The 54,207-nt window shown below is 72.6% G+C and carries 58 protein-coding genes, 3 tRNA genes, 1 other RNA gene and 1 pseudogene (2 of these 63 only partly in view); 32 read left to right on the top strand and 31 right to left on the bottom strand.

Annotated features, from left to right (window positions below; all coding sequences use genetic code 11):
- Positions 1 to 582: the start of a bifunctional [glutamine synthetase] adenylyltransferase/[glutamine synthetase]-adenylyl-L-tyrosine phosphorylase gene (locus UQW22_RS13200; protein ID WP_407317471.1), read on the bottom strand. 2,565 nt of this gene lie to the left of the window's left edge; only the first 582 of its 3,147 coding nucleotides appear in the window; its start codon is at positions 580 to 582; the stop codon falls past the left edge of the window.
- 43 nt (positions 583 to 625) lie between these two features.
- Positions 626 to 1,963 carry a glutamine synthetase family protein gene (locus tag UQW22_RS13195; RefSeq protein WP_407317469.1) on the bottom strand — a complete coding sequence of 446 codons (1,338 nt, stop codon included), beginning with the start codon at positions 1,961 to 1,963 and terminating at the stop codon, positions 626 to 628.
- Between the two features lie 118 nt (positions 1,964 to 2,081).
- On the opposite strand from UQW22_RS13195, the gene panB reads away from it, so the two are divergent.
- Positions 2,082 to 2,984, top strand: a complete 903-nt coding sequence (gene panB, locus UQW22_RS13190) for a 3-methyl-2-oxobutanoate hydroxymethyltransferase (protein ID WP_407317468.1) — start codon at positions 2,082 to 2,084, stop codon at positions 2,982 to 2,984.
- A 17-nt stretch (positions 2,985 to 3,001) separates the two neighbouring features.
- On the opposite strand, the gene UQW22_RS13185 is transcribed toward panB, so the two are convergent.
- The gene (locus UQW22_RS13185) at positions 3,002 to 3,205 is read right to left on the bottom strand and encodes an SPOR domain-containing protein (RefSeq protein ID WP_407317467.1); all 204 of its coding nucleotides are present in this window, start codon (positions 3,203 to 3,205) and stop codon (positions 3,002 to 3,004) included.
- 28 nt (positions 3,206 to 3,233) lie between these two features.
- Here UQW22_RS13185 and ppgK point away from each other — a divergent pair, with 28 nt between their 5' ends.
- The gene (gene ppgK / locus UQW22_RS13180; protein ID WP_407317466.1) at positions 3,234 to 3,998 is read left to right on the top strand and encodes a polyphosphate--glucose phosphotransferase; all 765 of its coding nucleotides are present in this window, start codon (positions 3,234 to 3,236) and stop codon (positions 3,996 to 3,998) included.
- Between the two features lie 75 nt (positions 3,999 to 4,073).
- On the opposite strand, the gene UQW22_RS13175 is transcribed toward ppgK, so the two are convergent.
- Positions 4,074 to 4,397 carry an STAS domain-containing protein gene (locus tag UQW22_RS13175; protein WP_407317465.1) on the bottom strand — a complete coding sequence of 108 codons (324 nt, stop codon included), beginning with the start codon at positions 4,395 to 4,397 and terminating at the stop codon, positions 4,074 to 4,076.
- Positions 4,398 to 4,649: 252 nt separating this feature from the next.
- On the opposite strand from UQW22_RS13175, the gene UQW22_RS13170 reads away from it, so the two are divergent.
- From UQW22_RS13170 to UQW22_RS13155, 4 genes are all read left to right on the top strand, one after another.
- Positions 4,650 to 5,246 (top strand): hypothetical protein, encoded by a 597-nt coding sequence (locus UQW22_RS13170; protein WP_407317464.1) that lies wholly within the window; start codon positions 4,650 to 4,652, stop codon positions 5,244 to 5,246.
- Entirely contained in the window at positions 5,233 to 5,481 is a 249-nt protein-coding gene (locus UQW22_RS13165; RefSeq protein ID WP_407317463.1) for a DUF1990 family protein, read from the top strand. Before UQW22_RS13170 ends, UQW22_RS13165 begins: the two co-directional genes overlap by 14 nt.
- A gap of 125 nt (positions 5,482 to 5,606) precedes the next feature.
- Positions 5,607 to 6,056, top strand: a complete 450-nt coding sequence (locus UQW22_RS13160) for a fluoride efflux transporter FluC (protein WP_407317462.1) — start codon at positions 5,607 to 5,609, stop codon at positions 6,054 to 6,056.
- Positions 6,053 to 6,427 (top strand): fluoride efflux transporter FluC, encoded by a 375-nt coding sequence (locus tag UQW22_RS13155; RefSeq protein WP_407317460.1) that lies wholly within the window; start codon positions 6,053 to 6,055, stop codon positions 6,425 to 6,427. Before UQW22_RS13160 ends, UQW22_RS13155 begins: the two co-directional genes overlap by 4 nt.
- Position 6,428: 1 nt before the next feature.
- Here the strand turns inward: UQW22_RS13155 and UQW22_RS13150 are convergent, their stop codons facing one another.
- Entirely contained in the window at positions 6,429 to 6,908 is a 480-nt protein-coding gene (locus UQW22_RS13150; protein ID WP_407317459.1) for a Fur family transcriptional regulator, read from the bottom strand.
- Between the two features lie 133 nt (positions 6,909 to 7,041).
- On the opposite strand from UQW22_RS13150, the gene UQW22_RS13145 reads away from it, so the two are divergent.
- The 7 genes from UQW22_RS13145 to UQW22_RS13115 all read left to right on the top strand — a co-directional run bounded on the left by UQW22_RS13145 (position 7,042) and on the right by UQW22_RS13115 (position 12,494).
- Positions 7,042 to 8,139, top strand: a complete 1,098-nt coding sequence (locus UQW22_RS13145) for a FecCD family ABC transporter permease (RefSeq protein WP_407317458.1) — start codon at positions 7,042 to 7,044, stop codon at positions 8,137 to 8,139.
- Positions 8,140 to 8,159: 20 nt separating this feature from the next.
- Positions 8,160 to 9,155, top strand: coding sequence for an ABC transporter substrate-binding protein (locus tag UQW22_RS13140; protein ID WP_407317456.1), 996 nt, complete (start codon positions 8,160 to 8,162; stop codon positions 9,153 to 9,155).
- A complete protein-coding gene (locus tag UQW22_RS13135; protein WP_407317455.1) occupies positions 9,152 to 10,021 on the top strand; it encodes an ABC transporter ATP-binding protein in 870 nt (289 codons plus the stop codon). The genes UQW22_RS13140 and UQW22_RS13135 overlap by 4 nt, the downstream gene beginning before the upstream one ends.
- 65 nt (positions 10,022 to 10,086) lie before the next feature.
- Positions 10,087 to 11,079 carry an FUSC family protein gene (locus UQW22_RS13130; RefSeq protein WP_407317454.1) on the top strand — a complete coding sequence of 331 codons (993 nt, stop codon included), beginning with the start codon at positions 10,087 to 10,089 and terminating at the stop codon, positions 11,077 to 11,079.
- 591 nt (positions 11,080 to 11,670) lie between these two features.
- The gene (locus UQW22_RS13125; protein WP_407317452.1) at positions 11,671 to 11,934 is read left to right on the top strand and encodes a tyrosine-type recombinase/integrase; all 264 of its coding nucleotides are present in this window, start codon (positions 11,671 to 11,673) and stop codon (positions 11,932 to 11,934) included.
- A 36-nt stretch (positions 11,935 to 11,970) separates the two neighbouring features.
- Positions 11,971 to 12,246 (top strand): ribbon-helix-helix domain-containing protein, encoded by a 276-nt coding sequence (locus UQW22_RS13120; RefSeq protein ID WP_407317451.1) that lies wholly within the window; start codon positions 11,971 to 11,973, stop codon positions 12,244 to 12,246.
- Positions 12,243 to 12,494, top strand: a complete 252-nt coding sequence (locus UQW22_RS13115) for a toxin (protein WP_407317450.1) — start codon at positions 12,243 to 12,245, stop codon at positions 12,492 to 12,494. The genes UQW22_RS13120 and UQW22_RS13115 overlap by 4 nt, the downstream gene beginning before the upstream one ends.
- A 98-nt stretch (positions 12,495 to 12,592) precedes the next feature.
- On the opposite strand, the gene rnpB is transcribed toward UQW22_RS13115, so the two are convergent.
- An RNA gene (gene rnpB, locus UQW22_RS13110) (RNase P RNA component class A) lies at positions 12,593 to 12,997 on the bottom strand.
- A gap of 21 nt (positions 12,998 to 13,018) precedes the next feature.
- Positions 13,019 to 13,486, bottom strand: a complete 468-nt coding sequence (locus UQW22_RS13105; protein WP_407317448.1) for a nucleoside deaminase — start codon at positions 13,484 to 13,486, stop codon at positions 13,019 to 13,021.
- Between the two features lie 28 nt (positions 13,487 to 13,514).
- Between UQW22_RS13105 and UQW22_RS13100 the strand changes: the two genes are divergently transcribed.
- The gene (locus UQW22_RS13100) at positions 13,515 to 14,348 is read left to right on the top strand and encodes a YaaA family protein (protein ID WP_407317447.1); all 834 of its coding nucleotides are present in this window, start codon (positions 13,515 to 13,517) and stop codon (positions 14,346 to 14,348) included.
- A gap of 21 nt (positions 14,349 to 14,369) precedes the next feature.
- Here the strand turns inward: UQW22_RS13100 and UQW22_RS13095 are convergent, their stop codons facing one another.
- From UQW22_RS13095 to UQW22_RS13075, 5 genes are all read right to left on the bottom strand, one after another.
- A complete protein-coding gene (locus UQW22_RS13095) occupies positions 14,370 to 15,053 on the bottom strand; it encodes a histidine phosphatase family protein (protein WP_407317446.1) in 684 nt (227 codons plus the stop codon).
- Entirely contained in the window at positions 15,053 to 15,787 is a 735-nt protein-coding gene (locus tag UQW22_RS13090; protein ID WP_407317444.1) for a zinc ribbon domain-containing protein, read from the bottom strand. Before UQW22_RS13090 ends, UQW22_RS13095 begins: the two co-directional genes overlap by 1 nt.
- A 35-nt stretch (positions 15,788 to 15,822) precedes the next feature.
- Entirely contained in the window at positions 15,823 to 16,689 is an 867-nt protein-coding gene (locus UQW22_RS13085) for a Nif3-like dinuclear metal center hexameric protein (protein WP_407317443.1), read from the bottom strand.
- 36 nt (positions 16,690 to 16,725) lie between these two features.
- Entirely contained in the window at positions 16,726 to 18,504 is a 1,779-nt protein-coding gene (locus UQW22_RS13080) for a bifunctional 3'-5' exonuclease/DNA polymerase (RefSeq protein WP_407317441.1), read from the bottom strand.
- An 89-nt stretch (positions 18,505 to 18,593) separates the two neighbouring features.
- Entirely contained in the window at positions 18,594 to 19,295 is a 702-nt protein-coding gene (locus UQW22_RS13075; RefSeq protein ID WP_407317439.1) for a TetR/AcrR family transcriptional regulator C-terminal domain-containing protein, read from the bottom strand.
- A 78-nt stretch (positions 19,296 to 19,373) separates the two neighbouring features.
- On the opposite strand from UQW22_RS13075, the gene UQW22_RS13070 reads away from it, so the two are divergent.
- The 3 genes from UQW22_RS13070 (at position 19,374) to UQW22_RS13060 (ending at position 23,322) form a co-directional block, all read left to right on the top strand.
- Complete coding sequence (locus tag UQW22_RS13070) at positions 19,374 to 20,087, top strand: NAD(P)-dependent oxidoreductase (protein WP_407317438.1); 714 nt, start codon at positions 19,374 to 19,376, stop codon at positions 20,085 to 20,087.
- The gene (locus UQW22_RS13065; RefSeq protein ID WP_407317437.1) at positions 20,084 to 21,289 is read left to right on the top strand and encodes a DUF418 domain-containing protein; all 1,206 of its coding nucleotides are present in this window, start codon (positions 20,084 to 20,086) and stop codon (positions 21,287 to 21,289) included. Before UQW22_RS13070 ends, UQW22_RS13065 begins: the two co-directional genes overlap by 4 nt.
- A 335-nt stretch (positions 21,290 to 21,624) precedes the next feature.
- Complete coding sequence (locus tag UQW22_RS13060; protein WP_407317436.1) at positions 21,625 to 23,322, top strand: protein kinase domain-containing protein; 1,698 nt, start codon at positions 21,625 to 21,627, stop codon at positions 23,320 to 23,322.
- Positions 23,323 to 23,585: 263 nt separating this feature from the next.
- Here the strand turns inward: UQW22_RS13060 and UQW22_RS13055 are convergent, their stop codons facing one another.
- Entirely contained in the window at positions 23,586 to 24,611 is a 1,026-nt protein-coding gene (locus UQW22_RS13055; RefSeq protein WP_407317434.1) for a sodium:calcium antiporter, read from the bottom strand.
- Between the two features lie 167 nt (positions 24,612 to 24,778).
- Here UQW22_RS13055 and UQW22_RS13050 point away from each other — a divergent pair, with 167 nt between their 5' ends.
- Entirely contained in the window at positions 24,779 to 25,726 is a 948-nt protein-coding gene (locus tag UQW22_RS13050) for a sigma-70 family RNA polymerase sigma factor (protein WP_407317433.1), read from the top strand.
- Here UQW22_RS13050 and UQW22_RS13045 read toward each other — a convergent pair.
- Entirely contained in the window at positions 25,723 to 26,163 is a 441-nt protein-coding gene (locus tag UQW22_RS13045; RefSeq protein WP_407317432.1) for a carboxymuconolactone decarboxylase family protein, read from the bottom strand. The two genes, UQW22_RS13050 and UQW22_RS13045, sit on opposite strands and share 4 nt — an antisense overlap.
- Before the next feature lie 163 nt (positions 26,164 to 26,326).
- Between UQW22_RS13045 and UQW22_RS13040 the strand changes: the two genes are divergently transcribed.
- A complete protein-coding gene (locus UQW22_RS13040) occupies positions 26,327 to 26,788 on the top strand; it encodes a DUF1801 domain-containing protein (protein ID WP_407317431.1) in 462 nt (153 codons plus the stop codon).
- Between the two features lie 10 nt (positions 26,789 to 26,798).
- Here UQW22_RS13040 and UQW22_RS13035 read toward each other — a convergent pair.
- The 3 genes from UQW22_RS13035 to UQW22_RS13025 form a co-directional block, all read right to left on the bottom strand.
- A tRNA-Val gene (locus UQW22_RS13035) sits at positions 26,799 to 26,875 on the bottom strand.
- A 109-nt stretch (positions 26,876 to 26,984) separates the two neighbouring features.
- Positions 26,985 to 27,449, bottom strand: coding sequence for a peroxiredoxin (locus UQW22_RS13030; RefSeq protein WP_407317430.1), 465 nt, complete (start codon positions 27,447 to 27,449; stop codon positions 26,985 to 26,987).
- Between the two features lie 7 nt (positions 27,450 to 27,456).
- Positions 27,457 to 27,861, bottom strand: a complete 405-nt coding sequence (locus UQW22_RS13025) for a DUF3052 domain-containing protein (RefSeq protein ID WP_407317429.1) — start codon at positions 27,859 to 27,861, stop codon at positions 27,457 to 27,459.
- A 331-nt stretch (positions 27,862 to 28,192) separates the two neighbouring features.
- On the opposite strand from UQW22_RS13025, the gene aceE reads away from it, so the two are divergent.
- Complete coding sequence (gene aceE / locus UQW22_RS13020; RefSeq protein ID WP_407317427.1) at positions 28,193 to 30,940, top strand: pyruvate dehydrogenase (acetyl-transferring), homodimeric type; 2,748 nt, start codon at positions 28,193 to 28,195, stop codon at positions 30,938 to 30,940.
- A 114-nt stretch (positions 30,941 to 31,054) separates the two neighbouring features.
- Here aceE and UQW22_RS13015 read toward each other — a convergent pair whose 3' ends face one another.
- Positions 31,055 to 31,750: a hypothetical protein gene (locus UQW22_RS13015; RefSeq protein WP_407317425.1), complete on the bottom strand. Its 696-nt coding sequence runs from the start codon at positions 31,748 to 31,750 to the stop codon at positions 31,055 to 31,057.
- A gap of 107 nt (positions 31,751 to 31,857) precedes the next feature.
- Here UQW22_RS13015 and UQW22_RS13010 point away from each other — a divergent pair, with 107 nt between their 5' ends.
- The 6 genes and pseudogenes from UQW22_RS13010 to UQW22_RS12985 form a co-directional block, all read left to right on the top strand.
- Entirely contained in the window at positions 31,858 to 33,021 is a 1,164-nt protein-coding gene (locus UQW22_RS13010; RefSeq protein WP_407317424.1) for a PucR family transcriptional regulator, read from the top strand.
- A gap of 98 nt (positions 33,022 to 33,119) precedes the next feature.
- On the top strand, positions 33,120 to 34,091 hold the full coding sequence (locus UQW22_RS13005; protein ID WP_407317422.1) for an ACP S-malonyltransferase: 972 nt from the start codon (positions 33,120 to 33,122) through the stop codon (positions 34,089 to 34,091).
- Positions 34,088 to 35,098, top strand: coding sequence for a beta-ketoacyl-ACP synthase III (locus UQW22_RS13000; protein ID WP_407317421.1), 1,011 nt, complete (start codon positions 34,088 to 34,090; stop codon positions 35,096 to 35,098). Before UQW22_RS13005 ends, UQW22_RS13000 begins: the two co-directional genes overlap by 4 nt.
- Positions 35,099 to 35,202: 104 nt before the next feature.
- Complete coding sequence (locus UQW22_RS12995; protein WP_106269616.1) at positions 35,203 to 35,451, top strand: acyl carrier protein; 249 nt, start codon at positions 35,203 to 35,205, stop codon at positions 35,449 to 35,451.
- Positions 35,452 to 35,547: 96 nt separating this feature from the next.
- Positions 35,548 to 36,798: a beta-ketoacyl-[acyl-carrier-protein] synthase family protein gene (locus UQW22_RS12990; protein ID WP_407317419.1), complete on the top strand. Its 1,251-nt coding sequence runs from the start codon at positions 35,548 to 35,550 to the stop codon at positions 36,796 to 36,798.
- A 134-nt stretch (positions 36,799 to 36,932) separates the two neighbouring features.
- A pseudogene (locus UQW22_RS12985) lies at positions 36,933 to 37,931 on the top strand (choice-of-anchor G family protein); the annotation flags it as partial.
- 27 nt (positions 37,932 to 37,958) lie between these two features.
- Here the strand turns inward: UQW22_RS12985 and UQW22_RS12980 are convergent.
- Positions 37,959 to 39,947 carry a pentapeptide repeat-containing protein gene (locus UQW22_RS12980; protein ID WP_407320818.1) on the bottom strand — a complete coding sequence of 663 codons (1,989 nt, stop codon included), beginning with the start codon at positions 39,945 to 39,947 and terminating at the stop codon, positions 37,959 to 37,961.
- Here UQW22_RS12980 and UQW22_RS12975 point away from each other — a divergent pair.
- The gene (locus tag UQW22_RS12975) at positions 39,829 to 40,530 is read left to right on the top strand and encodes a DUF5819 family protein (protein ID WP_407320817.1); all 702 of its coding nucleotides are present in this window, start codon (positions 39,829 to 39,831) and stop codon (positions 40,528 to 40,530) included. The genes UQW22_RS12980 and UQW22_RS12975 overlap by 119 nt on opposite strands.
- Positions 40,527 to 41,612 carry an HTTM domain-containing protein gene (locus UQW22_RS12970; protein ID WP_407317417.1) on the top strand — a complete coding sequence of 362 codons (1,086 nt, stop codon included), beginning with the start codon at positions 40,527 to 40,529 and terminating at the stop codon, positions 41,610 to 41,612. Before UQW22_RS12975 ends, UQW22_RS12970 begins: the two co-directional genes overlap by 4 nt.
- A gap of 35 nt (positions 41,613 to 41,647) precedes the next feature.
- Here UQW22_RS12970 and UQW22_RS12965 read toward each other — a convergent pair whose 3' ends face one another.
- Both UQW22_RS12965 and def read right to left on the bottom strand, forming a co-directional pair.
- Positions 41,648 to 42,148 (bottom strand): DUF3145 domain-containing protein, encoded by a 501-nt coding sequence (locus tag UQW22_RS12965; RefSeq protein ID WP_407317416.1) that lies wholly within the window; start codon positions 42,146 to 42,148, stop codon positions 41,648 to 41,650.
- Between the two features lie 160 nt (positions 42,149 to 42,308).
- Positions 42,309 to 42,794 carry a peptide deformylase gene (gene def / locus UQW22_RS12960; RefSeq protein ID WP_407317415.1) on the bottom strand — a complete coding sequence of 162 codons (486 nt, stop codon included), beginning with the start codon at positions 42,792 to 42,794 and terminating at the stop codon, positions 42,309 to 42,311.
- 104 nt (positions 42,795 to 42,898) lie between these two features.
- Between def and UQW22_RS12955 the strand changes: the two genes are divergently transcribed.
- Positions 42,899 to 42,972: transfer RNA gene (locus UQW22_RS12955), tRNA-Ile, on the top strand.
- A gap of 74 nt (positions 42,973 to 43,046) precedes the next feature.
- On the opposite strand, the gene UQW22_RS12950 is transcribed toward UQW22_RS12955, so the two are convergent.
- Together UQW22_RS12950 and UQW22_RS12945 are read right to left on the bottom strand one after the other, a co-directional pair.
- The gene (locus tag UQW22_RS12950) at positions 43,047 to 43,223 is read right to left on the bottom strand and encodes a CsbD family protein (protein WP_407317414.1); all 177 of its coding nucleotides are present in this window, start codon (positions 43,221 to 43,223) and stop codon (positions 43,047 to 43,049) included.
- 75 nt (positions 43,224 to 43,298) lie between these two features.
- Positions 43,299 to 43,547, bottom strand: a complete 249-nt coding sequence (locus UQW22_RS12945; protein ID WP_407317412.1) for a toxin-antitoxin system YwqK family antitoxin — start codon at positions 43,545 to 43,547, stop codon at positions 43,299 to 43,301.
- Positions 43,548 to 43,596: 49 nt separating this feature from the next.
- Here UQW22_RS12945 and UQW22_RS12940 point away from each other — a divergent pair, with 49 nt between their 5' ends.
- The 3 genes from UQW22_RS12940 (at position 43,597) to UQW22_RS12930 (ending at position 45,810) form a co-directional block, all read left to right on the top strand.
- A complete protein-coding gene (locus UQW22_RS12940) occupies positions 43,597 to 44,106 on the top strand; it encodes a hypothetical protein (protein ID WP_407317411.1) in 510 nt (169 codons plus the stop codon).
- 63 nt (positions 44,107 to 44,169) lie between these two features.
- Positions 44,170 to 44,242: transfer RNA gene (locus UQW22_RS12935), tRNA-Asn, on the top strand.
- 107 nt (positions 44,243 to 44,349) lie between these two features.
- The gene (locus tag UQW22_RS12930) at positions 44,350 to 45,810 is read left to right on the top strand and encodes an MDR family MFS transporter (RefSeq protein WP_407317410.1); all 1,461 of its coding nucleotides are present in this window, start codon (positions 44,350 to 44,352) and stop codon (positions 45,808 to 45,810) included.
- Between the two features lie 9 nt (positions 45,811 to 45,819).
- Here the strand turns inward: UQW22_RS12930 and UQW22_RS12925 are convergent, their stop codons facing one another.
- The 8 genes from UQW22_RS12925 to UQW22_RS12890 all read right to left on the bottom strand — a co-directional run.
- Positions 45,820 to 46,386: a Dps family protein gene (locus UQW22_RS12925; protein WP_407317409.1), complete on the bottom strand. Its 567-nt coding sequence runs from the start codon at positions 46,384 to 46,386 to the stop codon at positions 45,820 to 45,822.
- A 76-nt stretch (positions 46,387 to 46,462) separates the two neighbouring features.
- On the bottom strand, positions 46,463 to 48,421 hold the full coding sequence (gene dnaG, locus UQW22_RS12920; RefSeq protein WP_407317408.1) for a DNA primase: 1,959 nt from the start codon (positions 48,419 to 48,421) through the stop codon (positions 46,463 to 46,465).
- A 120-nt stretch (positions 48,422 to 48,541) separates the two neighbouring features.
- Positions 48,542 to 49,873 carry a deoxyguanosinetriphosphate triphosphohydrolase gene (locus UQW22_RS12915; protein ID WP_407317407.1) on the bottom strand — a complete coding sequence of 444 codons (1,332 nt, stop codon included), beginning with the start codon at positions 49,871 to 49,873 and terminating at the stop codon, positions 48,542 to 48,544.
- Between the two features lie 41 nt (positions 49,874 to 49,914).
- Positions 49,915 to 50,664: a metallophosphoesterase family protein gene (locus tag UQW22_RS12910; RefSeq protein WP_407317406.1), complete on the bottom strand. Its 750-nt coding sequence runs from the start codon at positions 50,662 to 50,664 to the stop codon at positions 49,915 to 49,917.
- Between the two features lie 28 nt (positions 50,665 to 50,692).
- Positions 50,693 to 51,205 (bottom strand): mycothiol transferase, encoded by a 513-nt coding sequence (locus UQW22_RS12905; protein WP_407317405.1) that lies wholly within the window; start codon positions 51,203 to 51,205, stop codon positions 50,693 to 50,695.
- Positions 51,206 to 51,375: 170 nt separating this feature from the next.
- Complete coding sequence (locus UQW22_RS12900) at positions 51,376 to 53,256, bottom strand: glycoside hydrolase family 13 protein (protein WP_407317404.1); 1,881 nt, start codon at positions 53,254 to 53,256, stop codon at positions 51,376 to 51,378.
- A gap of 43 nt (positions 53,257 to 53,299) precedes the next feature.
- A complete protein-coding gene (locus tag UQW22_RS12895) occupies positions 53,300 to 53,854 on the bottom strand; it encodes a hypothetical protein (protein WP_407317402.1) in 555 nt (184 codons plus the stop codon).
- A 54-nt stretch (positions 53,855 to 53,908) separates the two neighbouring features.
- A protein-coding gene (locus UQW22_RS12890) for a sugar ABC transporter permease (RefSeq protein ID WP_407317401.1) crosses the window boundary here: on the bottom strand, positions 53,909 to 54,207 show its 3' end. Its footprint extends 619 nt past the window's final position; only the last 299 of its 918 coding nucleotides appear in the window; the start codon falls outside the window, past its right edge; its stop codon occupies positions 53,909 to 53,911.

Genomic DNA, 54,207 nt, shown 5'->3' with positions numbered 1-54,207 from the left:
CGCGATCCTCAGCAGCCGTGCCCGGTAGGCGCGGCGCAGCGTGTCCGTCGAGGTGGTGGCCGGCGCGTCCGGCCAGGACGGCGGCCCGTCCGACGCCGGTTCCGGGTCGGGAGCGGCGACGGGGACCTCGGCGGCCGGGTCGGCACCGACGGCACGCAGGAGCTCTGCGCGCACCGCGGCGGGGTCGGTGCCGATGCCGGAGTCCTCGTCGGCGAGGACGCCGAGCAGCTCGGGGCGGCGGATGATCTCGTCGCCGAGCGCCGACGACGCGCCGAGCACCGCCAGGAGCCGGGCCCGGGCTCGGCTCTCCGGCCCGGACTCCCCGGCGGCGAGCAGCTCCCCCAGGTCGTCGCCGGCACTGGGGGCGCCGACGAGACGGACGAGCTGGAGGAGCGCCAGGTCGGGGTCCGCGGTGGCCCCGAGCGCCCTCAGGAGCACGTCGCCGCCGTCGTCTCCCAGACATGCCTGCAACGACTCGTCGGCCCAGAGGTTCGCCGACCGGCCGAGGTCGGCGAAGCCGGCCCGCAGGAGTCGTCGGGTCGGGGTGTCGCGTCTACCGGTGCCGGACGTCGTCGAGCTCACGGCACGACCCTACCGACCGTGCGGCACCGGCGGACGAGGCCTCTCAGAGGAACTGCAGCGACGTGCGCAGCTCGTAGGGGGTGACCTGCGCGCGGTAGGCATCCCACTCCGTGCGCTTGTTGCGCAGCACGTAGTCGAAGACGTGCTCACCGAGCGTCTCGGCGACGAGCTCGGAGGACTCCATGAGCTCGATCGCCTCGTCGAGCGAGTCGGGCAGCGGCGCGATGCCGAGCGCCCGTCGCTCGGAGCCGGTCAGCTCCCACACGTCGTCCTCCGTCGCCTCGGGGAGCTCGTAGCCCTCCTCGATGCCCTTGAGCCCGGCGGCGAGCAGCACGGCGAAGGCGAGGTAGGGGTTCGCGGCCGAGTCCAGCGCCCGGTACTCCACGCGCGAGGAGTTGCCCTTGCCCGGCTTGTACATCGGGACGCGCACCAAGGCGGACCGGTTGTTGTGACCCCAGCAGATGTAGCTCGGCGCCTCGGCACCGCCCCAGAGCCGCTTGTAGGAGTTCACGTGCTGGTTCGTCACCGCGGTGATCTCGCCGGCGTGGACGAGGAGACCGGCGATGAACTGACGGCCCGTCTTGGACAGCTCGAACTGTGCGCCGGGCTCGTGGAAGGCGTTGTGGTCCTCCTCGAAGAGGGACATGTGGGTGTGCATGCCCGAGCCCGGCTTGTCGGCGAGCGGCTTCGGCATGAAGGAGGCGAAGACCCCCTGCTCGAGCGCCACCTCCTTGACCACCGTGCGGAACGTCATGAGGTTGTCGGCCGTGGTGAGCGCGTCGGCGTACCGCAGGTCGATCTCGTTCTGGCCCGGACCCGCCTCGTGGTGGGAGAACTCCACCGAGATGCCCATCGACTCGAGCATCGTGATCGCGGCGCGCCGGAAGTCGTGCGTGCTGCCGCGGGCGAGGTGGTCGAAGTAGCCGCCGTCGTCGACTGGGACGAGCGGCTGCTCGCTCGAGGGCATCTGGTTGAAGAGGTAGAACTCCACCTCGGGGTGGGTGTAGAAGGTGAAGCCCTTGTCGCTGGCCTTGGCGAGCTGACGCTTGAGGACGTTGCGGGAGTCCGCCAGGGAGGGCTCACCCTCGGGCGTGAGGATGTCGCAGAACATCCGGCCCGTGCCGTGCCGCTCCCCGCGCCAGGGAAGCACCTGGAACGTCGTCGGGTCGGGCTTGGCGATCATGTCGGCCTCGTAGACCCGCGTCAGTCCCTCGATCGAGCTGCCGTCGAACCCGATGCCCTCGATGAAGGCCTGCTCGAGCTCCGCCGGGGCGACCGCGACGGACTTGAGCACCCCCAGCACGTCGGTGAACCAGAGACGGATGAAGCGGATGTCGCGCTCCTCGACCGTGCGGAGCACGAACTCCTGCTGCCTGTCCATGACCCCATCCTGCCCGATACCTGTTGCCCGTGGATGACGAACCGTTCCGGCGCCGTCGACCAGGGGGGACGAGATCACGAGACGAGGTCCCACCCGGCTGTCGCCTACGCTATCGACCATGGCAACCACGAGCCAGAATCCTGCGCCCCAGAGCCCCTCCGGACCGGATGTGAGGTCCGTCACCCCGCATGGCGAGGACGCCGCCGGCATCGCGCACGGCGCCCGCCGCGTGCGGGTCCACCACCTGCAGCAGGCCAAGGAGCGCGGCGAGCGGATCACGATGCTGACCGCCTACGACGCACCTACCGCGGCGCTCCTCGACGCCGCAGGGATCGACACGCTGCTCGTCGGCGACTCGATCGGCAACACGATGCTGGGGCACGCCACGACGCTCCCGGTGACGCTGGACGACATGGTGCGTGCCGGTCGCGCGGTCGCCTCGGCGACGCGGCACGCCTTCGTCGTCGTCGACCTGCCGTTCGGCACCTACGAGGCCGGGCCCGAGCAGGCGCTCGCGTCGGCCGTCCGGGTGATGAAGGAGACCGGCGCGTCGGCGGTGAAGCTCGAGGGCGGCCGGCGGGCGTCCGCGCAGATCCGCGCGATCTCGGACGCCGGGATCCCCGTCGTCGGGCACCTCGGCTACACCCCGCAGTCGGAGAACGCGCTCGGCGGCCCGCGGGTCCAGGGCCGGGGCGACGACGCCGCCGAGGAGCTCAGCCAGGACGCCCTCGCCGTCCAGGAGGCCGGGGCCGTCGCGGTCGTGCTGGAGATGGTGCCGGTGGAGGTCGCCGAGCGCATCACCGAGTTCCTGCAGATCCCGACGATCGGGATCGGCGCCGGGCCGCACGTCGACGGCCAGGTGCTGGTGTGGACGGACATGGCGGGGATGACCGACTGGTCACCCCGGTTCGCCCGCCGCTACGCCGAGCTGGGCCGCGCGCTGCAGCAGGCGGCCGCGGACTTCGCCGGCGAGGTGCGTTCGGGCGCGTTCCCCTCGACGGAGCACTCCTTCCAGCAGTAGCCGGGCCCCGGCCCTGGTCAGCCCTGCCCGCGCCAGTCGCTGTCCTCGTCCTCCCAGGACTCGTTGCGACGCGAGGCGGTGTCGAGCGCCTGCTCGGCCGCCTCGCGCGTGGGATAGGGGCCCATGAGGTGGGTCCACGACGACTTCTGCGCCGCTTCCTCCACCTCGCCGGTCTCGGTGTTGTACCAGAACTGCGCCGGGCGCGGACTGTTCTCGCTCATGACACGATCCTGCACCAAGATGGTTCCCATGGCTGAGCAACGAGAGCACCGGGTGGCCTTCGGCATCGACGTCGGAGGGTCCGGGATCAAGGGCGCACCGGTCGACCTGGCCACCGGTGAGTTCACCGCGGAGCGGCAACGGATCCGCACCCCCGACAGGTCGACCCCCGAGGCCGTGAGCGAGATCCTCGCCGATCTCGTCGGCGGCTTCGACCTTCCCGACGACGCCCCGATCGGCGTCGCCTTCCCCGCCCCGCTCGACCACGGCGTCGTCCGGTTCATCGCGAACCTGCACAAGTCCTGGAAGGGGGTCGACCTGCCCGCCCTGGTCCGGGACGCGACCGGCCACGAGGCCGTGGCGGTCAACGACGCCGACGCGGCCGGCGTCGGCGAGCAGCGCTACGGGGCGGCCCAGGGGCGCGACGGAGTGGTCCTCGTGGCCACCCTGGGCACCGGGATCGGCTCCGCCCTGCTCGTCGACGGTGCACTCGTGCCGAACACCGAGCTGGGCCACCTGGAGATCGACGGGCACGACGCCGAGCAGAAGGCCGCCGAGTCGGCCCGGGACCGGGAGGACCTGTCCTGGGAGAAGTGGGCCAAGAGGCTCCAGCGCTACTTCGAGACGGTGGAGATGCTGCTCTCCCCCGACCTCATCGTCGTCGGTGGCGGGGTGAGCAAGCACCATGAGAAGTTCCTGCCGCTGCTCGACCTGCGTGCCGACATCATCCCGGCGACCCTGCGCAACCGGGCCGGCATCGTCGGCGCGGCGTCCCTCGCCGCACGGCCGCACTGACGGCCCCGGGCCGACGAGGCGCCCGCAGGCGACGGGGCCGACCACACGCGGTGGCCGGCCCCGTCGTCGGTGCTGTCAGCCTGCGACGAGCGAGTCGAGCTCGAGCGTGCGCAGCGCCTGGCGGATGGCAGTCGGCGGCTCGTGCAACGAGACCTGGAGCCCTTCGTCCTGCCCGATGCGGCAGAGCTGGACGAGGAAGGCGATGCCCGCGGAGTCGATGAACGTCACCCGGGACGTGTCCACCACGACGGGCAGGTCTCGCTGGAACGCCCCGGCGAGCGCCGCCGAGGCCTCGTTGCGCAGGGCGATGTCGACCTCGCCCCACATCGTCACCACGCTCACCGACGGGCGCTCGGTCAGAGCGATCCCGCCGGCCTGAACCTCACTGGTGAGGGTCACTGTCACACCTTCGTCCCTGGAGTCAACGCCCCCTGCGTGCCGCGGCGCGGCACCGGCGATCAGGACACGCGACCTCGTCGTCGCGATGCGGCCAACTTACACCAGCACGGCCCGGGAGTGAACCCCGTCACAGAGAACTCCTTGACCAAATTTTCACGCTTCGACAAGACGTCCGACACTCGGACGCTTCCCTCTCACCACTCGATCCGCCTCGCCCCGTGACGACGCCACGCATGCGGCATGATGGGCCCGGTGAGCGGGCACAGCGACGACGAAGCGTCCTGGTTCGGGGGCAGCGACGACGCGACCCGCGCGACCACCGAAGCGGCGATCCGCGGAGCGCTGGGGGCGCAACGCGACCGCTTGACCGTCCTCTGGCTCGACGTCCTCTCCGACGAGCCCTGGCCGGCGGACGCCCTCCCCGCCCTCCGCCTCGCAGGGGATCGCCTCGGACGGAAGCGACGTCGAGGCATCTCGCTCACCCTCGACCCGCGGGTCGACGAGGACTTCGAGATCGCCCAGGCGCTCGCCCCCTTCACCATCGGCTCGACGGGGATGAGCGACCACGGCGACCATCTCTGGGACGTGAACGACACCGGCGCCAGCACCGCGTGGAGGCTCCACCCCACCGAAGAGCGTGCCGTCAGGTCGGCGATCAGCGATGCGGGAGGCCGCCCCGACGACCTCGTGACGCTGTCACAGCACCAGCTCCGCCGGCGCGAGCTCAGCTACGGAGTGGTGGGCGGCACGGCACCCGGCACCGACAGGTGGCGGCCACCCGCGGCATGGCGGGCGTACGAGCGCACCGTCCGGCTGCGCTCTGGTGCGGGAGCCTGTGGAGGTCTCTGACGACCACCGGGTCGCGCTGGCCTACGGCACGCTCGAGGGTCACCCGGCCACGGGCGAGGAGGCGTTCATCGTCCGTCGCGACGACGGCGGCAGCGTCACCCTGACGCTGCGTTCGCTGACGCGCGCGGGACACGGGCTCTGGAAGCCGCTCTTCCCAGTGGCCTTGCTCGCGCGGCACGTCTACCGCCGCCGGTTTCTGCGCGCCCTGCGTCAGGACGGGGCACGAGCGACGTAGCGCGGGTCGCCGCGAGCGCGCCGGCGAGGCGCCCGTCGTGTGACGCGGCATCCTGCCCGGCTCTACGCTCGATGCATGACAGAACCAGCGCACGACGGCCGGGCCGACACCGCGCCGGTCCCGCGATGACGTCGCGACCTCTCCCCGGCCACTTCCGCTGGACCTCGATCGGGCTCGTCATGGTTGGCGGGACATTCGGTGCCGCGGGCCGCGAGGGGGTCTCCCTGGCCGTCCCGGATCTCGACCAGATGCCCGTCGCCACACTGATCGCAAACGTCGTCGGAGCCTTCCTGCTGGGATACCTGACCGTCGCCCTGGCGCACCAGCTCCGCGGCGACGCGCGCGGTCCGCGGCTCACGCTGCTCCTCGGCACCGGTTTCTGCGGCGGGTTCACGACGTACAGCTCGCTGGCCACCGACACCGCGATCCTCCTCGACGGCTCGCGGGTCGACCTGGCGACGATCTACGTGCTCGCGACGGTGCTGGTCGGTGCGTCGGCGACCTTCGCGGGCATCGTCGTGGCCGCCAGGACGAATCCACAGGTGCCGGCCGCCGACGAGAGGACCGCCCGATGACCCTCGGTGTCTTCCTCCTGCTCACGGTCGCGGGCGGCCTGGGTGCGGGCGCCCGCTTCGTGGTCGACGGCCTCCTCCGTTCCCAGACCACCAGCGCCTTCCCCTGGCCCACGGCGATCATCAACATGTCCGGATCGCTGGTCCTCGGCGCCCTCACCGGCCTCGTCGTCAGCGCCACCGCCTCGACCGACGTCGCGGTCGTCGGCACCGGCTTCCTGGGCGGCTACACGACCTTCAGCACCGCCAGCTACGAGACTGCCCAGCTGGTCCGGGAGAAGCGCTATGGCACCGCGTTCGCGTACTCGATCGGGATCCTCGTGGTGTGCGTCGCCCTGGCCTACGCCGGCTACCGGTGGGGCGCTTCGCTCTAGGTCATCCGCCCGCCGCACCGCCACGGCACGCCCGGCAGATACCTGCCAGGGTGCTCTGACCGGGCTCGAGGGAGAACCCGGTGACGTCACGCAAGCGGGCCGTCGTCGCGTCGAAGGCGTCCACGGGCAGCGGCACGATCGTCCCGCACTCACGGCAGTGCCCGTGCAGGTGCTCGTGGACCGTCCCAGCCACCGTGACGTGGTACCGGGCGGCGCCACCCACCGGACGGCTGTGCGCCACGACGCCGGCCGCGACCAGCAGGTCGAGGGTGCGGTAGACCGTCGCCCGGTGCACGTCACCACCGGCGAGCATCGTCGCGACGTCGTCGGCGCTGAGCGGGTCAGGATGTGCGGCGAGCACACCGAGCACGGACCGTCGCGGCGCCGTGACCCGCTCGCCGCGCTCGCGCAGCGTAGCGACCGCGGCGCTGACGGCCGCGGATCCGGACGCGGCGTGCAACGCCTCGTGGTGTGTCGGCATGTCACTCATCCTGACACCGACGTGCGCCCGACCGCGGAACGGACGAGCGGACACCGTCCGGCACGCGGTGAACTACTGTGGCACCGATCGTCGCAGATGCGACGATGTCGCAATTGACCAGGGGCGCGTCACCATGACTGTCATCGGCGAGGAACCGGCGTCGCACGCGGCGACGTTCGCCGGCTCCGTCCGCACCTCCCGGCGGCGCACCGTCCTCTGGACGATCGCCCTGACCGCGGCGCTGCTGGCGTCCGCGGTCGCGACGACCGGTATCGGCCCGGTCGCCGTCGCCCCCGAGACCATCCTGCGCATCGCGCTGCACCACGTCGGAGTCCTGCCAGCCGACGTGGGGTGGTCCCGCTCTGACGAGGCGATCGTGTGGAACGTGCGCATCCCCCGCGTGCTGCTGGGCCTGGCGGTCGGTGCGGGCCTCGCCCTGTGCGGGGCGACCCTGCAGGCGATGGTCCGCAACGTGCTGGCCGACCCCTACATCCTCGGCATCTCCGGCGGTGCGTCGACAGGCGCCGCCGGAGCGATCCTCTTCGGCCTCGGCGCCGGGATCGGTCCGTACTCGCTGCCGCTGAGCGCCTTCCTCGGTGCCCTCGCGGCGTCGCTCCTCGTCTTCTTCATCTCCCGGACCGGTGGACGGATCACGTCGCTGCGCCTCCTACTGTCCGGCGTCGCGGTCGGCTACGCCCTCTCCGCCGCCACGAGCTTCCTCATCTTCGCCTCCGACTCCGCGGAGGGGTCGCGGTCGGTCATGTTCTGGCTGCTCGGGTCCCTCAGCCTGGCCCGCTGGGACGTCGTGCTCGCGATCGTGGTCATCGTCGTGGCGGCGACCTTCGCCGGTCTGCTGCTCCACGGACGACGGCTCGACGTCGTCGCCGCGGGAGACGAGACCGCGTTCACGCTCGGCGTCTCCCCGGACCGCACACGCGTCGGGATGCTCGTCGTCGTGGCGCTGTGCACCGGGGCGGTGGTCGCCGCCGCCGGCGCGATCGGGTTCGTCGGCCTCGTGATACCGCACCTCGCACGCCGGCTCGTCGGTGCCGTCCACAGCCGCATGCTGCCGGTGGCCGCCCTCCTCGGCGCGCTCTTCCTGATCTGGGCCGACGCCCTCGCCCGCACCGCCATGCAACCCCGAGAGCTGCCGATCGGCATCCTCACCGCGATCGTCGGCGCGCCCTTCCTGCTGGTCCTCGTCCGGCGCATGTACGCCCGCCACTCATGATCCGGAAGGAGCGTGGCGCCATGGCGCACACGACCCGTTCGCTCGCCGTCGGCCTCCTCGCTCTCGCCGTCGCCGGTTGCAGCGCGTCGGCCCAGGAGTCCGTGGACCCGGCCGCGCAGACCGAGGGAACCACCTACCCCCTGACCGTCGACAACTGCGGCGAGGAGGTGGTCTTCGAGTCGGCACCGGAGCGCGTCGTGCTCTTGGAGTCCGCGCCCGTCACGATCCTCGACGGCCTCGGGGTGCTGGACCGTGCCGTCGCCCGGGCAGGGACCTTCTCCGACGAGTACTACTCGGCCGACCTCAACCGGCGCATCGACCAGGTCGAGATGCTCTCGGACGAGATCGACACGGCCGGCCATCTCATGATCAACGCGGAGGTCGTCCTGGCGCAGCAGCCGGACCTGACGCTCGGGCTGCCCGAGGGCCTCACCCGCGAGGGCTTGCACGACGGCGGCTCGAACACCCTCGTGCAGCCGGTCTACTGCCCCTCCGACGTCGGCGACACGTCGTTCGCGTCGCTGTACGAGCAGATCGGCACGTACGGCGAGGTCTTCGACCGCCGCGACGAGGCCGAGGATCTCGTCGCCGACCTGAGGGCTCGCGTCGCGGCGGCGGAGGAGGCGACGGCGGCCGACACGCCCGAGCGCGACGCCGCGGTGCTCTACCCGTCGGTCGGCGGCGGCCCGCTCTACGCCTACGGCCGCGGTTCGATGGCCCAGCCCCAGCTCGGCGCAGCAGGCTTCACCAACGTCTTCGACGACACCGCGGAGCGTGTCTTCGAGGTGAGTGTCGAGGAGCTCATCGCCCGCGACCCCGACGTGCTCGTCCTGCTCTACCAGGGCGACGAGTCCGGTGTCCTGGAGGCGGTGGAGGGCCTGCCCGGCAGCGACGCGCTCCAGGCGATCGAGAACGACGACGTGCTCGTGCAGCTGTTCAACTTCACCGAGCCTCCCACCCCGCTCTCCGTGGACGGGCTGGAGCGGATCGTCGAGCGGTTCGGGACCGGCTCATGATCTCGGCCGAGCACGTCAGCCACGCCTACACCGACGCCGAGGTGCTGCACCGCGTCTCGGTCACGGCCGACCTCGGCGAGGTCGTGGGACTCATCGGCCCCAACGGCAGCGGGAAGACGACGCTGCTGCGTGCGCTCTACGGAGCCCTGGCCCCGACGCGGGGCGGGGTCACCGTGGACGGCACGGAGATCCGCCACCTGCGCGCCCGCGACGTGGCGCGTGAGATCGCCGTCGTCGTGCAGGAGCCCCCCGGCGAGCTCCCGCTCTCGGTGATCGACACGGTGCTGCTGGGGCGCAGCCCGCACCTGCGTGCCTGGCAGCGGCAGACCGAGCTCGACATCGACGTCGCCGGCGACGCCCTGCGTCGGGTCGGCGCCGAGCATCTCGCCGGCCGCGACGTCGCCGACCTGTCGGGCGGCGAGAAGCAGCGCGTCCTGATCGCGCGAGCCCTCGCGCAACGCGCCACGCACCTCCTGATGGACGAACCGACCAACCACCTGGACATCCACTTCCAGCACGAGGTGCTCGCCCTCGTGCGCGAGCTGGGTGTCACGACGATCATCGTGCTGCACGACCTGAACCTCGCCGCCCGCTACTGCGACCGCCTCGTGCTGCTCGACCGTGGGCACGTCGTCGCGTCGGGCACGGTCGAGGAGGTGCTGCGACCCGACGTCCTCGAACCGGTCTACGGGATCCGCATCCAGCGGGTGGAGGCCGACGACGGGCGACCGCAGCTGCTCTTCCGCGCGCCCGAGCACCGGCACCCGGCGAGCCACCGCCACACGTCCGGCACGGCGCCCGACGCCGCGGCCCTCGCCGCAGCGGGTCGAACGGCCGCGAGTGCACCTCTGGCGGACGACGACTAGCGTGTGCCGACATGACGGCTGAAGCCCACGCACAGCCAGCAGCGAAAACTACGCCATCGCGTGGCATGGTCGCGCTCCTCGCTGTCCTCCTGCTGGCGCCCATGGTGGCGCTCAGCGTCTCCCCGTGGCACGCGAACGGTTCGCTCTGGTATCTCGGCATGCTGCCGGTCATCATCGGGCTGTTCGCCGGCGCACGAGTCGGGTTCGCCGCGGCCCTCGTCACTCCGGCTCTCATCGGGATATCTCTCCTGCTGCACGACATGCCGGTGGTCGGCGCGCTCTACATGGCAGCCGTCGCCGTCGCGGCCGGACTCGCCGCGGTGCGCGGCTGGCACCTGATGCTCTCGTTCGCCGGCCCCCTGGCGGCCTTCGCCCTGATCGGCGACCTGGACGTGAGGCTCGCCACCGGCACGGTGGCGGCCGACTCGTCGCTGACGTCCGGGTTCGTCACCGTCGGCGTCGTGCTCGCCGGCGGTCTCTGGACGGCCTCGCTCGGTCAGTTCGTCGTCCGGGCGTTCCCTGTCAAGCCGCCGAAGACGGTTCCCCGGCACACAGCCGGCTACTACGCCGCCGCACTCGGCCTGTTGGTCGGGTTCGCGACCTACGTCGCCATGAGCAGTCTCGACGCCGACTCGTGGTGGATGATCCTCACCTTCTTCGTCGTCGTGCAGCCGTACTACGTCGACAGTGCCGGCCGGATCGCGGCACGCGTGGCCGGGCCCCTGGCCGGCGCGCTGGTCGCCGTCCTGATCGTCGCCGTGCTCCAGGACATGCCCGCCGTCATCACCGCGCTGGCGATCGTGCTCACGGTCGCCGCCGCGTGGGCGAACATGAGGCTCCCGTACTGGGCCTTCGTCGCCTTCCTGACCCCGGCCGTCGTCCTGCAGACCGCCGGAGGATCAGGGGCCATCGTCGACAGCATCGTCGAACGAGCGCTCTACACCATCGTGGGTGCCGCCGTCGCCGCGGTCGTGCTCACGGCGGGCCACGTCCTCGTCACCGGACGACGGCACCGCGGCCGGTCGAGGACGGACTCGGCCGAGGACACCGACGCCTGAAGCCGCCGCCGACGACTCGACGACGAGGCGACAGCACTCCGGAAGGACGTCAGGAAGACGGTCGCGAGTCAGGGAAGGGCTCGGGATGCGGACGAGTCGGTCTGTACGCCGGGTTCGCCTCTCTGGGCGAACGCACCGTCACGGACTGACGTGGCGCCCACGAGGTGCGGCGTCGCAACCGCCACGGCAGATTCTCCCGACCCTGTCGGCAACGACAGCAACGCGGGCTCATTGGGCCGTACGACCAGTGCGCGAGGAGCGCACCCAAAGCACCAACCTGCGCATCGCGCCAGCGTGGGCGCGCTTCGGCCGGCCAGTAGGAGAACCCTGCCCCTGCACGTTGGTAGTAGCCGCTCACGCGTCCATCCTTGCACCTGAGCCCGTCCGAATGGCGGGAAGCGCGTCCGATGGGCATCTGCGGAACTGCCTTAGCGGCACCTCACGGTATCGGCGTCGGGCGAGTGTTCCGCAGACCCCAACTGCTCCACTCTCGCTGGAGACGCTCAACCTAATCCTCCAGAATCAGCGCCTGACACCGCCACGGTCGAACTGCGATCCACCCCTACCAGGGAAGCGGATACTGCGACGGCCATGATGACGAGCCATCCACCGGTCAAGGTATCGGTAGCCGCCCACGCGGTCGTCTTCCACGACCTCCGGCACTACTACGCTCTGCTCATTCGCCACGGCGCCTCCGTGAAGGTCGTGCAAGCACGCCTCGGCCACAAGTCCACCGGCGAGACTCTCGACACCCACCCCCACCTCCGACCGGAGAACGACCGGACCCGAGACGCCGTGGACAGCGCCTTCGCGCCGCCTGCCGCTAGCCGGGACGACCGCACCTCCGCCGCGTAAGGTCACGTAGGCCACATTTTCGTGTACGTTATTCCTATGGATGAGAAGCAGCGCACCATCCACGGCAAATCGGTCACCGACGAGCAGATCCAGGCGTGGGCCGACGAGGCCGAGGCCGGATACGACCTGCCCGCTCTCCGCAAGAGTCGCCGGGGCCGCCCCGCCGTCGGCCACGGCCCCGGCAACCCCGTCACGGTCCGCCTCGATGAGCAAACACTGGCCGCCCTTCGGAAGCGCGCAGAGCACGAAGGCCTGGCGAACGAGTCGGAGGCGATCCGCGCCGCGGTCCGCGCCTGGGCCCACGTGGCGTGAAGGTCCACGAGTCCGCACGCAAGCACTTCAAGCGAGACAGCCTCACCGACGACGTCGTCCTGTACGCGGGCATGCACGCACTGCTGCGTGAGCCGCTTGACGACGAGGACGACCCTCGACGCTGGCTCTTGCTGGGCGTCGATCCGGCGGGACGCGTGCTGGAGCTCGTCATCCTCGCCTTCGACTCCGGCGACGAGCTCGTGATCCACGCGATGAAGGCCCGCCAGCAGTACCTCGACTGGCTCTGATCGACGGCCCTCCGGGAGCCCACGCAGAGATTCCTGCGGACTCTCTGCGGACTGGGCCACCCTCTGCGGCATCAAGCCGCAGGTCAGACCGTGTGAAGCGGACGAGCCGGTCTGTACGCCGGGTTCTGTTCCCGCACCGGGTTGCCCCAGCACGGGCGACGGTCATCCATCTAGGACCTGCGTTGCCACAGGCCTCCAGCGGTCTACCCGACTGCGCTTCTCGTCAGAGAATCGGGCGGGCCGCCCTCGATCACAGCCTGTCTGACCTTGCTCCAGGTGGGGTTTACCGAGCCACGACCGTCACCGGCCGTGCTGGTGGTCTCTTACACCACCGTTTCACCCTGACCTGCTCGCCGAGGCGTGCAGGCGGTCTGCTTTCTGTGGCACTTTCCCGCGGGTCACCCCGGGTGGCTGTTAGCCACCACCTTGCCCTTCGGAGCCCGGACGTTCCTCGGCGCCACCGCCCCGAGGAGCAGCGACGACGCGACCGTCCGACCGACTCGTCCGCCCGGCAAGGATACCCCTCAGTACGCAGACTTCCCGTCGAACGCGTGCCACGCCTCGAACGGCGCCGACGCGTCGTCCACGGGCCGCTGCTCCACCGGCAGCGGGGCAGGGGCGCGGCCGGCCAGCACATCGTGGAACAGCCGGTCGTCGAACCCGGCCGCCGCGGCGTCGTGGCGGTCGGCGGCGAATACCACCCGGTCCACGCGTGCCCACAGGGCGGTGGCCAGGCACATGGGGCACGGCTCGCACGAGCTGTACAGCACGGCGCCGGCCAGGCTGAACGTGCTGAGCGCCCGGCAGGCGGCCCGGACTGCCACGACCTCGGCGTGCGCGCTCGGGTCGAGGTCCACGGTCACGCGGTTGGTCCCCTCGCCCACGACCTCGCCGCCACGCACCACGACCGCCCCGAACGGACCGGCGCCCGCCGGCACTCCGGACACCGCCAGCTCGACCGCACGGTGGAGCCATCGCTCGTCGGACGTCATGGCACCGATGCTCCCATAGGGTGTCCGGGTGCTGATCTGCCTCCCGCCCTCCGAGGGCAAGACCCCTGCACCCGACGGTGGCACCCCGGTCGACCTCCAGGCTCTGACAGCGCCGGAGCTCTCCTCACAGCGCGAGGCCGTGCTCGACGCCCTGGCCGCGGTGAGCTCGGGCCCGGGCGCCACGGAGGCCCTCAAGGTCGGCACGACGCTCGCCGACGAGGTCGCTCGCAACACCACGCTGCGTACGGCTCCGGCCGCGGCTGCCACCGATGTGTACACCGGCGTGCTCTACACGGCAGCTGGCCTGGGCGACCTCACCGGGCAGGCCCGCGCGCTCGCCACGGACTCGGTCCGCACCTTCTCGGGGCTGTGGGGCATGGTCGCTCCGGGCGACCGCATCCCCGCCTACCGGCTCTCGATGAGCGTCGACCTGCCGGGCGTCGGGAAGCTCGCCACCGCCTGGCGGCCCCGCCTGGCGCGGGCGCTGGAGAAGCGCGCGGCCGGGGACGTCGTCGTCGACTGCCGCTCGGCCGCCTACCTGGCCGCGTGGAAGCCGGCGACCACCGGCGAGCAGGCTGCCGAGTGGGTGACCGTCCGCGTCGTGCGCGAGGCGGACGGCCGGCGCACCGTCGTCTCGCACAACGCCAAGCACACCCGTGGCGTGCTCACCGGGCACCTGCTGCGCCGGACGGGGCCGCCGCCGTCGTCCGCGGACGAGCTGCTCACGGCCGTCCGCGAGCTCGACGGCGAGGTGATCGGCACCGAGGTCGGCACCGGTCTGAGCTACCGGATGATCGAGGCGACGCTGGGCGAGCCGTCCGCTCGCAGCGGGTCCCGCGTCCTGGAGCTCGTCATCTCGTGAGGGCGCTCCGCGCCGACCTGCTCAGTCCGCCGCGGGATACCCGACGGCGGTGACCTCCCGGGCGCCGTCGGGCCAGATGCGCAGCACCGACAACGAGCACGGCGGGATGCGGACGCGTCCCCAGGCGTTCGGCGGCGCGTCCAGGGCCAGGCCGACCAGGGTACGCACGACCGCCGCGTGCGCGACGACGACGGCGGTGCTCCCGACGGCGTGCGCCGCCACCTCGTCCAGCGCCGGCTGCACCCGGGCACCGAGGTCGGCGTACGACTCACCACCGGGCGGGGCGAACGTCCCCTCGGTGACCCACCGGCGCAGCTCCCCCGGCCAGCGCTCGTGCACCTGCTCGGGGACGAGAGCCTCCCAGTCGCCGAAGCGGATCTCGGCGAACCGCTGGTCCGTGCGGACCGTCGCACCGATCCGGCGACCGACGGCCGACGCCGTCTCCTGGGCGCGCACCATCGGCGAGGCGACGAGCGAGTCCGGACGAGGCAGGTCGGGCCACTGGTCCTTGCCGATGCGGAACACGAGGTCGGCGGCCTGCGCCGCCTGTCGCTGTCCCGCCGTCGTCAGCGACGGGCCCGGCACGTCCCCGCCGGAGAGTGCGCCGACCTCCGTCAGCGGCGTCACGCCGTGGCGCACCAGCACCACCGTGGCGGGCACCGCGCCGTCGTACCGGGCGAGCGCTCCCGGTGCCGGACGCCGCATCAGGCCGCCGCGGCGCGCACGAGGATCCGGCCACACTCCTCGCACCGGACGACCTGCTCGGGCGCGGCGTTCTTCGCAGCGGCGAGGTCGCCGGGGTTCAGCTCCAGGCGGCAGCCCTCGCAGCGGTTGCCGTTCAGCGCGGCCGCCCCCGATCCGAGCTGCGCACGCAAGCGGTCGTAGAGGGTCACGAGCGCGGCGTCGAGCCCGTCGACCGCGGCGGCTCGCTCGGCGGCGACCTGCTGGGCGGCGCCGTCGATCTCGGCGAACGCGGCGTCGCGCTCCGCGGCGGCCTTCTCCTGGGCGGCGACCAGCTCGCCGTGGGCGGCCTCGACCTTGGACAGCGCCTCCTGGTGCGCCTCGAGCCGCTCCATCAGCTCGAGCTCGGCCTCCTCGAGGACGTTCTGCCGGCGGGCCAGCGACTCGAGCTCGCTCACGACGGCGGTGGCGTCCTTGGCGCCGAGCGCGCCGGCGTCGAGCTTCTGCTGGTCGCGCGCCGCACGCTGGCGGACCTGCTCGACGTCTCGCTCGGCCTTGGTGACGTCGCGCTCGAGGTCCGCGACGGCGGTCCGGGAGTCGACCAGGGACCCGTGCAGGTCGCGCAGACGCTGGTCGAGCTCGGCGAGCGTGGCGAGGGCCGGGTGGTGGCTGCGCTGGTGCGCGAGCTGCTGGAGCCTGGTGTCGAGGGCCTGGACCTCGAGCAGGCGACGCTGATCCTCGACGGGTGCGGTAGCCATGGATGGGTCCTCTCGTGCAGCTCTTCAGATGATGGTCAGCGACCCGTGCTCGCGACCCGGGTGGTCCAGGGGTCCGTCACCAGGGTGCTGACTCTGGTGGTCACCGTACCGTCTCCCAGACGACCGACGAGATCGTCGGCGGCGTAGGCCAGCCAGGGCCACTCCGAGGCGAAGTGCGCCACGTCGACCAGGAACGGGCGCCCGCCGTCCGACCGGGCGTCGGCCCCCGCCTCGAAGGCCGCCCGCTCGCGCAGCTCGGACGCCGGGTGGTGCCGCAGGTCGGCGGTGAGGTAGACGTCGACGGCGGCGGCCAGGACCGCATCGAACAACGAGTCGCCGGACCCGCCGACGACGGCGGCGGTGGTCACCGGTGCGTCGAGGTCCCCCGCGACCCGCACGCCCTGCGCCGTGGCGGGCAGCACGTCGGCGACGCACCGGGCCAGCTCGCCCAGCGTCGTCGGACGCTCGAGCGTCCCGACCCGGCCGATCCCTCGCTCGGTGTCGTCGAGACGTGCGACCAGCGGCCGCCGGTCGGTGATGCCGACGAGGTCGGCCAGCGCGTCGGCGACCCCGCGCGGCGCGGAGTCCGCGTTGGTGTGGGCCACGTGCAGGGCGCAACCGGCGGCGAGCAGGCGGTGCACCACGGAACCCTTGAAGGTGGTGGCCGCCACGGACGTCACCGGCTTGAGGAACAGCGGGTGGTGTGTCACGAGCAGGTCCGCGCCCCACTCGATCGCCTCGTCCACGACCGTCTCGACCGGGTCGACGGCGAAGAGCACCTTGCGCACCGGGCGCTGCGGGTCGCCCGCCACCAGCCCGACGGCGTCCCAGCCCTCCGCCGTCGCCGGCGGGTAGAGGTCCTCCAGGACGGTGACGACGTCGGCCAGGGTGGGTGCGCTCATGCGCCCGACGATACCGACGTCACGATGTTGCGGACGTCACTTGGCGTCGGCGTACGCCTCGACGGTGGCGACGGTGAGCGGGAAGGACACCGGGAAGTCCCCGAAGAGCAGACGCCCCGCCTCGGCCGCCGCCTCGCGCACCTCCCGGGCGACGTCGTCCGCGAGCGCCGCCGGAGCGTGCACGACCACCTCGTCGTGGACGAAGAAGACCAGGTGCGCCCGGTCGACGAACGGCGCGGGCCCCTCGTTGGGCTGCCCGACGGCCGGCAGACTCCAGAGCCGCCGCCGGATCGCCGCGATCCAGCACAGCGCCCACTCGGCCGCCGTGCCCTGGACCACGAAGTTGCGGGTGAAGCGGCCCCAGGCCCGGGCCGAGGATCGCGCGAGGCTCGCGGCGTCGTCCGGCGCCCCGTCGCCGAGCGCCCCGGACTGCGCCGCGTCCCACTCCTGCCCGGGCGGCGGCGAGGTGCGTCCCAGCCAGGTGGTCACGGACCGGCCGCGCTCGCCCGTGCGGGCGGCGTCCTCGACGAGCCCCATGGCGCGCGGGAACGCCCGCGACAGGCGGGGCAGCACCTGCCCGCTGACGCCGGTGGTGCCGCCGTACATCGCCCCGAGCATCCCGACCTTGGCGAGCTCGCGCGTCGGCACCGCTCCGGTGGCCACGATCCCGGCGTACATGTCGCCGCCCGCGCCCGCGGCAGCCATCGTCTCGTCGGCAGCGAGCCCGGCGAGCACCCGCGGCTCGAGCTGGGCGGCGTCCGCGACGACGAGCACCCACCCGGGGTCGGCCTGGACGGCGCGGCGCACCCCGCGGGGCAGCTGGAGCGCTCCCCCGCCGCTGGACGACCAGCGCCCGGTCACCACGCCGCCGACGACGTAGTCGGTGCGGAAGCGACCGTCGCGCACCCAGTGGTCCAGCCACGCCCAGCCGTTGGCCGTGTAGAGCCGGTACAGGCTCTTGTACTCCAGCAGGGGCGCCACCACCGGGTGGTCGATCTTCTCGAGGTCCCACTTGCGCAGGCTGCGGGCACCGACGCCGGCGTACTCCATCGCGCGCAGCAGGTCCGGGTGGGAGTCGGGGTTGAGGGCGTCCGGGGCGTCGAGGGCGGCGCGGATGCGCACCGCGAGCGCCTCGAGCCGCTCGGGCCGCCGGCCGGGAGCCGGGCGTGGTCCGAGCATCTCGGTGAGGATCTCGTCGTGGACGTCGGTGCGCCACGGCAGGCCGGCGTGGTGCATCTCCGCCGCGGCCAGCGCCCCGGCCGACTCCGCGGCGAGCAGCAGCCGCAGCCGCCCGGGGGCGGACGACCCGGTGACCGCCGCCTCCTGGGCGGCCAGCTCGGCACGGAGCTCGACGGCCCCGATCTGCTGCCGTCCCGCGGACGCGTCGTCCGAGCGCGCGGCAGGGCCGAGCTCGAACAGCGACTCCTCCTGCGGCCGGTGGGGCGCGCCGCTCGAGATCTCCCCGCCGGGCGGCGTCGGGCCCATCGTGTCCCACGGGCCGGGCGGAGCCTCGGCCAGTGCGGACCCGGTGGCGAGGCTCGACGTGCGCAGGACGCGGTGCGCGAGACGCAGGTCGTGGCCGCGCTCGACGCGGACGCCCGCCGTGAGCAGCGCCGGGTACCACCGGTTCGTGTCCTGCCACGTCCAACGGGGCGGCGCGGACGCGGTCCCCTCGGCGTCCCGCACGACGGCGGGAAGCTCGTCCGAGGTGACCACCTGCGGGTCCGGTGCACCTTCGCCGCCCGGTGCGGCGGCGTCGGCGACGCGGACGAGGCGGGCTGTGCCCGCGGGCTCCCGGGCGAGGACGACGTGCACGGGGCCATCCTGCCCGCCGGCTCCGACAACGCGTGCCCGGTCGGCCCCGCTCAGCGGGATGCGGCGAGGGCGGGCGGACGGCACCGGCCTCAGTGGGTGTCGGACGCACCACCCGGAGGGTGCCGGTCGTCCGGCCGCAGGGCGTCGAGGATCAGTGCGAGGCCGGCGTCGAACTCGTCGGCGTAGTCGTAGCCGGGCTGCAGGGCGTGCTGCGTGGTGATCTCCACGAGGTGCGGGTAGCGCTCGGCGTCCAGGCCGTCGAGGATCCCGCCGGCCACCTCGCCGAGCTCCTCGCTGCTGCGGAACGGCAGGCTGACCTCCTGCAGCACGAACCCGTAGAGGTAGCTGTCGATCACAGAGAACGCCCGCGCGGCGCCGGCGACCGAGAAGCCACCCGTACGCAGCACGCCGAGCACTGCGTCATGATGACGCAGCGTCGCCGGGCCGGGTGCGCTGCGGGAGTCCAGGAGGCCGACCGCCCACGGGTGGTGCCGCAGCGCCTGGCGGGCAGAGTCGGCACGCCGGCGCATCGCCTCCCGCCACTCGACCTCCGCGGCGGGCAGCTCGATCTCGGCGAAGACGGCGTCGACCATCCCGTCGAGCAGGTCGTCGCGATGGCGGACATGGTTGTACAGCGACATGGCCTCGACGCCGAGCCGGCCGGCGACGGCACGCATTGTGACCCCCGCGACGCCCTTCTCGTCCGCCAGCGCCACCGCCGCCGCCACCACCTGGTCCCGGTCGAGCGGCGCCCGTCGTGCCTCGCCGCCGACGCTTCTCGCTGGCACCATCCACCCCCTTGACGCTGCTTACAGTGTAAGCCTATCGTACTTACACTGTAAGTCGAGAGTCCGGACGAAGGAGCGGCAATGAGCAGCAGGACGACGAAGGTCTGCATCGTCGGGGCATCGGGCAAGCTCGGGCAGCACATGGTCCAGCACGCCCTCGACCGCGGCCACGAGGTGGTCGGGGTCTGCCGGGAGCGCAGCGTGCCCAAGCTCGACCGGTACGCCGACCGGATCACGATCGTGCCCGGGCCGACCAACGACCCGGACGTGATCCGGCGTGCCGTCGCCGGGTGCGACGGCGTGCTCACCGTCCTCGCCCCCTGGGGCGTGCAGCGGTACTCCTCGGGGACGGCACAGGCCGTCCTCGACCATGCCGAACCCGCCGCACGCCTCGTCTTCTCCTGCGGCTGGCACGTCGCACGGGACGACCAGGACCGGTACTCGCGCCGGTTCCTCGCCACCGTGCGCCTGGCGACCTGGCTGGCCCGAGCCGTGCGCGCCGTCGAGATCGACGACCAGGTCGAGGCGTGCCGTCGCATCTTCGCCAGCGACCGCCGGTGGACGGTGGTGCGCGGCAGCGACCTCGAGGAGGGACCGAGCCAGGGGCTGCCGGTCTGGAGCCCGCACGTCGGCGACCCGGTCCTCGCGAGCAACCTCACGCGACGTGTCGACTTCGCGCTGTTCATGGTCGAGGCTCTGGGTGACGACGACCTGATCCAGGAGGCACCCGCCATCGTCGGACGCCTCTCCCCCAGCGCGCTGGCCCACCGTCCCGACGCCGAAGGAGCACGATGACCTCGCCCACGCCCGTCGACGGCCGGACCTCCGGCGTGCGTGCCGTCGCACCGGACCTCGCCCGCGGCCTGATGCTCCTGCTCATCGCGCTCGCGAACGTTCCCTGGTTCCTCTACGGGACCCCGACGTCCCTCACCAGCGCGCACCGCGAGCCGTCCACGGCCCTCGACGCCGTGTGGCAGTCCGTGGCGATCGTCGCCGTCGACGGTCGCAGCTACCCGCTCTTCACGTTCCTGTTCGGCTACGGCATCTGGCAGTCGTTCTCCCGGCAGCGCGCCGCGGGACTCGACGAGCACGCCGTGCGACGTGCGCTGCAGCGCCGTCACCTGTGGCTGATCGCCTTCGGCGCGGTCCATGCCGCACTGCTCTGGTTCGGCGACGTGCTCGGCGCCTACGGCCTGGTCGGGCTCCTCGTCGTCTGGCTCTTCCTGGGGCGCGCGACGCGCACGCTGCTCGTCTGGGCCGGTGTGCTCACCGGGGTCCTGCTCCTGGCAGCGCTGGGCAACCTCGCGCTGGGCGCCGTGGTCCCCGCCGAGCTCTCCGAGGTGCCGGGCGACGCCAACCCCGACCTCGCCGGCGTGACGCCCTACGTCGCGTCGATCCTGCCTCGCCTCCTGTTCTGGCTGCCGCTCACCGTCACCCAGGGCATCTTCGGTCTGATGGTGCCCGTGGCCGTGCTCCTCGGCATCGCCTGCGCACGGGTACGAATCCTCGAGGAACCCGCAGCGCACCGCCGCGCGCTGACCCGCACCGCCGTCGCCGGGATCGCCCTCGGCTGGCTCGGGGCCGTACCCTCGCTCCTGGTGCACCTGGGCACCTGGGACGTCCCGGAGTGGGCGCCCGTCGTCCTGCACCTGGCCACCGGGCTCTTCGCCGCCCTGGGCTACGCGGCCCTGTTCGCCCTGCTCGCACTGCGGGTCCCCGCGGACGGCCCGTCGCGCGGGATCACGGCCGGCCTGACGGCGGTGGGCCGGCGCTCGTTGACCAGCTACCTCCTGCAGTCGGCGATCTTCGCCCCCCTGCTCTGCGCCTGGGGCCTGGGCCTGGGCGGCGTCCTCGACCAGTGGCAGGCGGCGCTCGTCGCGGTCGCGGCGTGGCTGGTGACCGTCGTCGTCGCGGTGCTGCTCGCCCGTGCCGGGCGCCGGGGGCCCGCCGAGCACGCGCTGCGTGCGCTCACGTACCGGCGGCGCTCCCTCCGGTGACGTCTCGGGCGCCGCGACCGGCGGGCGGTGAGCCGGCGATGCCCGTGACCGTCCGTCGCTCGAAGTGCGACGAGCCCGTCGAGATGCTGGCCCGGTCCCAGAGCGGCACCCGGCGGGTCCGGGCGGTGCTCCGCCGGCCGCCAAGGGGTTCGCTGTGCTCGCGGTGCTCGCCGTCGTGCTGGCGGCGACCGGGACCGCCCCACCACGGGCTGCACCCGCCACCCACCGGCTATCCTGTGACGGCCGATGATCCAGATGACGCAGACCACCCGACCACCCGTGCCGCGACGCCCGGTCCCCTTCGTCGACGCCGCGGCCCGCCCGCGGTGAACGACATGTCACCTGCCGGGGAGCCGGAGTCCGGGGCCGTGGTCCTCGGCGGCACGTACGCCCTGGGAGCCATCCTCGGCACTGGAGGCACCTACACCGTCTACGAGGCCACCCGCGCCCGGGCGACCGCGGCCGACACGGACGACGACGGCACCGGTGGCTCCGGGACGGGCGGCGAACCGGCGCTCGTCGTCAAGGTTCTGCACCCGCACCTGGTCGACGACGAGACCGCCCGTGCCGCGCTCGCCCGCGAGATCGCGGCATCCGCCCTCGTGGACCACCCGGGCGTGTCGAAGGTCCTCGACACCGGAGAGGACGAGGTCGCGGGCGCGACCGTTCCCTGGGTGGTGGCCCGCCGGCTTCCCGGCGCCCCCCTCTCCGAGGTGGCGGCCGGCGACGGCCTGCCGTGGCGGGAGGCGCTGGCCCTGACCAGCGGGCTCCTCGACGCGCTGGCGGCGGTCCACGCTGCCGGGCTGGTGCACCGCGACGTCGGCCCGCGCAACGTCGTCGTCGAGCGGCACGACGGCGGCGACCCGAACGTCGGGCTGCTCGACCTGGGCCTCGCCGCCCCCGGAGGTGGCGACGGCGACGGCGACCTGGTCGCCGGCTCGGTGGCGAGCATGTCGCCCGAGCAGGCCCAGGGCCGGCCCCTCGACGCACGCAGCGACCTGTACGCGGTCGGGTCGCTGGCGTACTTCGCCCTCACCGGGCACGCGCCGTACGAACGTGCCCGGCCCGATGACATCCTGCGCGCCCACGTCGGCGCACCCGTCCCCGCACCGTCCGCGCGACGCGCCGCGGTGCCCGTCGCCGTGGACCGGTTCGTCGCCCGGGCGATGGCCAAGGACCCGGAACACCGGTTCGCCTCCGCCGACGCGATGCGTGCCGCCGCCGCGACGCTCGTGGGCGGGGGTGGGGCCGGCGCGCCGGGTCCGGGAACGACCATGACGCTGGGGCAGATCGCCGCGGAGGACCCCGACCGGACGGCGGTCGTCGGCGCGGCCGGAGCTGCGGCCGCGGCGGCGGCCGCAGCGGACACGGAGGCCGAGCTCCAGCGCACCCGCCAGCTCGGCGCGGTCGGCTCGTCGAGCGCTCCGGCCGAGGACTCACCCGCTCCGGCCGTCGCCGCAGGAGCCGGCGCCCCCGAGCCGTCCGACGACGCACCCCCGGGCACACGCTCCGTGCGCAGGACGGTGCTGGCCGTCGTGCTCGCGCTCCTGCTGACGGCCGGTGGCGCGGGTGCGTTCTGGGCGCTGCGGGACACCGACGGCAGCGCACCGGTCACGCCGGCCACGCTCAGCCCGTCGCCGTCACCCTCCCCGTCGAGCGCACCCACGGAGACGGCGACCACGGCCCCGCCTGCGGTCGGTCCCACCACCCGGCCGGACCCCACCACGGAACCCACGCCCACGCCGTCCGCGACGCCCAGCGACGACGCGACACCCGCCCCGTCGCCCACGGAGGAACCGGAGCCGTCCCGGGACCCGACCCCCACGCCGACGTCGGAGCCGACACCTACCGACGACCCCGCACCGACAGAGCCTGCGCCGACCAGCGAGCCGGAGCCGACGTCCGAGCCGGACCCGCCGCCCACCAGCGAGCCGGAGCCGACGTCCGAGCCGGGCGGCGGCGACCCGACCGACGACGGCGAGCCGGCGGCCGACGACGGCGAGCCGGCGAGCGGGGACGACGCCACCCCCTGACGAGAGCCCGGCGTCGGGAGATCAGCTCCGGATCGCGGCCACGGCGTCGTCGTCGAGACGCTCGAGCGGGATGGCCCCGTCTTGGCGGGCCCAGCTCGCGCCTGCGACGTCGAGGCACACGAGGGCACCCGCCACGATGGCGGCGGCCGCGAGCTCCGGGTCGACGTCGGCGTCCTACGTGGCCGCGCTCCTGCCACGCCGGACGAGGGTCCGGGCGGTGGCACGGGTCGCCCGTTCCGCTCGGCTCGTGCGCCGCTGACCGCTCAGGCCCACACCACCAGCGCGACCGTGCCCAGGTAGATCGCCGGGATCGCCACTCCCTCGAACCCGATCCCCCGCTTGTCACGCATCACCAGGCCCGTGGCCAGGGTCGCCGTGATGAGCATGGTCCCGCCGAGCAGCACCAGCGTCGTGGGGCCGGCGTCGGTGTAGACCGACCCGGGCAGGTAGGTCGCGTCCGCGACCGCGACCATGAGCATGTCGTAGACGTTGCCGCCGATGATGTTGCCGATCCCGAGGGTGAGCTGCCCCATCCGCACCGCGGTGACCAGCACCACGAGCTCTGGCAACGAGCTGATGGCGGTGGTCAGCGTGAACCCCACCACGCCGCCGTCCAGGCCGGTCGCGGCGACCACGGCCAGACCCGCGCGTCCGACGACCCAGCCGGCGACGCCGACCACCACACCGAGCCCGGCCAGCGACCACCACAGCCGCGACGTCGACGTCCCCGCGGCGACGGCCTCGTCGTCCCCGGCGTCGTCGTCGGCCGTCTGCGCCGTCCGGATGGGCTGCCACATCGGGGCGCGGTGCATCTGGCGCAGCAGGACGAGCCCGTACCCGTAGAGCAGCGGGATCGCCAGGGTCAGGGGATGGATCCAGCCGATCGTCAGCGTCGGGGTGGCGTAGGCGACGACCGGCACGGCCAGCAGCGCCATGAGGAGCAGGGACTGCAGGACGTTCTGCAACGAGGCCGCCGCGTGCTCGAGGTTCACCCGCCGGTACACCAGGTCCGCGATCGCGAGCCACACCGTCTGCAGGGCGACACCGCCCACCGGGTTGGCCAGGGCGAAGGCGGCGTCCCCCTGCAGGGCGCCCGTCACGACCGTGACGTTCCCGGGCAGGGACGTGACCGACCCCAGGAGCAGGGCTCCCCCGACGGCGTCACCCAGCCCCGTCCGGTCCGCCAGTGCGTCGGCGACGCCGGTCAGGCGCACGCCTGCGACCACGATGACCACAGCCATGGCGGCGAGCGCCAGGGCGCTGGGCAGCAGGGGCCACGTCTCGCTCATCGGCGCTCTCCGACGACGGCGGGCCCACCCACCGCGATGCTCGGGGCGCGGTCTGGCGCGACGCTGAACGGACTGCTCCGGAGTGCGGGACATTTCACATCGACGACGCTACTGCGCCGGGCGGGTCGACGGCCGACGGGCAGCGCCGCGGTGGCATCATGACTGCCGTGCCGAGACCGTCCGAGACCGCGACCGAGGGCGGTACGGCAGGCCTCGACGACGAGCGCCGCCGCCTGACCCTGCTCGCCTACCGGATGTGCGGGTCGTGGGCGGACGCGGAGGACGTGGTGCAGCAGGTCTACCTGGAGTGGTGGCGCGCCCACGAGTCGGTCGACAACGGGCCCGGCTGGCTCACCCGGACCACGGTCCGGCGCGCCATCGACGCGCTGCGGGCACGGCAGCGGGACGCCGCCTACGTCGGGCCGTGGCTCCCCGAGCCCGTGGTCCAGGAGCCGAGCGACGGTCCGCACTCCGCCGCCGAGCAGTCAGAGGCGATGTCGACCGCGTTCCTGCTGCTCGCCGAGTCGTTGACTCCGCCGCAACGAGCCGTCGTCGTCCTGAGGGCCCTGCGCTACGAGCACGCGGAGGTCGCCGACATCCTGGGGATCTCCCCGGCGGCGGCACGGCAGCACCACGTGCGCGGGCTGCGGCGCCTCGCGGAACGCGACGGTCGTGCGCCCGCCGTGGCCGCGATCATGGGTCCGCGGTCAGAAGGCGCCCAGCCGTCCGACGCCCGGGACGAGACGGCCCGTCTGCTCACCGCCTTCCTGACCGCGGCCCGCCGCGGCGACACGGCGGCCCTCACCGCGCTGCTCCACGAGGACGTGCGGGCCTACAACGACGGCGGCGGCCGGACCAGGGCGGCCCGCCGGGTCGTCACGGGCGGTCAGCACGTCGCGCGGTTCGTGATCGGCGTGGCCGGCCGGCACGAGGGCCGGCGTGCCGTGCGGCTCGTCACCGTCAACGGCACGCCGGGTGCGCTCGTCACGCTGGCGGACGTCGGCCACGTGCTCTCGCTGGAGGTACGCGACGGACGCATCTACCGCCTGTTCGACGTGTGCGACACCGACAAGCTGTCGGCTCTGCGCACGTCCGCCCTGCGCGGCTGCGCCTAGCTCTCCAGCGGTGCCGGACCGAGCCGGGTGGAGACCCCCATGCGGTTGAGCAGGTTGATCGTCCCGATCGCCAGGATCAGGTCGGACATCTCGCGCTCCGAGAACACGGCGGCGGCAGCGATCCACGTCTCGTCGTCCACGCCGCCCGAGATTTGCGTGACCTGTTCCGCGAGCGCGAGCGCAGCCCTCTCCCGCTCGGTGAAGAAGTCCGTCTCGCGCCACGCAACGACCGCGTAGATCTTGCGGGCCGGCACGCCGGCCTCCGCCAGGTCCGTGGCGTGCCGGTCGACACAGAAGGCGCACCCGTTGAGCTGCGAGGCACGCAGGTCGACCAGGTCCAGCAGGACCGGATCCAGGTGGTGCCGGGCATACCCGTCGAGCGCTGCCACCGCCCGGTATCCCTCGGGAGCGTGGTCCTTGATGGCCAGTCGAGACATCGGTCCTCCTCGTCGTGGGCCCCACGGCGGGGCCCTGCACGCTGTTCGTCGACGGCGGAGGCGCTCGTGTGACACTCGTGCTCGTCAGGAATCGAGAAGTGGCGGTGGGCTCGGTCCGCCTAGCGTGAGCAGCACGATCACCGAGACCAGGAGGACCGTCGCCATGAGGACGAGCAGCAGCACGCAGGGCCGTAGCACGCCTGGCTTCTCCGACCAGGAGCGCGCCGCGATGAAGGAGCGCGCCGCCGAGCTGAGGACCGAGGCAGGACGAGGCCGCGGCAACAAGAAGGCCGCCGACGAGCTCGCGGTACTGTCGAAGATCGCCGAGATGGAGACGTCCGACCGAGCCCTCGCCGAACGCATCCACGCCCTCGTCACCACGGCAGCGCCCGAGCTGTCGCCCAAGCTCTGGTACGGACAGCCCGCCTACGCCAGGAAGGGGAAGGTCGTGTGCTTCTTCCGCAGCGGCGACGTCGACAAGGAGCGCTACTCCACGTTCGGGTTCACCCCGGAGGCGGCGCTGGACGACGGCGATGGCCTGTGGGCCACCTCGTTCGCCGTCGCCGGTCTGAGCGACAAGGCCGAGAGGAGCATCCTCTCCCTCGTCGAGAGGGCCATGAGCTGACGATCGCTCCTGGTGGGCCCGGAGGGACTCGAACCCCCGACATCCACGGTGTAAACGTGGCGCTCTGACCAACTGAGCTACAGGCCCCGGCGGCCACGGGCGACAGCCCTGGCAGCGCAGGAAAGGATACCGGTCCCCCGGCACAGGCTCGAACCGTGCGGCCGACGGCCGGCGGTCGTCGGCCGCACGCGAGGCGCTACACCTCGGCGAGCGCCGCCCGGTACGCCTCGAGCTCGCGGCGCTGCCCCCGCGGGCGCACCACGGACCAGCGCACGATGCCGTCGGCGTCGACGAGGAACGACCCGCGCACCGCGTGGCCGGACTCCTCGTCGAAGACCCCGAAGCCGCGTGCGGCCGCGCCGTGCGGCCAGAAGTCGCTGAGCAGGTCGAAGCCGAACCCCTCGGCCTCCTGCCAGGCCTTCAGCGCGAACACGGGGTCCGTCGAGACGCCGAGCACGCGCACGCCGGCGGCCTCGAAGTCCTCGATGTTGTCGTGCAGGTCCCGCAGCTCACCGGTGCAGGTGCCGGAGAAGGCGAACGGGTAGAACACCACCAGCACGTTCTCGCCGCGCAGGTCCGCGAGGTGCGTCGGGGTGCCGTGGGTGTCGGGCAGGGTGAAGTCCGGCGCCGGGTCTCCGGTACCCGGCACACGGCTGCTCATCGGCGCGCTACCGACCGCGCGGCGCCAGTCGCGTGGCGGACCAGTCCTCGCCCGCGGCGAAGGTGCTGGTCGCGTGCAGGCCGGCCGTCGTGGCGGCCTCCATGATCTCCTCGTGGGCCACGTGGCCTTCCCGCCGCGGCTTGCGCGTCAGGAGCCAGACCTGTCCTCCGTCGTCGAGCGCGGTCTGGACGTCGACGAGCATGTCCGTCAGGTCGCCGTCCTCCTTGCGCCACCAGACGATGACCCCGTCGATCACGTCCCCGTAGTCCTCGTCCACGAGCTCGCCGCCGGCCATGCCCTCGAGCGCTTCGCGCAGAGGCTCGTCGACGTCGTCGTCCCACCCGAACTCCTGCACGACCTGACCGGTGGTGAACCCGAATCGCTCGGCCGGGCTTTCCGCCTGCTGTCCCACGTGGACCTACGTTCCTTCCGTCGTCGGCAGATGCACCCCGTGGTGCGCCTGTGAGCGTCAAGGTAGTGCACGCGGCGCCGTCATGCGCGCCGGTCCACCGGCCCCGGCGGCGTCCTCGACCGGTTGTCGACGCATCACCATGACGTAGATCACGGATTCTTGACCGCAACCTGGTGTCCGGGCCGAGGAAAGTCAGGACACAATGAGTAGTGACCACCCGTGGGTGGACCGCGCCGTCGCGACCTCGGCGTCGCGGCCGACCCTGCACGGGACGCCTGACACGAGCGGTCGCCGGACCACGGCGGCAGCCCGCAGAAGAGAGAGGTTGCTGGTGGCTTCGTACGACGAGACCGGACCGCTGATCGACGGTCTGCTCAGCGCTGTGCCGGACATCGACCCGTCCGAGACGTCGGAGTGGGTGGAGTCCCTGGACGGGCTGATCGACGACAAGGGCGGCCCCCGGGCGCGCTACGTGATGCTCAACCTGCTCCGCCGTGCCCGTGAGCGGAGCGTGCAGATCCCCACGTCGGTGGCGACCCCGTACGTCAACACCATCGGTGTGCACGACGAGCCCTACTTCCCCGGCGACGAGGCGCTGGAGCGCAAGTACCGGTCCTGGAACCGCTGGAACGCCGCGGTCATGGTGACCCGCGCCCAGCGCCCGGGCCTGGCCGTCGGCGGGCACATCTCCTCCTACGCCTCGGTGGCGACCCTCACCGAGGTGGGCCTCAACCACTTCTTCCGCGGCAAGGACCACGCCGGCGGCGGTGACCAGGTGTACTTCCAGGGGCACTCCTCCCCCGGCATGTACGCCCGTGCCTACCTCGAGGGCCGGCTCACGGCCGACCAGCTCGACGGGTTCCGCCAGGAGAAGTCGCACCCCGGTGGCGGGCTCCCCTCCTACCCCCACCCGCGCCTCATGTCCGACTTCTGGGAGTTCCCGACGGTCTCCATGGGCCTCGGCCCGGCCTCGGCGATCTACCAGGCGTGGACGAACCGGTACCTGCACAACCGAGGGATCAAGGACACCAGCCAGCAGGACGTGTGGGCGTTCCTCGGTGACGGCGAGATGGACGAGCCGGAGTCGCGCGGACTCATCCAGCACGCGGCGCACCAGGGCCTGGACAACCTGACGTTCGTCGTCAACTGCAACCTGCAGCGCCTCGACGGGCCGGTGCGCGGCAACGGCAAGATCATGCAGGAGCTGGAGGCCCAGTTCCGCGGTGCCGGCTGGAACGTCATCAAGGTGGTCTGGGGCCGCGAGTGGGACGCCCTGCTCAACGCGGACAAGGACCGCGCCCTGGTCAACCTCATGAACTCCACGCCCGACGGCGACTTCCAGACCTACCGGGCCGAGTCGGGCGCGTTCATCCGTGAGCACTTCTTCGGGCGCGACCCGCGCACCAAGGCCCTCGTCGAGAACATGACCGACGAGGACATCTGGAACATGAAGCGCGGCGGGCACGACTACCGCAAGATCTACGCGGCCTACGCCGCGGCGCGGGCCCACACCGGCCAGCCGACGGTGATCCTCGCGCAGACGGTCAAGGGCTACGCCCTCGGCTCCGGGTTCGCCGGCCGCAACGCCACGCACCAGATGAAGAAGGTCAAGAACACCGACCTCAAGGTGCTGCGCGACACGCTGCGCATCCCGCTGAGCGACGAGCAGATCGACGCCGAGCCCAACCTGCCGCCGTACTTCCATCCCGGCATGGACGACGACGCGGTCCAGTACATGCTGGAGCGCCGCCGTCAGCTCGGTGGCTTCGTCCCGGAACGGCGCTCGTCGCCGAAGCCGGTCAAGCTGCCCGAGCCGAAGACCTACGAGCTGCTGAAGAAGGGGTCGGGCACGCAGGAGATCGCCTCGACCATGGCGTTCGTGCGCCTGCTCAAGGACCTCATCAAGGACAAGGAGCTCGGCCCGCGCATCGTGCCGATCATCCCGGACGAGGCGCGCACCTTCGGCCTGGACGCGATCTTCCCGAGCGCGAAGATCTTCAACACCGCCGGGCAGAACTACCTCGCCGTGGACCGTGAGCTCATGCTGAGCTACAAGGAGTCCGAGGCCGGCCAGATCATGCACACCGGCATCAACGAAGCCGGTTCGGCGGCCGCCTTCCAGGCGGTCGGCACGTCGTACGCCACCCAGGGCGAGCACATGGTGCCGTTCTACATCTTCTACTCGATGTTCGGGTTCCAGCGTACGGGTGACCAGTTCTGGGCCGCGGGCGACCAGCTCACACGCGGGTTCATCATCGGCGCGACGGCGGGACGCACCACGCTGACCGGCGAGGGCCTGCAGCACGCCGACGGCCACTCGCCGCTGCTGGCGGGCACGAACACCGCGATGGTGCAGTACGACCCGGCGTACGGCTACGAGATCCGCCACATCGTGCGCGACGGCATCGAGCGCATGTACGGCGACGGCTCCGACGGGCGCGACCAGAACGTCATGTACTACCTCACGGTGTACAACGAGCCGATGGTCCAGCCGGCCGAGCCGGAGGACGTGGACGTCGAGGGCATCCTGCACGGCATCCACCGCATCTCCGTCGAGGAGGGCGAGGGTCCCAAGGCTCAGCTGCTCGCGTCGGGCGTCGGTGTGCCGTGGGCGCTCGAGGCGCAGCAGCTGCTGCGCGACGACTGGGGCGTCTCGGCCGACGTGTGGTCCGTGACGAGCTGGAACGAGCTGCGTCGTGACGCGCTCGCCGCGGAGAAGGACGCGCTGATCGACCCCGCGTCGGAGCCGCGCGTGCCGTACCTGACGCAGAAGCTCGCCGACGCGTCGGGGCCGTTCGTCGCCTCCAGCGACTACGACCACCTGGTCCCCGACCAGATCCGGGCGTGGGTCCCCGGCGACTACGCGGTGCTCGGCGCCGACGGCTTCGGCTTCTCGGACACCCGCGCCGCCGCTCGCCGACACTTCCTCATCGACGGCCCGTCGATGGTGGTCAAGACCCTGCAGCAGCTCGCCCGTCGCGGCGAGGTGCCGCGTGAGGTCGTGGCGCAGGCCGTCGAGAAGTACCGCCTCACGGACGTCACGGCCGGGACGTCGGGTTCCGTGGGCGGCGACAGCTGAGTCCCCTCTCGGGACGACGCGTCCCTCGGTGACGTGAGAACGCCCTTGCCGCCCGGACGGGCGGCAAGGGCGTTCTCATGCGCTCGGCGAGGACCGCTCGCGCTCCGGCCCGTGCTACCGCGGCGAGCCCGGGGTCGCCTCCGCGGACTCGGCCGCGGCGACGGCCGCCTCCAGCTCGGGACGCATCGCCGCCACCGCGGCGTCGTCGGAGTGCTCGGCCAAGGTCTGCAGGTGCTGCTTGGCCTCGTGGACCCGCTCCGCCTCCAGCGCCGCGAGGACGAGCTGCCGCCCCACCTCCGGCGTCTGCTCGCGGACCCGCCAGTGACCGATCCCCAGCCCGAGCGCCTCGACGGGCATGCCCGCGTCGCGCAGGACCTGCAGGCTCTCGGCCAGGGCGGCGCCGGACCGCTCCCTCGCTGCCGCCGTGGCGAAGCGGCGCGACGCACCCTCGGGATCCTCGGCGACGGACAGCCGGCCGAGCTCGAGCAGCGGACGCCACGCCTTGGGGTGGCCGGCGAGCTCCTCCGCCAACGACCACACCGCCAGGTCGGCCTCCTGCTGCCGGTCCGCCTCCTCCTCGGGTGCGGTGAGCGGGTCTTCGGTCGACGGCTCCGCCGCCCGGCGACGGACCAGCTCGGCGAGCGCGTCGAACGCCCGCGCGTCGTTCGGGTCGTCGTGCAGCATCGAGCGCAGCGCGTCCTCGTGGACGGTGTCGCCGTAGCGGCGGGTCTCGCTCGGGCGCCGGGTGCCCACGCGCGAGGTCGATCGTTGCCGGCGCATCAGCTGGCGGAGTCGGGGCAGCAGAGCCATAGCACGACCATATCGGCTACGGGCTCTCGAGGTCGGTCGAGCACGACCGGCGCATCGGATCGCCGCCGTTTGTGCACTCCCCACAACATTGGCCCTATCCTCGTGGCATGCCGACCTCCACCGTCTCGCGCGACGAGAACATCCAGCGCGTCCGCGAAGGCCTCGGCCTGCTCACGGCAGCAGCGATGCGCCGGCTCGACGAGGAGGTGGCCTGGTACCGCCAGCTGCCCGCCGAGGACCGCTCCTACGTGGCGCTCGTCGCCCAGACCGGCATCAACGCGTTCGTCACCTGGTTCGCCGACCCGAAGCAGACGCCGCACGGGGTCGGCGAGATGTTCGCCGCGGCACCTCCCGAGCTGACGCGCTCGATCTCCCTGCAGCACACGCTGCAGCTCGTCCGGCTCATGGTCGACGTCGTCGAGTCGCACTCCGACCAGATCGCCTCGCCCGGCTACGAGCGCGAGCTGCGCGAGGCCGTCCTGCGGTACTCGCGGGAGGTCGCGTTCTCCGCGGCGGAGGTCTACGCGCGCGCGGCCGAGGTCCGCGGCGCCTGGGACGCCCGGCTCGAGGCCCTCGTGGTCGACGCGATCGTGCGCGGCGACACCGACGACGCCCTGCGCTCGCGCGTGTCGGCGCTCGGCTGGAGCGGTCGCGGCCAGGCCCTCGTGGTCGTGGGCGAGGCGACGTCCGGCCTGGACGACGTCGGCACCGCGGACCTGCGCCGGGCGGCGCGCCGAGCGGCCGGGGACACGCTGGTCGGCATCCATGGCGACCGGCTGGTCCTGGTGCTCGGCGGCGAGGGCGACCTCGTCACCGCCGCCAGCTCGCTGCTCGGCCGGTTCGGTCCCGGGCCGGTCGTGTTCGGACCGGTGGTGGCCAGCGTCACCGAGGCCCCGGCGTCGGCGCGTGCGGCGCTCGCCGGGCTCGCGGCCGCGCCGGCCTGGCCCCAGGCGCCGCGACCTGTGCCGGCGGACGACCTGCTGCCCGAACGGGTCCTGACCGGCGACCGCACGGCGCGGCGCGTCCTCGTGGCCCAGGCGTTCCGCCCGTTGCGGGAGGCCACGGGCTCCGTGCTGGACACGCTGTCCGCCTATCTCGGGACGGGCCGCTCGCTCGAGGCCGCCGCCCGGCGGCTGTACGTCCACCCGAACACCGTCCGCTACCGGCTGCGCAAGGTCTCCGAGATCACCGGATGGGACCCCCTCGACGCGCGGGAGTCGTTCGTCCTGCAGGTCGCCCTCGCGCTCGGGCAGCTCGACCCGGCGGACTGATCCGGCCGACGGCGGTTGAGGATTCCCACAATCGCCTCCCGTCAGGTTGGTGCGGGTCGCCACGCACCGCGGAGCCGCGCAGGTGGCACCGTGGTCACGTGCTCGCCGTCGTCTGCCCTGGACAGGGCTCTCAGACCCCCGGGATGCTCAGCCCCTGGCTGGAGCTGCCCGGCACCACCGACCTGCTCGACTCCTTCTCCGCCGCCGCGGGCAGCGACCTCACGCTGCACGGGACGGCCTCGGACGCGGACACGATCCGTGACACCGCCGTCGCTCAGCCGCTCATCGTCTCGGCCTCCCTGCTGGCCCTGCGCACGATCCTCGACGGGCGCGCGACGACCGACGTCGTCGACGTCACCGCCGGGCACTCGGTCGGCGAGCTCTCCGCAGCGGCCGTCGCCGGCGTGCTCGACGACGCCGGCGCCGTCGGTCTCGTCTCGCACCGCGCGCGGGCCATGGCGGACGCCGCCGCGGCCGCACCGTCCGGCATGAGCGCCGTCGTCGGGGGCGACCCGGACGAGGTGCTCGCCGCGATCGAGGCCGCCGGGCTGTACCCGGCCAACGTCAACGGGGGCGGGCAGGTCGTCGCCGCCGGCGACACGGAGCGGCTGGCCGCTCTCGCCGACAACCCGCCGGCCAGGACGCGGGTCATCCCGCTGCCGGTCGCCGGGGCGTTCCACACGCCCTTCATGGAGCCGGCCCGCGCCTCCTTCGAGAAGGTCGCCACGACGTGGCTCGCCACCGATCCCCGCGTGCCGCTGCTCAGCAACGCCAACGGCGTCGCCTACGCCACCCTCGGCGAGGGGGCGCACGGTCACGGGCGGTCCACCGACGTCCTGGGCCGCCTCACCGCCCAGGTCACCGCGCCCGTGCGCTGGGACCGGTGCCAGGAGTCGCTTGCGGAGCGCGGTGTCACCGGGATCCTCGAGCTCGCTCCGGGCGGCGTCCTGGCCGGGCTGGCGAAGCGGGCGCTCAAGGGCGTCGAGTCGGTGGCCGTGAAGTCGCCCGACGACGTCGAGGCCGCCCGTGACCTGATCGCCCGCCACTCCGCCGTCGGCGCGGCGGCATGAGCGCGCGCAGGACGCTGCGCCAGGCGGAGCCCGTCCGGTACTCGCGTCTGCTGGCCGTCGCCGCCGAGCGCGGCAGCGAGACGGTCACCAACGACGACGTCGCCGGACCGATCGACTCGTCCGACGAGTGGATCCGCCAGCGCACCGGCATCGTCACGCGCCGCCGCGCCACGGCGGACGTCGACGTGCTCGACCTGGCCGAGGCCGCCGCCCGCAAGGCGCTCGACGCGGCCGGCCTGGTCGGCGCCGACGTCGACGCGGTGATCCTGTCCACGATCACCTACTTCCACCAGACGCCGTCGGGCGCCGCGATCCTGGCCGACCGCCTCGGCGCCACGCCCGCCGCGGCCTACGACATCTCCGCGGCCTGCGCCGGGTACGCCTACGGCATCGGGCAGGCCGACGCCCTCGTGCGGTCGGGCGCCGCCCGTCACGTCCTGGTGATCGGCGCGGAGAAGCTCAGCGACGTCATCGACCCCACCGACCGCTCGATCTCGTTCCTGCTCGGCGACGGCGCCGGTGCCGCCGTCGTCGGACCGTCCGAGACCCCCGGCATCGGGCCGACGGTCTGGGGGTCGGACGGGTCCAAGGCGCAGGCGATCCGCCAGACGCACTCCTTGCAGGAGCTCGCCGCCGACGGCGCGCTCGGCATGCCGACGCTGCGCCAGGACGGGCAGACGGTCTTCAAGTGGGCGAGCTTCCAGATGGCGCCCGTCGCGGCGAAGGCGATGGCCGAGGCAGGTGTGGAGCCGGAGGACATCCAGGTCTTCGTGCCGCACCAGGCGAACATGCGGATCATCGACCAGATGGTCAAGCAGCTCGGCCTGCCCGAGCACGTGGTCGTCGCCCGTGACATCGCCGACACCGGGAACACCTCGGCGGCCTCGATCCCGCTCGCCGCCGAACGGCTGCTCACCGAGGGCACCGCGCGCTCCGGCGACCTGGCCCTGCAGATCGGGTTCGGTGCCGGGCTGGTCTACGCCGCCCAGGTGGTCGTGCTCCCGTAGCGACGCCCCGTAGAGTCCGAACCCGGTGGTGCGCGAGAATCGCACTGCCACACCCCGACCCGGTGCCGGACGGCCGGTACCCCGTTCAAGGAGAGAAGCACCCCATGGCTCACACCGCATCCGAGATCCTCGAGGGCCTCGCAGAGATCGTCGCCGAGGAGACCGGTCTGCCGACCGACGCCGTCGTCGCCGAGAAGTCCTTCACCGACGACCTCGACATCGACTCGCTGTCGATGATGACGATCGTCACCCACGCCGAGGACAAGTTCGGCGTCCGCATCCCGGACGACGAGGTCAAGAACCTCGCCACCGTCGGCGACGCCGTGAAGTACATCGAGGGTGCCCAGGCCTGAGGCCTGACCGACGCACCGCGTCGCCGCGTGGGCAGGCCGTCCCGGCCCGCCCGCGCGGCCCCTCGCACCGAACCACACCGAACCAGGAGCTACCCCATGACCGCAGCTGCCTCACGCGACGTCGTCGTCACCGGCCTCGGCGCCACCACCCCGCTCGGCGGGGACGTGCCCAGCACCTGGTCGGCAGCCCTGGCCGGGGAGTCCGGTGCGCGGACCATGGACAACGACTGGTCCGAGAAGTACGGCATCCCGGTCACCTTCGCCGCGACCATCAAGGTCAAGCCCGAGGACGTCCTGCCCCGCCCCGAGATCAAGCGCATGGACCCGTCCGCGCAGTACGCCATGATCGCCGCCCGGGAGGCCTGGCAGGACGCCGGCGCCCCGGAGGTCGACGGCGAACGGCTCGGTGCCGTCGTCTCCTCCGGCATCGGTGGCATCTGGACGACGCTGGACGGCTGGGACACCCTGCAGGAGCGCGGCGCCCGCCGGGTGCTGCCGATGACGGTCCCCATGCTCATGCCGAACTCCCCCGTGGCCTACGTCTCGCTCGAGTTCGGTGCGCAGGCCGGCGCGCACTCGCTGGTCTCCGCGTGCGCCTCGGGCGCCGAGGCGATCGGCTACGGCATCGACATGATCCGCGCCGGGCGGGCGGACGTCGTCGTCTGCGGCGGCACCGAGGCGACGATCCATCCCATGCCGATCGCCGCGTTCGCCGCGTCGCGCACCCTGTCGCTGCGCAACGACGACCCGGCCGGCGCGTCCCGGCCGTACGACGTCGACCGCGACGGGTTCGTCATCGGTGAGGGCGCCGCCGTCGTCGTCCTCGAGAGCGCCGAGCACGCCGCCGCCCGCAACGCCCGCGTCTACGCACGGCTGGCGGGGGTGGGGCTGTCCTCCGACGCGTACCACATCACCTCCCCCGACCCCGACGGCAAGGGGCAGGTCTCCGCGATGCGGCGGGCGCTCGCCGAGGCCGGGGCCGCCGGTCCCGACGTCGTGCACGTCAACGCGCACGCCACCTCGACCAAGGTGGGCGACCTGACGGAGACCCGGTCGATCCGCTCCCTGCTCGGCGCGGACGCCGACCACGTCCAGCTCTCGGCGACGAAGTCGATGACCGGGCACCTGCTGGGCGGTGCGGGCGCCCTGGAGACGCTGTTCACGGTCAAGGCCGTGCACGAGCGCCTCGCTCCCCCCACGATCAACGTGGCCAACCCGGACCCCGAGCTCCAGGTGCCGCTGGTGCGTGACACTCCGTCCGCGCTGCCCGACGGCGACATCGTCGCGATCAACAACTCCTTCGGGTTCGGCGGTCACAACGTGGCGCTGGCGGTCACGAACGCCTGATTCCTGCGGGGCAGAGCCGACCGGGTGAATTTCCCGGGTGAAGTTCTCTCCGCTCGCGACAGTGACATCCCTCACTTAGCGTGAGTGCCGCAAGCGACAATTGCACGGCACTCTTCCGCCTTAGGGGGGCAACCATGGCCGCACCGCGCCTGCACGACCACAATGCCAGCCGAGAACCGGCGAACTCACCACCACCACCTCGTCAAAGACGACGATCGAGGCGTGGACACGGCAAGGGCGCTGCCGCGTTCGCCGTGGCCGCCGGTGTCGTCGGAGCTGCCGCACTGGCGGGCGTCCCTGCCGCCTCGGCGGCACCGACGGACGACAGCGAAGCCCTCGGAAAGTTCCTCGGCGGGAGCGCTGGGACCATCGACCTCGACGATCTCGCCACGGTCGAGGGAGCCCTGGCGGAGTACCCGTCGGGCAGCGAGCTCGAGACCAACCCACTCGCGGCCGACGTCCTCAACGCACTCTCGGTCGACCTGGGTGGTGGGCTCTCGCTCTTCGGGGACACCGGGCTCATCGAGCTCGGCGCCGTGAACCAGTACGCGTCCGCGGACGACACCGGCGCGGCTGCTGCGTCCGGTGCGGTCAGCGACCAGGGCGCGATCGAGGTCGGTGGCAGCACCGAGTTCCCGTCCGACGCGAACGTCACCCTGACGCCACTGCTTGCGGACGCCGGGCTCGACGACGTGCTCTCGCAGCTCGACCTCGAGCTCGGTGCACTGTCCAGCACCGCGACGTGGGCGCCTGACGGCGAACCGGTCGGCGACTACCAGATCGCCGGCTCGACGTTCCAGATGGAGAGCCCGGCCGTCTCCGGCATCGCGACGCTCGTCGACGACGAGGTCGTGCCCGAGGTCGACGACGCGGTGGGATCGCTCGTCGGACCGGAGGGACTTCTCTCCGACGCGCTCGGGACGATCGACGTGCTCGCACCAGTACTCGCGGCCTTGGGTTCCGAGCTGACCGTCGACTCGGCGATCACCCTCGACACCGAAGCTGCTCTGGACCCTGTGCTCGATCAGGACTTCGGTGACGAGGGTGTGGTCATCAACGTCGGGGCAGGCACGATCGACGTGGACCTCGACACGATCCTGGGTGGCGAAGGCTCGCTGAACGGGTTCGACCCCAACACCGAGGTGCTGTCCGCGGATGCGCTAGCAGCGATCACGGACGGTCTCAGTGCCGCTCTGGACGACCTGACGCTCGCTCTCGTCGGCGCGGTCGACACGGCGCTGCAGGCGGCGGCTCTGACATTCACCGCTCAGGGCGACATCCTTGGCGTGGCAAGCCTCGACATCACGCTCGACAGCACGGTCGGGGATGTCGTCGACGGCACCGTTGACCCGAGCGACGCGAGCATCACGGTGGTGCTGGGCGTTTTGCCGGTCACCCTGCCGCTCGGGGACCTCACCAACGCACTCGCGGGGCCGCTGAACGATGTCCTCTTCGACGAGAGCACCGGACTGGTCAGCACGCTGGCGGGCACCATCGACACCACTGTGGTCGACCCGACGCTGGCGACGCTGTCGCCGGCACTCCAGGCCCTGAACACCGTCGTGAGCCTGGTGGCGAACGTCCAGGAGCAGCCGGGCGAGCTCCCGGCGCACGACCCGACGGGTACCGAGTCCTTCACGCAGCGGGCACTGACGCTCACGCTGCTGCCGGGCGGTACGCCGCTCGCCCAGGTCGACCTGGCCTCCTCCACGGTGCGAGCCGTCGAGGTGCTGGACCTGGCGGTCACGGTCACCCCGGACACCGCCGCACCCGGTGACACCGTCACCGTGGACGGCACCGGCTACACCCCGGACGCCACCGTCACGGTCGAGATCCGCGACTCCGAAGGCACCGTCATCGCCACCGTCGAGGACGTACCCACCGACGCCGAGGGAGCCTTCACCACCCCGGTGACCATCCCGGACGAAGCCGCCGAGGGCGACTACACCGCCGCCGGCATCGACGACACCACCGGCCAGGAAGCAGAAGCTCCCCTGACCATCGACGATGGCGGCACCGAGGTCGACGGCGTTGAAGTTGACGGAGTTGAAGTTGACGGCGTCGAGGTCGACGGAGTTGAAGTTGACGGCGTCGAGGTCGACGGCACCGAAGTCGACGGCACCGAAGTCGACGGCACCGAAGTCGACGGCACCGAAGTCGACGGCACCGAAGTCGACGGCACCGAAGTCGACGGCACCGAAGTCGACGGCACCGAAGTCGACGGCACCGAAGTCGACGGCACCGAAGTCGACGGCACCGAAGTCGACGGCACCGAAGTCGACGGCACCGAAGTCGACGGCACCGAAGTCGACGGCACCGAAGTCGACGGCACCGAAGTCGACGGCACCGAAGTCGACGGCACCGAAGTCGACGGCACCGAAGTCGACGGTGACGAGGACGATCGGGACCTGTCGGCCGAGTTCGCCAAGGACCAGGTCGAGCGGGGCGAGGAGCAGACGTTCACGGCGTCGGGCTTCGAGTCCGGCGAGGAGGTCCAGGCGGTGATCAACTCGGAGCCGCTCATCCTCTCGGTGCAGACGGCGAACGCCGACGGCGAGGTCAGCTGGACGTTCGTCGTGCCGGCGGACTTCGAGTCCGGGACACACACGGGTACCGCCACGAGCGTCGAAGAGGATGATTCCGTCGTCGCGAGCTTCCAGGTCACCCTGACACCGTCCGACCCCGGCGGTACGGGCGGGGGCACCGGTGCTGGCGGCACAGGTGGCTCGGGAAGCAGCGGTGGGTCGGGTGGAACGCCCGCCTACTCCAGTGGGGGTGGCATGCTCCCAAAGACCGGTTCGGAGGTCGCGACGTATCTCGCGATCGCGTTCCTCCTGACCGGTGCGGGCGCGGTGGCACTGCGCGCGGCGAAGCGTCGTTCGCCGTCGGTGTCCGACTGAGTCCGACGACCGCAGGATGATCCGACGACCCGGTGCGACGTCCGTCGCACCGGGTCGTCGGGCACGTACCGCCCGACCGAGCTCAGGGGAGACAGTGACCGAGACGAGCACCCGCAGACCCGCGTGGGTGGTGATCGTCGCAGGGGTGCTGGGGCTCGTCGTCGCCGCGCACACAGCGACGACTTTCCTGTGGATCGCACCGGAGAACGCGTTCAGCCGAGCTGCCGAGGAGCCGCTCGAGTCGGCCATGGACCCGGTCTTCCAGCAGAACTGGTCGTTGTTCGCCCCGACGCCCATCAACGTCGGCAACTCTCTCGAGGTGCGGGCCCTCGACGCCGATCTCGAGGCCACCGCCTGGGTCGACGTCACCGACCTGGAGATCACCGCCAACTTCACGCACCAACTGCTCCCCAACCGCGGGAGCCGGCCGACGCGCATGCTGGCCGCGCGCGCCCACGCCCAGTTCTCGAAGCTCTCGGACGACGAGCTGGAGGTGCTGGGCCAGCACTACCACGAGGACGCGTGGCCACGCCTCGCGGAGGCGCTCGACGACGCCGAGGGGGCGTCGTCGGCTGCCCGGCGTGAGCTCGTCCTCGACTACGACCGCACCATGGCCGCCTACGCGACCGAGTTCGCGCGCGCCACGGCGACCGAGCTCGACTCGGTGTACGTCCAGTTCCGGGTGGTCCGGCAGCGGGCGACCCCGTTCCTGCAGCGCGACGGTGCGCCGTCGGAACCGAAGACGTACACGTTCGGGCGTCGCCCGATGTACGAGTTCCCCCGGCAGGACTCGGATGCGTTCGACGAGGCGATCGAGAGGTTTCAGGGATGAGCGTCACAGCTTCCGTCCGTCCGGCCCGCGAGCTCGGCGAGCGGGCGCTCGCCTGGGTGAGCGACCGCCGTCGTGCCACGTACGGCAGCGCGCTCGTCCGGATCGCCTTCGGCGGTGGTGCCCTGGTCTTCCTGCTGACGCACCTGCCGAACCGTGAGTACCTGTGGGGCCAGGCGGCGAGATGGGCCGCTCCGCTCGACGACAACGGCGGGTTCGAGGCGCCCTTCACCGTGTTCGCGGGCGGGCTGGGCTCGGTGCAGCTCACCGTCGCGTACGTCGTCCTCACCCTCCTGGCCGCACTGGTGACCGTCGGCTGGCGCAGCCGGTGGGTCACCCCGGTCTTCCTGGTGCTGTGGGTCAGCCTGCTCGAGTCGAACCCGCTGACCGGTGACCAGAGCGACAACATCTTCCGCATCCTGCTGCTGTACCTGTGCTTCGCCGACCTGGGGGGCCGTTGGTCGCTCGATGCTCGCCGCCGCGCCCGGGCGGTCGCACGCTGGGGAGTTCCGCGTCCGTTCGGCCGCTTCGGCTCCGAGGCGGCGAACGCGCGGGCGGTCCAGCTGGGGACGCTGCTGCACAACTTCGCGATCGTCATGGCGGGCGCGCAGATCTGCCTGATCTACGTCGCGTCGGGCCTGTACAAGGCGCAGGGTCTGCGCTGGCAGGACGGCACGGCGATCTACTACCCGCTGCAGCTGTCGCACTACCGCCCGTGGCCGTGGCTGGCCGACCTGCTCGTGGCGAACCCGTTCATGGTGGCCGCCGTGACGTACTTCTCGGTCTTCATCCAGCTGTTCTTCCCGCTGATGCTGCTGCAGCGCTGGACACGGATCATCGCGATCCTCGGGGTCTTCGCGATGCACACGGGCATCGCGGTGGCGATGGGGCTGCCGTTCTTCTCGCTCTTCATCATGGCGGGCGACTGTCTGTTCGTGCGGGACGCGACGTTCGCCGCGATCGAGCGGCAGGTCCGACGACGCACGTCACGTCTCGCCCGACGCGTCCGGGGGACGCCCGTCGCTGTCCGGGACGACGTCGGCGCGGAGCCGCAACGCGTCGATGGTGAGCTCGCCCCCCGGTGACAGGCCCTTCGGGGGGCCGGCCACCGGGGTCGACGTCAGCCGACGCGGTGCAGCCAGCGCACCGGCGCGCCGGCGCCGGCGTACCGGAAGGGCTCGAGCTCGTCGTCCCAGGCGCTGCCCAGCACCAGGTCCATGGCCGCGCGCAACGCGTGCGGCTCGTGGTGGCTCTCCATCGCGCTGCGCACCCGGTCCTCGGGGACGACGACGTTTCCATGCACGTCCGTCATCGCATGGAAGAGCCCGAGCTCGGGGGTGTGCGACCAGCGTGCGCCGTCGGCACCGTGGCTCGCGTCCTCGGTGACCTCGTAGCGCAGGTGGTCCCACCCGCGCAGGGCGGACGCCAGTCGAGCACCCGTGCCCTGGGTGCCCTGCCACGGGTACTCCGCCCGGTAGAGCCCCCTCGCGGCGGGCTGGGGTGCCCAGTCGAGCGACACGTCCCCGCCCAGCACGTTGCCTGCCGCCCACTCGAGGTGGGGGCAGAGCGCGCGCGGCGCAGAGTGCACGAACAGCACACCGCGGGTGATTGCGCCAGCCATCTTGTCCTCCCTGGGTTCCGAGGTCCGTCTTCCCCTACGTCCTCAGTGCCCGTGAAGTTCCTGGTCAGCGCGCCATTGCGGCGTGTCGTGTTGCGTTGTCGTTCACATCCTGCCTGACACGCGGCGCGCCCGCGAGGGGGATCCCGACATTTGAGGCACCTCAGAGGCGCTCGCGCAGCTCCCGCATCGCCTTCTTGCGGGTGCCTCGCTCCAACCGGTCGAGGTAGAGCTTGCCGTCGAGGTGGTCGCACTCGTGCTGCAGGCAGCGGGCCATGAGGTCGGTGCCCTCCACGACCACCGGGTTGCCGTCGAGGTCGGTCCCCTCGACCCGCGCGTACCAGGCGCGCGTCGTCGGGTAGTACAGGCGCGGCACCGACAGGCAGCCCTCGTCGCCGTCCTGGATCTCCTCGGAGACGTCCACGAGGCGGGGGTTCAGCACGTAGCCGATCTCGTCGTCGACGTTCCAGGAGAAGGCCCGCAGGTTCACGCCGATCTGGTTGGCTGCCAGTCCGGCCCGCCCCTCCGCGTCGACGGTCTCGAGCAGGTCGTCGACGAGCCCGCGGACCCGGTCGTCGATCGTCGTGATCTCGTCGCACGCCGTGCGCAGCACGGGGTCGGGCACCACCCGGATCTCTCGCATCGCCATGGCGGACATTCTTCCACGCCGCCGCCGTGACCTGCGGCATCCGGGCCGCCGACGGCGCCACGTCACAGCGGCGGGTTCGTGCCGTTCCGGTAGGCTCGCGCCGCGCCCCGTTAGCTCAGCTGGTCAGAGCAGTCGACTCATAATCGATCGGTCGCCGGTTCAAGTCCGGCACGGGGCACCGCCACGCCTGCACCGCACCGACACGACGAGGGGCGGGCCCGCTCGTCGCGGTGCCCGCCCCTCGGGGCCTGCTCAGCGCCTGTTGAAGGCATCCTTGACGTCGTCGCCGGCCTGCTTGAGGTCGGCCTTGGACTGGTCGGACTGCCCTTCGGCCTCGAGCTTCTCGTCGTCCGACGCCTTGCCGGCGCCTTCCTTGAGCTTGCCCGCAGCCTCTTCGGCAGCGTGCTTGGCCTTGTCACCGATACCCATGAACGAGCTCCTTTGTCCGGGAGCTTCGACGATACGAGCGTGCGGCTCTCGACGCACCCTCGGGCCGGCAGGGCCTCAGGGGCCCGTCGTGGTGACCTTGTACACCTCGCCGCGGCGGTCGTAGGTGGTCCACTCCCCCACCTTGCGTCCGTGGTCGAAGTGGCCGGAGCGCATCCGCGTCCCGTCCACGCGGAACCACTCCCAGTAGCCGTGCAGCTCCCCGTCGAGGAAGTGCCCGGTCCCCCGGACGCTTCCGTCGCGATGACGCTCGGTGTGCTCGACGAGACCCGGCGCGGCCGGGTCGCCCGCATGATGTTCTGCCACGGGTCCATCGTGCCGCAGGGGCAGCCCGCACGACCGCTACCGTGGGCGCATGTTCTCGCGTCGCCGCCAGCTCACGCCCGCCGCCCGTCGCGCCGTACCCGTCCGCGGCAGCGAGCGGCCCCTGGCGGGAGCGGAGCTTGCCGACGGCGGCACCGCCGTGGCGACGACGGCCGGTCTCGCCGTCGTCGGCGACGACGCGCGGGTGACGCTGCGCCGCCCGTGGTGCGACGTGGACCGCGCCGCCTTCGACCCGGAGCGGTCCGTGCTCACGGTCGAGTGGGTCGACGCCGTGCCCGATCTCCGCCTGCGCCTGCTGGAGCCGCGCGGCACGAACCTGCCGGCCGTGCTGCACGAGCGCGTCCTGTGGTCCGTCGTCCTGGCCGAGACGGTGGACGTCCCGGGCGGCAGCGTCCGCATCGCCGTCCGCCGCGCCCCCGACGGCTCCCTGTTCTCGCAGGCGGTCACCGGCGGGGCCGTCGACCTCGCCGACCCTGCCGTGGCGGGCGTGGTCAACGCCACCGAGTCGAGACTCCGGAGCGCGTGCGGACTACCCCGGTGAACCTGGTATTGTTCTTCCCGGTTCGCCGATCGGCAGAAATGCTCGCCGAAGACGGATCACCGATCCCGCGTAGCTCAGCTGGCAGAGCATCCGACTGTTAATCGGACGGTCACTGGTTCAAGTCCAGTCGCGGGAGCAGGACAGGAAGCCCTGAGGCCCCGAGCGGGCGTCAGGGCTTTCGTGCGTCACCCGGATGACGCCCCGGCGGAATACCGGACGTCGGTCCGTGGCTTGTTCCTGGACGTGGCCTCCAGAACCTCCGTCGGACTGCGCTCCGAACGCGGACCGATCCTCCTCGCGCTCATGCTGTCGACGGCGCTGGTCGCCCTGGACGCCACGATCATCGCGACGGCGTCGGCCACGATCGCACGGGAGCTCGGCGGCTTCGAACAGCTCCCCTGGCTCTTCTCCACCTATCTCCTCGCCCAGGCGGTCGGCACACCGCTGTCCGGGCGGCTGGCGGACGTGCTCGGCCGCAAGCGCATGATGCTGGGCGGTGTCGCGCTCTTCTTCCTCGGTTCCGTGCTCTGCGGTGCCGCGTGGTCCATGGGGGCCCTCATCGCGGGACGGGTCCTGCAGGGCCTCGGCGCGGGCGCCGTCATGCCGGCGTCGCTGACCATCGCGGCGGACATCTACACGCTCGAGGAGCGCGCCAGGACGCAGGGCTACCTCGCCTCGGTGTGGGCGATCTCGTCGGTCGTCGGCCCCACCCTGGGCGGGGTGTTCTCCGAGTTCGTCAGCTGGCGCTGGATCTTCTTCGTCAACATCCCGCTGTGCGCGTTCGCCGCCTGGATGCTGGTGCGCCACTACCAGGAGACTCCGCGCGAGGGCGCGCGCGAACCGATCGACTACGTTGGTGCGGCCCTGCTGACCGGCGCCAGCACGTTGCTGCTCCTGGGGCTGCTCGAGGGGGGCAGCACCTGGCCCTGGGACTCGACCGCGTCCGTGGGGATCTTCGCCGCCGCCGCGGCCCTGTTCGCCGGCTTCGTGCTGCGGGTCCGCCGCACGCGGCACCCGATCCTGGACCTGACCGTCCTGCGCCGGCGCGTCGTCGCCGTCCCCGCGGCCGTCTCCCTGATGGTCGGTGTCATCGTGCTGGCGCTGTCGACCTACATCCCGATCTACGCGCAGGGGGTGCTCGGCGTCGGACCGCTGGTGGCGGGCTTCACGCTGGCGGCGATGATGGTCGGGTGGCCGTTGTCGGCGACCAACGCCGGGCACTTCTACCTGCTGCTCGGGTTCCGGCTGACCGCGACGATCGGGTCGACGCTGGTGCTCACCGGGCTCACGCTCGCCCTGCTGCTCGGGGCCTCGTCCGCGATCGTCGCCGTCGCCGGCGTGTGTTTCCTCGTCGGTGCTGGCATGGGCCTGACGGCCGTGCCCACCCTGATCGCGGCCCAGTCGTCGGCGTCCTTCTCGGAGCGGGGCGCCGTGACCGGCACCAACATGTTCGCCCGGTCCCTCGGCTCCGCCGTCGGCGTCGCCGTCTGCGGCGCGATCGTCAACTCGCGCACCACCGTGGGGGCCGACGGCGTCCCGGAGGGCCCGGGGCTGATGTCCGCGATGCACGTCGTGTTCGTCGTCCTGGCGGCCTGCGCCGCGGCGCTGGTGCTCCTGGCGACCCTCATGCCGGCCGACCGCCGGCAGACGCGTGAACGCCGCGCGGCGGGGCGGCCCGAGGGCGCCCCGCCGCGTGCAGCGTAGCGTCGGGCGTCAGGAGCCGTCCTGGGCGGCGCGCGCCGCACCCAGCTCGGTGGTCTCCCCCGCCGTGGACAGCTGTCCGGCCGCGGACTCGAGGTGCGCCCGCACGAACCAGTGGAACTGCTCCAGCTCACCCAGGTGACCGATCAGCATGTCGTTGGTGACGTCGTCGAGCTCTTCGGTGTCCTTCGCCGCCTTCCGGTGCGCCGTGATGACTCCCTCGTACACCTCGTCGAGCGCCCCGAGGTGCTCGATCGCCGTGGCCCGCCCCAGGTGGTAGTCCTCCCAGGTCCGGGACGCGACGAGCGCGCCCGGCGTGCCGAGCGGTTCCGCCCCGAGCGTCGCGATCCTCTCTGCGGTGGCGTCCGTCATGAGACGCACCGCGTCGACCTGCGGGTCCAGCATCTCGTGCACCGCGATGAAGTGCGGTCCGACGACGTTCCAGTGGACGTGCTTGAGGGTCAGGTGGAGGTCGGTCAGCGAGTTCAGCCGGTCCTGGAGGATCTCGGCGACCTTCGCGCCGTCCTCGGGCGTCAGCGACGGCACGGTGTAGGTGGGCACGTGCTTGGCAGCAGACATCGGGGCCTCCTTCTGTCGGGTGTGTCGGGTGCGCCCATCGTGCCCAGGAGTCCGGGTCCCCGCGACCGCACGGGACCTACGCGCTGTCGCGCAGCTCGCGACGCTCCTTCTCGATGGCCACGAGCCGCTCGAACGCCTCGTGGTAGGCGTCACCGTCGCGCGCCGGGTCGAGCCGCTGCACGCGACTCTTGGCGTCCGCGATCCGCCGGGTGAGACCCAGGTCGATCACCTTGCGCACCACGTCGGCCACGTACGCGGCGATGACGTCCTCGCGGTCCTCCGGCACCGGCGCGACGGCCAGCTCGGTCACCAACGGACCGACGGCCTCGCCCGCCTCGTCGACCACGGTCTCCACCCAGCGGCTCCCGGCGACGTCGCGGCCGGCAGCCACTCCCCCGGCGGCCCGGATCGCGGCGTGCACCGCCCGCCACGCCGGGGTCGCGAACGCCTCCTCGCCGAGCGTGTCGAAGTGCTGGGGCACGTGCTGCGGGTACTGCAGCGCGACGACGAGCGCCAGCCGTTCGATGCGCGCCACCGGGTCGCGGGGGTCCGGCGCGGTCACCACCGGAGCGACCGGCCCGCTCTCCGTACCTGACGGCGGCGCGTCCTGCCGCGGGCCCCGCACCTCGCGGTCGTCCCGCCGTCGGGCCCGGTCCGGACGCGTCGAGGCACGACCCACCTCCCGGCGCACCTCCTCCGGGTCGAGACCGATCCAGCGCGCGAGCGAGCGGCTGTAGCCGAGCTGCATCGACCGGTCGCGGATGCCGGCCACGAGGGGTGCCGCCGAGCGCAGCGCTCCCACGCGGCCCTCGACGGTGTCGAGGTCGAACCCGTCCAGGGTGGTGCGGATGACGAACTCGAACAGCGGCACCCGCCCGTCCACCAGCGAGCGGACCGCGTCAGGACCGCGCGCCATGCGCAGGTCGCACGGATCCATGCCGCTCGGCTCGACCGCCACGAACGTCTGGGCGTGGAAGCGCTGGTCCTCGCCGAACGCGCGCATCGCCGCCTTCTGCCCGGCGGCGTCACCGTCGAACGTGAAGACGATCTCCCCGCCGAGCGAGGCCCCCGAGGCGAGCTGCAGGCCGCCCCCGGCGGTGGTGTCCCCCATGAGACGCCGCACCACCTTGGCGTGGTCGCCGCCGAACGCGGTGCCGCAGGTCGCCACCGCGACCTCCACGCCGGACAGGTGCGCGGCCATCACGTCGGTGTACCCCTCGACGATGACCACGCGCTTCGACTGGGCGATCGCCCGCTTGGCGAGGTCGATGCCGTAGAGCACCTGCGCCTTCTTGTACAGGCTGGTCTCGGGGGTGTTGAGGTACTTGGGGCCCTGGTCCTCGTCGAACAGCTTGCGCGCACCGAACCCGATGACCGCACCCGTCACGTCCCGGATCGGCCAGACGAGGCGGCCGCGGAACCGGTCGTAGATCCCGCGCTGGCCCTGGCTCACCAGACCCGAGGCGACGAGCTCCGGCTGGGTGAACCCCCGCCCCTGCAGGTGGCGCATGAGGGAGTCCCAGCCCGTGGGGGCGAACCCGAGACCGAACGTCTCGGCGTCGGCCCTCCCGAAGCTGCGCTCCGCGAGGAACGCCCGGGCAGCCTGCGCCCCGGGGGCGAAGAGCTGCTCGGCGTAGAACTCCGCGGCGACCCGGTGGGCCTCGACGAGCCGCTGCCGCCGCCCCGGCTCCTCGCGCGGGCCGCGCGACGCCGCGCCGCCGGTGCGCGAGTCCTCGTAGCGCAGCTGCACGCCGACCCGGTCGGCGAGGTGCTCGACGGCGTCGGTGAAACCCATGCCGTCGATCTTCTGGACGAACGAGATGACGTCGCCGCCCTCACCGCAGCCGAAGCAGTGCCAGCGCCCGACGCCGGGCCGCACGTGGAAGGAGGGGGTGCGCTCGTCGTGGAACGGGCAGAGCCCCTTCATCGAGCCCACGCCGGCGGGCTTGAGGGTGACGTGCGCCGACACCATCTCCTCGATGCGCGCGCGCTCGCGTACCGCCTCCACGTCCTCCCGCTTGATCAGCCCAGCCACGCAGGGAGTCTATGCCCGCAGGACGCCCCGGCCCGCGCGAGCGCCCCGCGTTCGCTGTGGGTATGAGATCTCGCGCGTGAAGCGAGGCGAAGCGGGAGTTTTCGTACCCACAGCGGGGGGTCAGGGCTTGCGGACCAGGCGCGCGTGGAGCTGCATCGCCGAGACGTCCGTGAGCGAGGCCACCTGGTCGACGACGACGCGCAGCCGGGCGCCGTCGTCGGCCGCCTCGGACCAGTCGGCGGCGAAGGCCGGCTCCAGGGCGACCGGCGCGCGGTCAGCGATCGCGGTCACCAGGTCCGCGACGATCTCGCGCTGGGCACCGTAGACGGGCTCGGACTCGCGCGGCGCCATGACGTAGGTGACGGCGACGCCCTTGAGGGCGAGGATCTCCTCGGCCGTCTCGTCCGGCACCACGAGCCGGGCGGAGTACCGGGTGAGCGGGCCGTCGCCGTAGACGTCGCGCGTCGCGCGCTGTGCCGCGCCGCTGAACCGGCCGATGAGCTGGCTCGTCGCGTCCTTGAGCGCGGCGAGCGACCGCCGCGACCCGTCGAAGTCGGTGACGAGGTAGCCGGTGTCACGCAGCCGGCACAGCGCGGCGTCGAGCGCGGCGGGGTCGTGCCAGTCGCCGTACCAGGACCGCACGTGCTCGACGACGCGGGCGCGCTCGGACTCGTCGTCGAGCAGGCGCAGGTCCACCCGGCCGCCGACCACGGCGTCCTCGACGTCGTGCACCGAGTAGCTGATGTCGTCGGCCAGGTCCATCACCTGGGCCTCCATGCAGCGCACTCCCCCGCGCGGCGCTCCCTGGCGCAACCAGGCGAACACCGGGGCGTCGTCCGGGTACACGCCGAACTTGTGCGTGGAGCGGCCGTCGGGACGGGGCGGCCCCTCGCCGAGGCGCCACGGGTACTTGACGCTCGCGTCCAGCGAGGCGCGCGTCAGGTTCAGGCCGCGGGGGGCGCCGTCGTCGGCGATGATCTTGGGCTCGAGCCGGGTCAGCAGCCGCAGCGTCTGGGCGTTGCCCTCGAAACCGCCGATGTCCGCGGCCAGGTCCGCGAGCGCTCGCTCGCCGTTGTGCCCGAACGGCGGATGACCGAGGTCGTGGGTGAGGCAGGCGGTGTCGACGAGGTCGGGGTCGCAGCCCAGCGCGCGACCCATCTCCCGGCCCACCTGGGCCACCTCGAGGGAGTGGGTCAGGCGGGTACGCACGAAGTCGTCGCTGCCGGGGGTGAGGACCTGCGTCTTGGCACCGAGGCGGCGCAGCCCGGAGGAGTGCACCACGCGGGCGCGGTCGCGCTCGAACGGTGTGCGGTGCTTGGTCTTGGGTGGTTCGGCGGCCCAGCGCTCGGTGTCGGCGGCGGTGTACGACGCGGTGCCCTCCTCGCCGGGGGCGGGGCGCGGCCCGGTCCCGACGACGGTCGGGTCGAACGCGTCCTGCGAGAACGTCTGCACGAGGAGCAGCCTACCGAGCGGGACCGACGCGCCCGCGACACCTACGTGGTGGGCTGCAGAGCACGGTAGACGGCGGTCCGCAGCTCCTGCTCCCACGCGGCGTACTGCGGCATGCCCACCTCGCGGGCTACGGCGAGCTCGGCCTCGACGTCGTAGGGCAGGCGGACGATCTGCAGGCCGAACGGGCCGGGCTCGACGGCGTCGGGCACGCCTTCGAGGATCGCGTAGCTCGCGCTCGGTTCGTCGAGGGCGTTGCCGACGCTGCCCGTGTTGAACAGCGTCCGGCCGCGGCGCGTCCGCTGGTAGGCGGCGTGGACGTCGCCGTAGCCGACCACCGTCGGACCGGGGCCCGCGCCGGTGAGCTTCGTCGCGGCGAACATGCCGTCGAACTCCTCGCGCGTGTGCTCCACGTGGACGCGCACGTGGACGCTGGTCGCCGAGGCGTGGAACAGCCGGACGCGCCGGCCCGAGAGCCGCAGGTCATGGCTCCGCGGTCGGCGCCGGATCACCGCCAGCCGCTCGGAGCCGGCCTCGTCGCGCCACCACACCATCTCCGGCGCGCCGTCGTCGCGGATCTGCGGCAGGAAGTCGTCCCAGTTGCCGCGGACGTTGACCTCGCACACCTGCGTGGTGCGGTCGATGACGGCCCGGCCCCGCGGTCCCTTGCCGACGTCGTCACCGAGGTTGACGATGCGCTGGATCCCCCGGGCCGCGATGTCCGCCAGGACGGCGTCGAGCGCGGTGAGATTGCCGTGGACGTCGGAGATGATCGCGATCTGCTCGGGGTCCACGCCCCGATGCTCCCACAGCGCTGCGCGGCTACGCCCGGCCCGTGCGCTCGAGGACGCCGCGGAGGTAGGCGATCTGCGCGGCGTGCTCCAGGGAGTCCAGACCGACGCTCACCAGCCGGGCGCCGCGCGTGACCGGCGGGTCCCAGGCGTCGTCGACGATCTCGTCCAGCGCGTCGTCATCGAGGTGGGCGAGCACGTCGGCGGACTCGGCCGCCACGGCGTCGACGTAACCGAGCAGCAGCTCGGCGGGCCCGCCGACCCGGGCGACGTCCTGCGGCGTGTGCCCGTAGCCCGTGTCGTCCGGGCCGAAGGGCAGGTCGAACCGCTCGGCCCAGCCGCGCGACCACACCTGGTCGCGCCCGACGGCGGCGGCCACCTGGACGTCCTGGTCGCGGCCGATGTGCCAGGTGAGCCAGGCGACGGTGTTCGCCTCCGGGTCGAGCCGCGCCGTCAGCGCGTCGTCCGGCAGGCCGTCGACCGCACGATGCACGGTCGGGCCGATCCGGGAGTACATGTCCTGCAGCACCGTGACGCCGTGCATCGCGACCTCCGTCCGGAAAAACGCTCGGGAGACCCACGATGCCCCATGCTCGCCGACCTGTCAGGACGTGGCGCGGGTGTCCTGCCACGAGAGTCTGACAACTCGTGCTGCCCGAGAGGTGTCAGAGCGTGGCGCGCGTCGACATCGACGAGAGTCTGACAGGTCGGGGCTCAGCCGAGACGGTGGACGCCGACGCCGGGGCCGTCGCCCGGCACCACGATCCCGTCGGCCGTGACCCGCAGGCCGACGTCGCCGTACAGCGGTTCCGGCGACGCGCCCGGCGCCAGCAGGTGGCGCGGCAGCACCGCACCCTCCCAGGGGCCGCGGGCCAGCACGACGAGCACCCGCTCGGTGGGCGACTCCCGCAGGAACGCCACGGCGTCGTCGGCCACCACCGCCCACCGGATGCCGCCGTCGCGCAGCGCGGACGAGCCGCGTCGCAGCGCGGACAGACGCCGGTAGACGGCGAACGTGGCGTCGTCCCAGCGCGGGCCGCCCCCACGGGCGCCCTGGTCCCAGGCCATCGTGGTCCGCGCGTGCTCACCGTTGTCGCCGGTGGCGCCCACCTCGTCGCCGGCGAAGACGACGGGCGTGCCGGGATAGGTGAACAGCAGCGTCGCGCCGACCTCGACCAGCTCCGCCGAGCCGACGACGGTGCGCAGTCGCGGCGTGTCGTGCGAGCCGAGCAGGTTCCACTGGCGTGCGGTCACGCTCCAGGGCACCGCCGCGTCGAACTCGCGCATCGCGGCCACCATCGCGTGGCCGGGGCGACGCACGGCCCCGACCGGCAGCCCGTGGGCACCGGCCGGGGAACCGTCCACCGCCAGCCACGACCAGGCGGGACGGGTGAACCCGGTGTAGTTCATGTTGGCGTGCCAGCCGTCGCCCTGCAGGTCCGCGGTGGCGTCGTGGAAGTGCTCGGCGACCAGCGCCCCGTCGGGACGTTCGCGCACGACGGCGGCACGCAGCTCGCGGGCGACGGCGTGCGCCCGGTCGGCGCCGCCCCACCGGCCGGTCATGTTCGCCACGTCGACCCGCCAGCCGTCCAGCCGGAACGGTTCGCGCAGGTACCGGGTGATCGGCGCGTCCTCGCCGGTCACCATGCGTCGCCAGGTCTCCGGCGCGGACCAGTCGAGCTTGGGCAGGGACCCGAACCCGAGCCATGCGGCGTACCCCGTCCCGTCCGGCGTCGTGGCGACGTCCGGGCCGCCGGGCGGCGCCCACACGTACATCTCGTGCTCGGCGGAACGGGGGTCCGCGAGCGCCCGCGTGAACCACTCGTGCCCCGCGCCGGTGTGGTTGGTGGTGATGTCACCCATCAGCCGCATGCCCCGGGCATGGACCTCTCGTGCGAGCCGGGCGTAGGCCGCGTCGCCGCCGAGCAGGAGGTCCACCCGGTCGAACGTCGAGGCGTCGTAGCGGTGGTTGGACCGACCGGGGAACACCGGGGTGAGGTAGACGGTGCCGACGCCGAGGGCGGCCAGGTGGTCGAGGTGCGCCACGATGCCGTCGAGGTCGCCGCCGTAGAGCTGGGTGCCCGCGAGCGTTCCCTCGCCGGCGGGCTCGTCGTCCCAGGCAGCGGGGACGGCCCAGTCCGGCACCGGACGCGACGACGCCTCGGCCGAGCGGGCGAACCGGTCGGGGAAGATCTGGTAGACCGGCCCGTCGGCCAGCCAAGCAGGCGCGGGGGCGGAGGTGGTCAGGCGGAAGCTGCCGGCGTCCGAGACGTCGCGGTCGTGCACGCCGCGGCCGTCGAGCCACCGGTAGCCACCCGGGTAGCCCAGGAGGAAGCGGTACGAGGTGACGGGGTTGTGCACCACGACGTCCGCGACGTAGACGTCCTCGTCCGCCGTGCCGCCGTCGTGCCGTGCAGGGGTGACCCGGGGCTCGCCGTCACGCACGGATCGCAACCAGACGCCCCGGACGCCCGACGCCTTCGGCACCCGGACGCGGACGGGGACGGTGTCGCCGAGGGCGGGAGTGCCGCCGGCCACGTGCACGGACGACCCGTCGTGGTGCGGCAGGTCGAGCAGGTGCGGTACGGGGGTCATGCGATCCTCTCGGTCGGGGCCGCCCGCCGACCGAGGAGGGACCTCAGCGCCGGCGGCGGCCGATCGCCCACCCGGTGGCGAGCGCGATCGCGATCCCGACGATCTGTCCGCCGAGGATCGCCTTGTTCAGGTCGAGCACGGGCTGCCAGCGGGCACCCTCGGCGGAGACGACGTAGACGCCGAGCGGCTTGACCTGCAGACCGTAGCCACCACCGCCGCCACCGCCCTCGCCGGACCCCTCCCCGTGGGTCTCGCCGCGGATCTCGCCCTGGGCGTCGCCGGAGGCGTCGCCGGCGTCCGAGCCGTCGCCGGAGCCGGCGGGCTCGGGGGTGCCACGCTGGAAGGAGCGGGACCATCCGGCGAGGTGGCCCGAGCCCTTGCCGGTGCCGGTCCCCTGGCCGGAACCGTGACCGGCGCCCGTACCGGCCCCACCCCCGGAACCGGTGCCGATCCCGCCCCAGACCTTGGCGACGGGCACGATGAGGTGGCCCTGGTGCTCGTAGGGTTCACCGTACGCGCGGCGCACGGAGAACGAGTCGTCGGCGGCATCCGTCAGCCGCCGCAGATCCGGGGTGAAGCTGCGCGTGTCATCGGTCATGAGCCCAGGCTAGAGGCAGGGTGTGACCACCGCCACAGCCGGTGCGGAAGTTCCTCAGCCCTTCACCGAACCGGCGGTCAGCCCACCGACGATGTACTTCTGCAGGAACAGGAACAGGGCGAGGATCGGGACCGTCGAGATCACCGCCCCGGCCGCGAACAGACCCCAGTTCGCCTCGAGCAGGCTGGACACCCAGGAGTAGAGCCCGACGGCGAGGGTCCAGCTCGACTCGGACTGCAGCAGCACCCGGGCGATGACGAACTCGCCGAACGTGGCGATGATCGACAGCAGCGCCACCACCGCGAGGATCGGGGTGACCAGGCGCAGGACGATCGTCCAGTACGTCTGGGCGT

Origin of the sequence: Isoptericola halotolerans, from assembly GCF_045689585.1 — a bacterium.
Taxonomy (GTDB): Bacteria; Actinomycetota; Actinomycetes; order Actinomycetales; family Cellulomonadaceae; genus Isoptericola; species Isoptericola halotolerans_B.
Note: the sequence above shows the minus strand (reverse complement) of the source record. Positions and strands in the feature narration are given on the sequence as shown.

Excerpts from the sequence above, each read along its gene's own strand:
- UQW22_RS13195 (WP_407317469.1), bottom strand. The coding sequence starts at position 1,963 with ATGGACAGGCAGCAGGAGTTCGTGCTCCGCACGGTCGAGGAGCGCGAC.
- panB (WP_407317468.1), top strand. The coding sequence starts at position 2,082 with ATGGCAACCACGAGCCAGAATCCTGCGCCCCAGAGCCCCTCCGGACCG.
- UQW22_RS13185 (WP_407317467.1), bottom strand. The coding sequence starts at position 3,205 with ATGAGCGAGAACAGTCCGCGCCCGGCGCAGTTCTGGTACAACACCGAG.
- ppgK (WP_407317466.1), top strand. The coding sequence starts at position 3,234 with ATGGCTGAGCAACGAGAGCACCGGGTGGCCTTCGGCATCGACGTCGGA.
- UQW22_RS13160 (WP_407317462.1), top strand. The coding sequence starts at position 5,607 with ATGACGTCGCGACCTCTCCCCGGCCACTTCCGCTGGACCTCGATCGGG.
- UQW22_RS13155 (WP_407317460.1), top strand. The coding sequence starts at position 6,053 with ATGACCCTCGGTGTCTTCCTCCTGCTCACGGTCGCGGGCGGCCTGGGT.
- UQW22_RS13150 (WP_407317459.1), bottom strand. The coding sequence starts at position 6,908 with ATGCCGACACACCACGAGGCGTTGCACGCCGCGTCCGGATCCGCGGCC.
- UQW22_RS13145 (WP_407317458.1), top strand. The coding sequence starts at position 7,042 with ATGACTGTCATCGGCGAGGAACCGGCGTCGCACGCGGCGACGTTCGCC.
- UQW22_RS13140 (WP_407317456.1), top strand. The coding sequence starts at position 8,160 with ATGGCGCACACGACCCGTTCGCTCGCCGTCGGCCTCCTCGCTCTCGCC.
- UQW22_RS13135 (WP_407317455.1), top strand. The coding sequence starts at position 9,152 with ATGATCTCGGCCGAGCACGTCAGCCACGCCTACACCGACGCCGAGGTG.
- UQW22_RS13130 (WP_407317454.1), top strand. The coding sequence starts at position 10,087 with ATGGTCGCGCTCCTCGCTGTCCTCCTGCTGGCGCCCATGGTGGCGCTC.
- UQW22_RS13125 (WP_407317452.1), top strand. The coding sequence starts at position 11,671 with ATGATGACGAGCCATCCACCGGTCAAGGTATCGGTAGCCGCCCACGCG.
- UQW22_RS13120 (WP_407317451.1), top strand. The coding sequence starts at position 11,971 with ATGGATGAGAAGCAGCGCACCATCCACGGCAAATCGGTCACCGACGAG.
- UQW22_RS13105 (WP_407317448.1), bottom strand. The coding sequence starts at position 13,486 with ATGACGTCCGACGAGCGATGGCTCCACCGTGCGGTCGAGCTGGCGGTG.
- UQW22_RS13095 (WP_407317446.1), bottom strand. The coding sequence starts at position 15,053 with ATGCGGCGTCCGGCACCGGGAGCGCTCGCCCGGTACGACGGCGCGGTG.
- UQW22_RS13090 (WP_407317444.1), bottom strand. The coding sequence starts at position 15,787 with ATGGCTACCGCACCCGTCGAGGATCAGCGTCGCCTGCTCGAGGTCCAG.
- UQW22_RS13085 (WP_407317443.1), bottom strand. The coding sequence starts at position 16,689 with ATGAGCGCACCCACCCTGGCCGACGTCGTCACCGTCCTGGAGGACCTC.
- UQW22_RS13075 (WP_407317439.1), bottom strand. The coding sequence starts at position 19,295 with ATGGTGCCAGCGAGAAGCGTCGGCGGCGAGGCACGACGGGCGCCGCTC.
- UQW22_RS13070 (WP_407317438.1), top strand. The coding sequence starts at position 19,374 with ATGAGCAGCAGGACGACGAAGGTCTGCATCGTCGGGGCATCGGGCAAG.
- UQW22_RS13065 (WP_407317437.1), top strand. The coding sequence starts at position 20,084 with ATGACCTCGCCCACGCCCGTCGACGGCCGGACCTCCGGCGTGCGTGCC.
- UQW22_RS13060 (WP_407317436.1), top strand. The coding sequence starts at position 21,625 with ATGTCACCTGCCGGGGAGCCGGAGTCCGGGGCCGTGGTCCTCGGCGGC.
- UQW22_RS13055 (WP_407317434.1), bottom strand. The coding sequence starts at position 24,611 with ATGAGCGAGACGTGGCCCCTGCTGCCCAGCGCCCTGGCGCTCGCCGCC.
- UQW22_RS13045 (WP_407317432.1), bottom strand. The coding sequence starts at position 26,163 with ATGTCTCGACTGGCCATCAAGGACCACGCTCCCGAGGGATACCGGGCG.
- UQW22_RS13040 (WP_407317431.1), top strand. The coding sequence starts at position 26,327 with ATGAGGACGAGCAGCAGCACGCAGGGCCGTAGCACGCCTGGCTTCTCC.
- UQW22_RS13030 (WP_407317430.1), bottom strand. The coding sequence starts at position 27,449 with ATGAGCAGCCGTGTGCCGGGTACCGGAGACCCGGCGCCGGACTTCACC.
- UQW22_RS13015 (WP_407317425.1), bottom strand. The coding sequence starts at position 31,750 with ATGGCTCTGCTGCCCCGACTCCGCCAGCTGATGCGCCGGCAACGATCG.
- UQW22_RS13010 (WP_407317424.1), top strand. The coding sequence starts at position 31,858 with ATGCCGACCTCCACCGTCTCGCGCGACGAGAACATCCAGCGCGTCCGC.
- UQW22_RS13000 (WP_407317421.1), top strand. The coding sequence starts at position 34,088 with ATGAGCGCGCGCAGGACGCTGCGCCAGGCGGAGCCCGTCCGGTACTCG.
- UQW22_RS12995 (WP_106269616.1), top strand. The coding sequence starts at position 35,203 with ATGGCTCACACCGCATCCGAGATCCTCGAGGGCCTCGCAGAGATCGTC.
- UQW22_RS12990 (WP_407317419.1), top strand. The coding sequence starts at position 35,548 with ATGACCGCAGCTGCCTCACGCGACGTCGTCGTCACCGGCCTCGGCGCC.
- UQW22_RS12980 (WP_407320818.1), bottom strand. The coding sequence starts at position 39,947 with ATGGCCGACTCGAGCGGCTCCTCGGCAGCTCGGCTGAACGCGTTCTCC.
- UQW22_RS12970 (WP_407317417.1), top strand. The coding sequence starts at position 40,527 with ATGAGCGTCACAGCTTCCGTCCGTCCGGCCCGCGAGCTCGGCGAGCGG.
- UQW22_RS12965 (WP_407317416.1), bottom strand. The coding sequence starts at position 42,148 with ATGGCTGGCGCAATCACCCGCGGTGTGCTGTTCGTGCACTCTGCGCCG.
- def (WP_407317415.1), bottom strand. The coding sequence starts at position 42,794 with ATGGCGATGCGAGAGATCCGGGTGGTGCCCGACCCCGTGCTGCGCACG.
- UQW22_RS12950 (WP_407317414.1), bottom strand. The coding sequence starts at position 43,223 with ATGGGTATCGGTGACAAGGCCAAGCACGCTGCCGAAGAGGCTGCGGGC.
- UQW22_RS12940 (WP_407317411.1), top strand. The coding sequence starts at position 43,597 with ATGTTCTCGCGTCGCCGCCAGCTCACGCCCGCCGCCCGTCGCGCCGTA.
- UQW22_RS12925 (WP_407317409.1), bottom strand. The coding sequence starts at position 46,386 with ATGTCTGCTGCCAAGCACGTGCCCACCTACACCGTGCCGTCGCTGACG.
- UQW22_RS12905 (WP_407317405.1), bottom strand. The coding sequence starts at position 51,205 with ATGCACGGCGTCACGGTGCTGCAGGACATGTACTCCCGGATCGGCCCG.
- UQW22_RS12900 (WP_407317404.1), bottom strand. The coding sequence starts at position 53,256 with ATGACCCCCGTACCGCACCTGCTCGACCTGCCGCACCACGACGGGTCG.
- UQW22_RS12895 (WP_407317402.1), bottom strand. The coding sequence starts at position 53,854 with ATGACCGATGACACGCGCAGCTTCACCCCGGATCTGCGGCGGCTGACG.